The sequence below is a fragment of the Rhizobium sp. FKY42 genome (genome assembly GCF_005222835.1).
In the GTDB taxonomy this organism is placed as follows: Bacteria; Pseudomonadota; Alphaproteobacteria; order Rhizobiales; family Rhizobiaceae; genus Neorhizobium.
In genome coordinates this window covers 1-56592 of record NZ_STGA01000028.1, presented here as the reverse complement: position 1 = coordinate 56592, position 56592 = coordinate 1, and the positions used below count along the sequence as shown (strand labels likewise).

Here is a 56592-nt window from a genome sequence, read left to right as displayed (position 1 = left end):
CATGGAAGCCCAGAAGCCACCGATCCGCATCATCATTCCGGGTAAGACCTACCGTCAGGATAGCGACGCAACCCATTCGCCCATGTTCCACCAAGTGGAAGGCCTGGTTGTCGACAAGAAGAGCCATGTCGGAAACATGCGCTGGATTCTGGAAGAGTTCTGCAAGGCTTTCTTTGAGGTGGATAGCGTGACCATGCGCTTCCGCCCCTCTTTCTTCCCCTTCACGGAGCCAAGCTTCGAGGTGGATATCCAGTGTGACCGTTCTTCCGGCCCGATCGTTAAGTTCGGTGAAGGCACGGACTGGATGGAGATCCTTGGCTGCGGCATGGTGCATCCGAACGTTCTGCGCGCCGGGGGGCTCGATCCCGATGAATACCAGGGCTTTGCCTGGGGCATGGGTCTCGACCGTATCGCCATGCTGAAATACGGAATGCCGGACCTTCGCGACTTCTTCAACGCCGATGTGCGCTGGATGAGCCATTACGGTTTCCGTCCGCTCGACATGCCGACACTGTTCGGCGGTTTGAGCCAGTAATTCAGCACGGAGGATAAACTTATGAAATTCACGCTCTCCTGGCTGAAGGAACATCTGGAAACCGAGGCGACGCTGGAGCAGGTTTGCGAGCGGTTGACGGCGATCGGCCTCGAAGTCGAGGATGTTGATGATCGCGCAGCCTACAAGCCGTTTGTCATTGCCAAGGTCGTGTCCGCCGAAAAGCACCCGTCTGCCGACCGGCTGAAGGTGCTGATGGTCGATACGGGAGATGGAAAGCCGGTGCAGGTGGTTTGCGGTGCGCCGAATGCCCGCGCTGGCCTCGTCGGCGCCCTGGCGCGTCCGGGAACCTATGTTCCGGGCATTGATGTGACGCTTGCAGTCGGCAATATCCGCGGCGTCGAAAGCCACGGCATGATGTGCTCCGAGAAGGAGCTCAACATCTCCGATAATCACGACGGCATCATTGACTTGCCAGAGGATGCGCCGGTCGGCCAGACCTTTGCATCCTTCGCAGGACTTGATGATCCGGTCATCGAGATCAACCTCACGCCAAACCGCCCCGATTGCACAAGCATCTTCGGTATTGCGCGCGATCTGGCGGCTTCCGGTCTCGGTACGCTGAAGCAGCCGAAGACGCCGTCCTTCAAGGTGGATGGTGAAACTCCGGTCGAAGTCTCCATCGATCTCGATGACGAGAGCCTTTGCCCCGGTTTTGCGCTGCGCCTTGTTCGCGGCGTGAAGAATGGCCCGAGCCCTGCCTGGATGCAGCAGCGTTTGAAGGCCATCGGCCTTCGCCCGATCAACGCGCTGGTGGACATCACCAACTACATGACCTTCGATCAGGGTCGCCCCATGCACGTGTTTGATGCGGCAAAGGTGAAGGGAAATCTCACTGTTCGCCGTGCGACAGAGGGCGAAGAAATCCTCGCTCTCGACACCCGCACCTACAAGCTGTCGCCGAACAATGTCATCATTTCCGATGATAATGGCGTCGAATCCATCGGCGGCATCATGGGTGGCGAGCATTCCGGCTGTGACGAGAACACGGTGGACGTGCTGATTGAATCCGCGCTCTGGGATCCCATCAACATTGCCAAGTCTGGCCGCTCGCTCGGCATCATTACCGATGCGCGCTACCGCTTCGAGCGCGGCGTCGACCCGGAATACATGATGCCGGGTCTTGAGCGTACGACGGAACTGGTGTTGGAACTGTGCGGTGGCACGGCAGCCAAGGCCCGTGTTGCCGGTTACAAGGGCCATGACCGCAGAATCGTCGATTTCCCCTTCTCGGAGGTCAAGCGTCTGACGGGCCTGACCGTTTCGATTGAGGAAAGCCGCCAGATCCTGACAGGTCTCGGCTTCGAGATCCTTTCCGGTGACGATCAGCAGGTGCAGGTCGCTGTTCCCTCCTGGCGTCCCGATGTCGAGGGCAAGGCGGATCTTGTCGAAGAAATCATGCGTGTTCACGGCGTCGATAACATCAAGCCGGAACCGCTTGCTGCCAAGGATACGGTCAATGGCCGTATCCTGACCACGCTGCAAATCCGTACGCGCGTTGCCAAGCGGGCGCTTGCCTCGCGCGGCATGCTGGAAGCCGTCACCTGGTCCTTTATCCCGGAAGATCATGCCAAGCTGTTCGGCGGCGGAAGCCCGGCATTGAAGCTGGTCAACCCGATTGCTGCCGACATGTCCGACATGCGGCCTTCGCTTCTGCCCGGTTTGCTGACTGCCGTCCAGCGCAATGCCGACAAGGGCTATGGTGACGTGGCGATCTTCGAAGTCTCCGGAACTTATGAAGGTGATACGCCCGAAAAGCAGCGTCGCGTAGCCGGTGGCATTCGACGCGGCACGGCCTCGCTTTCCGGTTCAGGCCGTTTGTGGTCCAACGCTGCCAAGGGTGGCGGAAAGCCCGTCGATGTGTTCGATGCCAAGGCAGATGCCCTGGCTGTTCTCGAAGCTTGCGGCATGCCCATGGCCAATGTGCAGGTGGAGCAGGGCGGCCCTTCCTGGTACCATCCGGGCCGTTCCGGCACGATCAAGATGGGCCCCAAGGTGGTGCTCGGCCATTTCGGTGAGTTCCATCCGAACACGCTGTCGGCGCTGGACGTGTCCGGCGCACTGGCAGGCTTCGAGGTTTATCTCGATGCCATGCCGGAGCCTAAGAAGAAGGCCACGCGCACCAAGCCGGCGTTGGAGCTTTCTCCGTTCCAAATGGTGAAGCGAGACTTCGCCTTCGTGGTGGAAAAGGCTGTCGATGCCGGCTCCATCATCAAGGCGGCCACGAGTGCTGACCGCAAGCTGATCACGGGCGTCAACGTATTCGATGTCTTCGAGGGCGCATCCCTAGGCGAAGGTAAGAAGTCGATCGCCATCGAAGTGCTGATCCAGCCGACCGACAAGACGCTGACGGACGAGGATTTCGACGCGCTGACGAAGAAGATTGTCGGCAATGTCGAGAAGACGACCGGCGGCGTGCTTCGCGCCTGATCACGGATCAATCCGGCTGGCAGTCCATGAGCTGCCAGTCGGAGACGGCACGTATCAGTTCCCGATCCAGGGTGTATTTGCCGAATTGCCGTTGCTCAACAGGCGATAGGCAAAGGGCGTAATGCCTGTCATGGTCTTGAAGGCGCGCGTCAGATGGCTCTGATGGCTGAAACCACAGGCGGCGGCAATCTCCGCAATCGGTTCCGCACTGGCCAACATCCGACGGGCCTTTTCAATCCTGCGATTGAGAATGAAGCTATGCGGGCTCACCCCACAGCTTTGCTTGAACATGCGCTGAAGATGGAATTCACTGAGATTGGCAGTACATGCTAATTCCCGCAGTGATATCTGTCGGTGGAGTTCTGCTTCGATATAGTCGAACAGACGTCGGCGAACCTGCGGTGCGAGCCCACCTCGGAGCGTAAACTGTTTCTGGCCGCCATAGCGGGGGTCGGCGAAGATTTGATAGGCCATAGAGACGGAAGCCTCCTCGGCCATTACATGGTGATTGGATTGAAGAGCCGTTGCGAGCTTGCTGAGGGCGAAGGCGACCGCAGGGGCCTCGTCGAAGGTTGCTTCTGGCAGGATCATAAGACGTGCATCGCGATCGAAGGTTTCCGAGAACAGGCGGCACAATTCATCATCGGCGATATACAGATGGACGAACTCGAAGCGTTCGGTGATCTCCCACTCCGATGAAGCGCCCTGCGGCATGATACATAGTGCGCCGGGCCTTCCGCACAGCGGCGCGCCATCGACGCGTCGTGTTCCATCACCACCATGCAGATAAAAGCTGAACGTATGGCCGTCTGGGCGCTCATAGTGCATGCGGTCATGGCTGTTCTGCCAAAGAGCGGCCGCCCTGTTCGCGCCCATATCAAGCGCACCCAGCCTTCTGGCGCGGGAGGACGCGGATAAGGAGCCAAAGATGGATGCGGTGTGCAGCATGATGAAACTCGGGGATAGCCGGAGCGTATCCTACAGCTGCCACAGTCATCATGACCACTGCAAATATATCGCAACAGCGCGTCGAAGACAGGATTGCCGCAAGATCGTGCAAGCGCTTGGCCGTTCTGTCGGGATAGAGCCTGTGTTCGAAATGACATTCAGGTGCCATCATGACCAATCTGCTGCTTTTCTCCTCCACCGTGCTCATCTGGGGAACGACATGGATAGCCATTGCGCTGCAGATCGGGCCTGTGCCGGTGCTGGTTTCCGTCTTCTATCGCTTTGGCCTTGCTGCCCTCATTCTTGTTGGGGCACTCTTGATATCTGGCCGCCTGAAGGTGCCGACGCTTAAGCAGCAGCCCTTTGTCGTCGTTCAGGCGCTATCACTCTTCTGCTGCAACTTTCTCTGCTTCTATCATGCGGCGGCCTATGTGCCTTCAGGGCTTATCTCCGTCGTCTTCTCTCTGGCGACCGTCTACAATGCCGTGAATGCCAGGATCTTTTTTGGCGATCCCATCAAATCACGTACGCTTCTTGCCGCGGCCCTTGGTGTGGCAGGTCTTTGCCTGCTTTTTGGACCGGATGTGTTTCTGGCGGTCAAGCCCGACAGCTGGAAGGGCATAGCGCTCTCGGCGCTCGGAACGCTCTTCTTTTCCTTCGGCAACATGGCCTCCCGCCGCAATAGTGCCGCCGGTCTCTCGCCCGTAACCGCCAATGCCTGGGGGATGACCTACGGCTCTCTGGCCTTGCTATTCCTGATTGCAGTGACGCAAACACCTGTCGTTGCGCCGCCGGATAGAACCTACATCGCTGCACTGATCTATCTCTCGGCGATTGGCTCCGTCGTAGGTTTCACGACCTATCTCATGCTGGTTTCGCGGATCGGCTCACAGAAAGCTGCCTATGCAACGGTTCTCTTTCCGGTCGTCGCGCTCACTTTGTCGAGCTTTTATGAGGATTATCACTGGACTCCGGCTGGTATTCTGGGGCTTACGCTGACGCTTGCTGGCAACGCCGTGATGTTTGCACGGTTTCCGCTTACCCTTCGCACGCGGGAGAAGGAAAGAATAGCGTAGAATATTTCGCCTTATGTAGCGGGAACCAATAGTCTAATTCGCCGTTCCTGAGCGCCGTGACAGTCACGGTCAGAAGTTGGTCCTGGGTGCCTATGTTGCCGGTCGGCTGTCACATCGAATTCCCCGTAGCGGTGGGTTGTACGGTCTGACGGTTTGGGCTGCAACGACGATCCTGTTGCTTTATCTCGTTTCTGGTGCCCTTGCAGGTTTCCTCGGCGGTCGCGTGCGCGCCTGATCAACCTCATTTCCTCCCAAGGGAAGGGGCTGGGCGATACTGGTCGCCTGGCCTTTCTGTCAGGAGGCCTGGCGCAGGTGACCAATCCGGTGGGCGCGTTCTTCCGGCGTCCATATCTCGCGCTTGTTTTCGCGTTGAGTGCCGCGCCTGTTCATCTTGAACCGCGAAACCAGTTCGGTCAGGACGGCAGTGCCGTCCGACAGCGATTGGCTGATCTGCGTGGAATGCGCCACCATCTCGGCATTCGCCTGCGCCATTCGCCTTCGCCATGCGATCGACATCCATGACCGAGTGGTTGATTTCATCCAGCGCAAGCGCTTCCTCGGCAGAGGAGGTGGCAACGCCATCGACATTGCGATCGATTGCTTCCACGAAGCTTTCGATCTCCTGCAGAGCCTTGCCTGTCTCGCCAACCAGCCGGACGCCATCTTTCACTTCATCCGCTGACGTGTTGACCAGCGTTTTGATTTCCTTTGCAGCGCTTGCGGAACGTTGTGCAAGCTCCCGCACTTCTTGCGCCACGACGGCAAGTCCCTTGCCGGCATCACCGGCGCGTGCAGCCTCTACCCCGGCGTTGAGAGCGAGCAGGTTTGTCTGGAAGGCGATCTCGTCAATGACCCCGATGATCTTGCCGATCTCGTTCGAAGCTGCTTCGATCCGCTCCATGGCGCTCACCGTGTTGCGAACGACCTCGACGGATGACGCTGCAGCCAAGCGGGCATCGCTTGCAAGCTTTCGCGTCTCGCGCGTGCGCTCGGTGGCGGAGCGAACATTCGACGTGGCCTGGGCAAGTGCGGTGGCCGTGGTTTCCAGAGCCGCAACCTGCTGCCGCGTGCGGGCAGACAGTTCGTCGGCTGACTTGCTCATAGCCTCGCCATTCTCCATCAGGAATTCGGTCTGATTGAGCACGCCGGAAAGGGTCTGCTGATGTGCCGTGATATCCGTCGCGAACTTCACGACCTTGAACGGCTTCCCGCCACGATAGGCCGGGTTATAGGAGGCTTCAATCCAGATCTCCCGGCCACCTTTCGCAACGCGCTTGTATTGACGCTGGTCGAAACGACCCTCTGCGAGGCCGGACCAGAACTGTTTGTATTCGCGGGATCCAGTCTCGGCGGGCAGCACGAACATTCGATGATGCTGCCCAACGATGTCCGACAGCTGATATCCCATGGCTTTGAGGAAGTTCTCGTTTGCGTGCAGGATCCAACCGCTAAGGTCGAACTCAATGATCGCCTGCGAGCGGTTGAGCGCTGCGAGGATGGACCGCGCATCGCCGCCAAGATCGAAAATGGACATAAAAGCCTCATAGGCTGAAAGGAAACTAACTATCAGAAAATAAAGAGAAAGATATCACTAATATAATAAAGTCGAGACGCGACTGTCAGAAATCATCGATGAATTTCAACATTTTGGTGTCTCGCCCATCGCCTGAACGAAGGTGAGTACTCCAGAGGATTTATACCCTTCCGGAGTACGATCCAGCGGTTGTGTTACTTGTTGGCCATCTTGGCCATGCTTTCCGGATAGCGCTCGCCCTTGACCTTGGAGGGGGAGAGCAGGTCACCCAACTCCTTCAGTTCTGAAGCAGACAGCTGGATATCTGCTGCGGCGACATTCTTCTCCAGATTTGCAATCTTCGTCGTGCCGGGAATCGGGACGATGAAATCGCCCTGCGCCAGCACCCATGCCAAAGCCAGTTGACCTGCGGAGACACCTTTCTTCGCCGCCATCTCTTCAAGCAGGTGAACCAGCGCAAGATTGGCATCGAAATTCTCGCCTTGGAAACGGGGAAGGCCGCGACGGAAATCGTTTTCAGCCAAGCCATCTAGGTTCTTGAGCGCGCCGGTCAACGCCCCTCGACCAAGTGGCGAGAACGGAACGAAGCCGATACCGAGCTCCCGGCAGGTATCCAGAACACCGTTTTCCTCCGGGTCACGGGTCCACAGTGAATACTCGCTCTGGATGGCGGCGATGGGATGAACAGCGTGTGCACGCTTGAGCGTTGCGGCGCTTGCCTCGGAAAGTCCGAGTGCCCGCACCTTGCCTTCCTTCACGAGTTCCGCCATGGCGCCTACCGTTTCCTCGATCGGGACATCCGGATCGACGCGGTGCTGATAAAGCAGGTCGATCACCTCGACACCGAGCCGCTTGAGGGAAGCTTCCGCCACAGCCCGTACATGGTCCGGACGGCTGTCAACGCCCGAGGGACGCGCGGCCTTTGCCTGATCGCCGATGGTAAAGCCGAATTTGGTCGCGATCAGTACCTTGCCCCGGTAAGGCTTGATGCCCTTGCCCACCAGTTCCTCATTGGTAAACGGTCCGTAGACTTCCGCCGTGTCGAATAGCGTCACGCCGAGTTCCACGGCGCGTGCCAGCGTGTTCAGGGAAGCCTGCTCGTCGATGACGGGTGTGTAGGCATGGGTCATGCCCATGCAGCCCAGCCCGAGAGCGGAGGTTTCCAGGAAACCAAGTTTTCTCTTCTGCATGGTCTAACCCTTCCGGTTTAAAACAAACCGATCTAGCCGATCGCGATGCGATATCTGAGATGCCCGTCTGACTGGACGAAGCTGTCATAAAGTTTCCGTGCCGTGGCGTTCGTCTCGGCTGTGTGCCAGTAAAGCCGAGACCAGCCATTGACCTTCGATAGATCGACAAGATCCTGCAACAAGGCGCGGCCCACGCCCTTGCCGCGCTGGCTGGCATCGACGAACAAATCTTCGAGATAGAGATCCTTGCCGAGAATCCATGTGCCTTCATGCGTTAGGCAGAGCGCGAAGCCCTCGACGCGCCCATTAACCTCTGCAACGCGCATGAAGATGCTGCTATCGGGGCTTAGTGCCTTTGAAAAGGTCGAAGCCGTAATCTCGTCCGACACAGTGACCTGATAAAAATCCAGATAGCTGGCCCAGAGTTCGCGAAAGCGCGTCTCATCGCCAGCAGTTGCATTGCGGATAGCGATGCCCATCACAGACCTGCCTCGTTCAAGCGTGTCATCTGGTCGGCAGACAATTGAAGCGCGCCCGCGGCCACAATCGATTCCAGCTGACGCAAGGATGTTGCGGAGGCAATCGGTGCGGTGATTCCGGGCCGCGCAGCCACCCAGGCGATTGCGACGCTGGCCGGAGACGCATTGGTTTCGACCGAGATCTCGTCCAGCGCCGCAAGGATGCGCATCCCCTTGTCGTTGAGGTAATCGGCGACGCGATAGGAGCGCGCGACACCCTCGGTGTCTTTCATTTCGCGATATTTGCCGGTCAGAAATCCTGCAGCCAGCGCATAGTAGCTGATGACGCCGATCTCCTCACGCTGGCAGAGGCCCGCAAGCTCTCCCTCGAATTTCTCGCGGGTGTAGAGATTGTATTCCGGCTGAAGCACGTCGTAGCGCGGCAGGCCCTGGCTGGCAGCAGCGTCGAGCGAGGCCTGCAATTGCGTCGCATCATAGTTCGAGCACCCGATGGCGCGCACCTTCCCGGCCTGCTTCAACTTTGCGAATGCCTCCAGGCTCTCTTCGACGGGAACTTCGGAATCCGGCTTGTGGGCGAGATAGAGATCGACATAGTCGGTTCCTAGCCGCTTCAAGGAGGCATCGATCGCCTGTTCGATCCAACCCTTGGAAAGACCTGTCTTCTGGCCGCGATTGTCGAAGCCGACCTTGGTGACGATGATGGCCTTGTCACGGCTTACACTTCCGCGCTTCAGCCATCTGCCAATCACCTCTTCGCTCTCGCCGCCCTTGTGACCGTCGACCCAGGCCGAATAGACATCGGCGGTATCGATGGTGTTGAAGCCTGCGTCGAAGAAGCGATCAAGCAGCTCGAAGGATGTCTTTTCGTCGGCGGTCCAGCCAAAGACATTGCCGCCGAAAACGACAGGGGCGATCGAAAAGCCTGTGCGGCCAAGGGCGCGGTGTTGCATGGAAACTGCTCCTGGAATCTCAACGGATAGGTGCGGGATATGGAGCAACGCTATCCTTATGGAAGGTCATGTACCAATCAAAACGCGTTATGGAACATCACGGAAATAAATCGATTGGATTGACGTCCGAACACCAATTGCATCCGCCTCATCCCGTTCGTAAGGTAGACCGAAAATAGTGAGGAGATCCCCATGTTCCGTTTCGGAATCCTTTCCACCGCGCGTATCGGTCAGAACGCTGTCATTCCCTCCATCCAAGATGCGGAGAATGCCGTCGTCAGCGCGATTGCCAGCCGGGATGTAACCCGCGCCCGTGCCATGGCGGACCGGTTTTCCGTGCCGCATGCGTTCGGTTCCTATGAAGAGATGCTGGCATCCGATGCGATTGATGCCGTCTATATTCCTTTGCCCACAAGTCAGCATGTGGAATGGACGATCAAGGCGGCAGAGGCAGGCAAGCATGTGCTGTGCGAAAAACCGATTTCCTTGAAGGCCAATGAAATCGACAGGCTTATCGAGGCACGGGATCGCAACAAGGTGCTGATCTCGGAAGCCTTCATGATTACCTATGCCCCCGTGTGGCACAAGGTGCGGGAACTTCTGCGCAATGAGGCCATCGGGCGTCTGCGTCACGTGCAAGGTGCGTTCAGCTATTTCAACCGCGATCCCTCCAACATGCGAAACATTCCGGAGTTGGGCGGCGGTGGCTTGCCGGACATCGGCGTCTATCCGACCATGGCCACCCGTTTCGCCACCGGCAAGGAGCCATTGCGGGTTCAGGCCACGACGGAGCGTGATCCGGAGTTCGGAACCGATATCTATTCCAGCGTGAAAGCCGACTTCGGGGATTTCGATCTGACATTCTATATCGCCACCCAGATGGCCGCCCGGCAGATCATGGTGTTCCACGGCACCAAGGGCTTCATCGAGGTCAAATCGCCGTTCAATGCCGATCGCTACGGGGCCGAAGAGGTCGAACTGACCGATCAGGGTCACGGACGCTCCGAAGTGTTTCGCTTCCAGGACAGCAGGCAGTACAAGCGTCAGGCAGAGGCCTTCGCGCGCGCCGCAACCGGCAGTCAGGCCGCGGTCGTTACGCTGGAAAGTTCGCGTGCCAACCAGCGGTTCATCGATGCCATTTACCGCGCAAGCGAACACGACGGCTGGGAAAAGGTCTAATCCTGCTCGTCTGGTCGCTGGAAACGGCGGATCCGTTTCAGCCCAAAGGCAAGAAACGCAAGAGAGCCGAGCCAAGACAAGGCGAGATGGACGACCGGCTGAACAATCGGCGCTCTTTCGCTCAAGACAACGAATAGCCCCGTATTGACGATGACGGTGATCACAACGAGCGGCCAGAGACCGGGCCGTTCGACGAAGGCTCGCGGTGGCTTGCCGAAACCGGTGAGCAGGCGAATGGCCTGTGCAATCCCGTAAGCAAGGATCAGCGACATGAGTCGCGAGACGACCAGTCCTTGCATCCTTGTATCGAGGACCATGAAGAGCAACAGGTCGGCAAGCACCGTAATACCGGCCATGACCAGCCAGTCTGTTCTCTCGCGCCTTTCAGACATTGATGGTCAGCAATCCCGCAATAATCAGGAAAGCTCCAACAGCGTAGCGCAGGCTCAATGGTTCGCCAAAGAAGATTTGCGCCAGCACCGGCACAAAGCAGAAGGTAAGGCCCATGAACGAATAGGCGATCGTCAGCGGCACGAACTTCAACACATAGATCCAGATGACTGTACCGAGCCCGTAGAGAATAAGGGCTGCAATAAGGATCGGGTTCAGCGCCAGTGATAACAGGCCGCTGAAGGAAAACGAACCCGCCGTCTGGCTCGTCATCTTGAAGAGCACCTGTCCCATGGCGATCATCAGCGGGGTGCCGATAAGCCCGAGCCAGAGTGCCGGTGTAAGACTGGAAAAATCCATCGTGCTCAACCTTCTCGATCTTCCCTGTAGAAGATGTCGCGCCCGATATCTTCGCATACATGGCGTAACGGAACCGGGTGAACGGCGCGCAGGAAGGAGTGCGTATAGGGGAAGAAATTGAAGTGCGGATTGAACGTGTAGCGATATTCTCGTTCGCGCGGCACGACGATGATTAGTCGTTTGCGTGCAATTCGGCGAAGCTCTGCAATGGCTTGCCGATACTCCAGCACGTGTTCGATGACATGCGTGCACACCACCGTATCGAATTCGCCGTCAGCGAAGGGCAGGGATTCGATCTTGGCGGCCACATACTCGACGCCCGGCAAGGCCGCCGCATCATCAATGACGAAGTCGACACCCGTCACGCGGGTAAGGTTTGGATTGCCGGCTTTGATATGCGTCAACAGCGCACCTGTTCCGCAGCCGACATCGCAGACGCTTGATCCGGCAATCTCGCTTACGATACGTCGGATGCAGGCGTCGGAATTATCCGTGCCAGCGTGCACGCGCGGATGATTGCGATAAAGCTCGGCATATTCATCCGCTGTCAGGAAAGGCGCGCGTTCGCGAAATCTGGCAAGATGGGAGATGTGCGAGCCCCAGGCGCTCTGCGCGATCCAGAGAAACAGCTTCGAATCGCGCAGGATCGGCGGGAGGATGTCTTCGATGACGAAGCGGATCTTGTTGGTTGTCTCGCGTTTCATGCTGCGTCCCGCTTCCCTTCGGTGGTGGCAACCGGGGAGCGCTGCTGTTCGGAAAACAAGGAGGGCAGGTTGATGTAGTTCAGCCGAAGCACTTCGTTTCGGCCCCGCGCAACGGAATCCAGGATAACGCCCGCTGCGAAGGAGACGAAGCCAAGACCGTAGAGGCTGAGCGAGAAAACCCAGGTCGGCATTCGCGGGACGAGACCTGTGTTGAAATACTCAATGATAACGGGTGCCGAGAACAGCAGGCCCGCACTGCAGAAGAGGCCCGCAATCACGGCGAAGAAGGCAAACGGGCGAGTTTCCTTCATCAGCATGGCGAACATTCGAAGAATGCGAAAGCCATCCCGGAACGTGGAGAGTTTCGAGAATGACCCCTCCGGCCTCCGCCCGTAGTCCAACTCTAGCTCCGTCACCGGCAGCTTGAGCCGGGAGGCGTGAACAGACATTTCCGTTTCGATCTCGAAACCGCCCGACACAGCCGGGAAGCTTTTAACGAAGCGCCGCGTGAAGATTCTGTAACCCGAAAAGATATCAGTGAAATCTGAGCCGAACATCTGCCGATAGAGAAGATTGAACAATCGGTTGCCCGCCGCATGGCCTTGGCGGCCTGCGTCGGCATGCACCCCGCGTCGTGTTCCGACAACCATATCGACACGCTCGGTCAACAGCGTTCGTACAAGCTCGTCGGCATCTTCCGGCGCATATGTGCCGTCGCCATCGGCCATGATGTAGAGATCGGCCTCGATATCGGCAAACATTCGACGCACCACATGCCCTTTGCCCTGACGCCGCTCACGGCGTACCTCGGCACCCGCCAGCATGGCCGCGAGCGCCGTACCATCAGTGGAATTGTTGTCGTAGACGTAGATTCGGGCGGAGGGGAGAGCGGATCTGAAACCCTGGACGACGGATGCGATGGTGGAAGCCTCGTTGAAGCAAGGCAGAAGGATGGCGATCTTCAGTTCGCCCGATGCGGCATCAACCATGATTTGATCTACTCGGTACACTGCAAATGGAGGCGATGCCGGAAAGAGAACCGGGCACTCGCGCTTTACTATTTCTTGAGAAGGTTAAGGCTAGGTTTCGACCGCGCAGCACTTCGCATGCCGTTGCCGGAGATTGACCGATTATGACCATCTGGACAAGCGAAAGCGGCCTTCATGGCGATGAACGTCAAAAACCGAGAGGCACTTTCACCCGGCTTCTGCCAAGCGTTCTTGTCTACGCGGTCGTTCTGATCGGCCTGATCCTGGTCTTTCATCTGCCAACAGCCAGTGATTATGTCGGCGGGGACAACGACGATGTGGTGCGGCTCGTTCAGGTCCGTGATCTGCTGAATGGTCAGGGTTGGTTCGACCTGCATCAGTACCGTCTCGGCCTGGAGGGCGGCACGTTGATGCATTGGTCGCGCTTTGTCGATCTGCCGATAGCAGCCCTGATCCGGTTTTTTTCCCTCTTCACCGGATCATCCATCGAAGCAGAGACGCTTGCCCTCATCGTCTGGCCACTGTGCACCGCTGTGGTTCTCTTGGCGGCTGCCGGTCTGGCCGGCCGGCGCCTCGGCGGCATTCCCACCATGCACATTTCGCTGGGTCTGGCCTGCCTCTACATTTTCACGATGAAGCGCTTCTATCCCGGCAACATCGATCATCATAATGTGCAACTGGCAACGCTCATGGTGATGACGGCGATGTTGCTGGACAGGCGATGGAGTGGTTCGAGCCATCTGTTTGCGGGCATTGCGGCAGGCTTTGCGATCGCAATCGGGGCGGAAACCGTACCGGTTGTCGCTGTGGGCTGCATGGTCGTTACCTTGCAATGGTGCTGGCATGGAAGGGAATTCGCTCCGGCGGCGCAGAGCTTCGGTCTTGCCTTTGCTCTTTCCATTTCGGCATTCTTCTTCACGACTGTGCCGCCCAGCGCCTACGGTGCGGTGACCTGCGATAACCTTTCGCTGGGCTTCTATTCGCTTTCGGCCGTCGGTGGCGCCGGGCTCTTTCTTGCCAGTCGCATGACGGGTCTGGTGACATTCAAACAGCGTGTCGTTGCCGTGGTGCTCATAGGGGTCGCCGTTCTTTCAACGGGGTTATTGATCGCGCCGCAATGCCTCGGAAATCCTCTTGCCAATCTCGACCCGATGCTGGTGGAACTCTGGCTCGACAATACGACGGAAGCACAGTCGGCTCGTACGCTGCTGGCGACCTCGCCCGATACTTTTGGAGCCTTCTATCTTGTCGGCCTGTTTGCGGTCGCCGTTTGTGTGTTCAGGATCGTTCAGAAAGACAGAGCCGAAGCGCATCTGTTGCTTCTGGCGCTAGTTGGAACCGCATGGCTGATCTCCCTCGTCCAAGTCCGTGGCGCCGCCATCACCAATGCGTTGACCATCCTTCCGCTTTCGTTGCTGATCAGTGATCTGAAGCGCCATTCGAATGCCGAACCGGAAAACATGAATGCAGGCCTGGCTTACATTCTCGCCGCTCTGTTTTCCGTTCCGGTTGTCTGGGCCTTGTTTGGCGCGGTTACGACGAACGGAGTGAGGGATGCCCTCAGTTTCAAGACGCTGCTTGGACAGGAGAAGACTGTTGCAGAGGAGGAAGCCAACTGCCGATCCAGCGCCGATGGCCTGGCGCTTGCGGGTTATCCCACGGGCGTCGTTGCGGCCCCCTCCGATAGTGGCGCTACCATCCTTCGCTACACGCCGCACCGGGTTTTGAGTGCGCCATACCACCGCAACCAGGCTGGAATGCTGACCGAGCTTCATATCGGGCTTGCGAAGCCCAGCGAGGCTGAGGCCTTCCTGAAGGGTGCGAAGGTAACGATCCTCGCTTTCTGTGCGGGTGATCCACAGACTCGAAACCTGATACGGGTAAACCCACAAGGCCTCTATGCGCAGCTTGCCAAAGGCAATGTTCCCGATTTCCTTCAGCCTCAGCCCGTGAAGGAAGGGTCACATTTCCGCATCTATACCGTCGGTCCTTAAGAAAAGTGCAGGACAATCCATCGCGGTCGGATGAAAATCGCATCCGGATACGATAGACAGGACCTATGAGCAGATCCCTTTTCTCTGATCAGCCGACGAACCTGGCCGAAATTTCGGTGTCGGAACTCTCCGGCTCAATTAAGCGTACCGTCGAAACCGCGTTCGATCATGTCCGCGTGCGCGGCGAGATATCCGGCTATCGTGGTCCCCATTCGTCCGGTCATGCCTATTTCGCCTTAAAGGACGACAAGGCGCGCATTGATGCGGTGATCTGGAAGGGATCCTTCTCCAAGTTGAAGTTTCGTCCGGAAGAGGGTATGGAAGTGGTTGCGACCGGCAAGGTCACGACTTTCCCCGGCTCATCGAAATATCAGATCGTCATCGAAACACTGGAGCCCGCAGGCGCCGGGGCGCTGATGGCGCTGCTGGAAGAGCGCAAGCGCAAACTCGGGGCTGAAGGACTTTTCGATCCGGCTCGCAAAAAACGTCTCCCCTTCATGCCGAAGGTGATCGGCGTCGTCACGTCACCGACTGGCGCCGTCATTCGTGATATTCTTCACCGTATCACGGACCGTTTTCCGGTGCATGTCGTGGTCTGGCCCGTCAAGGTGCAAGGGGAGGGATCGGGCGACGAGGTGGCAAATGCGATCCGCGGCTTCAATGCCCTTGATCCCTTGGGCACGGTTCGTAAGCCCGATGTCCTGATCGTTGCCCGCGGTGGCGGCAGCCTTGAGGATCTCTGGAGCTTCAACGACGAGGCCGTCGTGCGCGCCGCGGCGGAGAGCGAGATTCCGCTCATTTCTGCTGTGGGTCACGAAACCGACTGGACGTTGATCGATTACGCCGCCGATGTGAGAGCGCCAACGCCGACCGGGGCTGCCGAAATGGCGGTTCCGGTAAAGGCCGATCTCGACGCGCAGATTACCAATTTTGCAGCGCGGCTTCGAGGCAGTTCTTCGCGCCAGATGGACAGCCGTCGGCAGAACCTGCGGGCGCTGGTGCGGGCGCTTCCCTCTCTTGATCAACTGCTGGCCTTGCCGCGCCGACGTTTCGATGAGGCGTCTGCAGGACTGGGTCGAGGTTTGGAGAGAACCACGCTTGCCAAGCGCCGGATAATGGAGCGCGCGACGGCGGGGTTGCGGCTGGAACTTCTTTCTGGTCGCATTGCGGATGGTCGCCGGCGTATTGCAGAGCAGGTCTTGCGCAAGGATCGCTGCCTGGAGCGGCATCTGCTACGCGAACGCAGCCGTCTGGCCAAGGCGGAGGTCAGTCTTCTGTCTCTACCGCAGAGGCTGGGCGGGCAGATCGAGCGTGATCGGTTGAAGCTTCAATCCCTGATCCGGCATGCCGATACGGCCTTGGTTCATGCGCTGTCCAGGCGAACTGCTGCTGTGCAGGCCCATGACCGTATGCTGCAATCTCTGTCCTACAAGAATGTTCTCAAACGCGGTTATGCGGTCATTCGCGGCGAGGATGATCGACCGTTGACGCGGGCCGCCAATATCGCTGCCGGACAAATGCTGTCCATCGAGTTCGCCGATGGACACGTGCAGGCAACGGCTGGCGATACAGATGCGCCGCCTCCGGCTCCGTCAGGTGTTGTTCTCGGACCCGCATCTGCTCCGCGCAAGAAACCGACAAAGCAGGCAACCGAAAAGCCGGAACAGGGCTCTCTGTTCTAAACTTTTGCTTAGTTTTCAATCTGGTTTTCAAACGCTGCAAGATATCTGGCCAGCAGCGCATCAAGCATCTTGAAATCCTCTTCGCTGAGCATTGATGTCAGCCGATGCTGGTTTGCTACATGATCCGTTACGGCACGATCGACAATCGCTAAACCTTGAGCAGTCAGGCCGATCAGGACACTACGGCCATCGTGGGGGTTCGAAATCCGCTCCACGAGACCCTGTTTCTGCAACTGGTCTATGCGGTTGGTCATGGTTCCGGAGGTAACCATGGTTGCCGCCAGAAGATCTCCCGGAGAAAGCCGGTGGGGTTTTCCCGCACGGCGAAGGGTCGCCAGCACATCGAAGTTTGCGCGGTTTAGACCATGGGTAACGAGAACGCCATCGATCTCCCGCATCAGGTAGCTTTGAAGTCGTCCGAGGCGACCGAGAAGCCCCATCGGTTTAACATCCAGATCCGGGCGTTCAGCATTCCATTGGGCAAGTATGCGCGCGACGTGATCCATAACTGAACTGTGGCCGATCATTATCTTGACGTCAAGATGTAACAAGTTATCTTGATGTCAAGATAAAGGGAGCTGTCTATGAGCAGAACAACAGATACGGCCTTGACGGCAATCGCCCCGGCGGTATGGGGATCCACCTACATCGTGACGACGCAACTTTTGCCGCCCGATCTGCCCCTGACGGTCGCTGCTCTTAGGGCTTTGCCCGCAGGCATCCTGCTTCTCCTCGTCGTTCGAAGACTGCCTCATGGTAGCTGGTGGTGGAAAAGCCTGATCCTGGGGGCGTTGAACTTCTCCCTGTTCTGGGCCTGCCTGTTTGTATCAGCCTATCGCCTGCCGGGGGGTGTCGCCGCAACAGTGGGAGCCGTGCAGCCATTAATCGTCATCGCGCTGGCGCGCTTCCTTCTTGATTCATTGATACGTCCTCTGGCGGTTGTTGGTGGGGTGGCGGGCATGGCAGGCGTGGCGCTTCTCGTGCTGACGCCGAAGGCTGGCGTGGATACCCTGGGTGTCGCGGCCGGGCTGGGTGGTGCCGTTTCCATGGCTTTTGGAACGGTCATGAGCCGAAAGTGGAAGCCGCCGGTTTCTCCATTAACCTTTACCGCTTGGCAACTGACGGCTGGGGGCTTGCTGCTTGCACCGTTCGCGCTGCTGCTGGAGCCTGCGATGCCGATCCCCACAGTCCGGAACGTGATTGGTTTTGCTTATCTCGGACTGGTCGGTGCCGCACTAACTTACATTCTCTGGTTTCGCGGCTTGTCGCGCCTTGAGCCGGCGGCCGTCTCAGCCCTCGGCTTTCTTAGTCCGTTGGTCGCTGTTCTACTCGGATGGCTCCTGCTCGGGCAGGCCCTGACACTGTTGCAGGTTTTGGGCGTAGGTGTCGTTTTACTCGGCGTTTGGATCAGCCAGCGAGCGCAGGCGGTTGGCAGATAGACATACCCTCGTGCGCCCCTTGGCATGACGCACGAGGAAAATCTGCTTTACGCCCATTCACCCTTGCGCATGACCGGAACGCGGCTGCCGTCTTCTCGCAGGCCGTCGATATCAACCTGATCGGAACCGATCATCCAGTCGATATGGATGAGTGAGGAATTGCCACCCTGAGCCTTGATCTGCTCCGGGCTCAGAGATGCGCCGTCGAGGAAGCATTTCGAGTAGCATTGGCCAAGTGCGATATGGCAGGAGGCGTTTTCGTCGAACAGCGTGTTGTAGAACAGCACACCCGATGCCGAAATCGGCGATGAATGCGGCACCAGCGCCACTTCACCCAGACGACGGGCACCCTCATCCGTATCGAGCACCTTGTTCAGGACACTTTCGCCCTTGGACGCCTTGGCTTCGACAATACGGCCGGCCTCGAAACGAACCTGGATATTGTCGATCAGCGTACCCTGATGCGAGAGCGGCTTCGTTGACGAAACGGTCCCTTCAACCTTCAGGGCATGCGGCGTCGTGAATACTTCTTCGGTCGGTATGTTCGGGTTGCAGATGACCCCGTTCTTGGCCTTCGAAGCGCCTCCATGCCACTCGTGACCATCTGCGAGACCTACGGTCAGGTCAGTGCCCGGCCCGGAGAAGTGCAGCGCCGAGAATCGCTCTGTGTTCAGCCAGCTGGAGCGCTTTTTCAGATTGGCGTTGTGCTCTGCCCAGGCAGCGATCGGATCAGGCGTGTTGATGCGCGAGGCCGCGAAAATCGCTTCAGCCAGTTTGTGGACGGCTTCTTCTTCAGGAAGGTCCGGGAAGACCTGTCGTGCCCAGGCCGGGTTCGGATAGGAGCAGATGTGCCAGTTGATGTCGAAGTTGGAAATCTTCTCTAAGGCTGGCTTGTAGGCAATGGATGTCGCCTTGTTGGCGCGGGCAACCTTCTCCGGATCCTCGTTGGTCAGCATCATGGGGTTGTCGCCGGAAATAGCGAGACGCGCAGCGCCTCCGGCGTAGGCTTTGGCCATACCTTCGTAGAGCCAGTCGGCGGCCTTGTCGAAGCTCGCATCCTGCCCGTAGCGGAAGCGTGCGAGCGTGGTTTCCTCATCCGAATAGAAGGTGGAAACAATGCCAGCACCTGCGCTATAGGCATGCTTGGTGATCAGACGCACAAGGGTAAGTGCCGCCAGCGGCGCCGTGATAACCAGATCCTGCCCCTGCTGTAATTGAAGGCCCACCTTGACGGCGACCTCCGCCAGCTTTTCCAGTTTTATCGGGTCGACGGGGATCTTGATCTCGGTGTGAAGGGTCATGTGCTGCCTGCTTTCAAGAAGATATGGCTAGAAGATAGGCCGGGCGTCAACGCTCTGCAATGACGGAGGCGATGATCGCCTTGAGTACGCGCTGTGCATCGGTTGGCGCAAGGCGTACCTGGAGCCCGCGCTGGCCGCCATTCATATAAACCAGCGGTTCGTTCATCGCGGCCTCCTCGATTGCGGTCGGAACCTGCTTCTTTTGACCGAAAGGGCTGATCCCGCCGACGACGTAGCCGGTTGCCTTTTCGGCAATCGCGGGTTTCATCATGGCTGCGGATTTGCCACCAAACGCAGCCGCCAATTTTTTCATCGATACCTCGCGGTCCGACGGCACGACCACGCAGACCGGCTTCCCATCCACCTCTGCCATCAGCGTCTTGAGCACGCGATGTGGCTCTTCTCCGATGGCTTCCGCCGCCTGGAGGCCGATCCGTTCCGCATTGGGGTCGTAATCATAGGAGTGGACGGTGAAGGAGACGCCAGCCTTTTCAAGCGCTTGCGTCGCGCGCGTAATCTTGGACATCGCAACCTCGGGATCAACGAGAGGACGAGAAAAGAGCCTCGTAGAGCTCTGGCTTGAAGCCTATGGTGATGGCGCCGTTGGCCTCCAGGACAGGACGCTTGATAAGGGAGGGCTGTGCAATCATCAGTGCGATTGCCTTGTCTTTGCTTAAGTTGGCTTTGTCTTCGTCGGTCAACTTCCGAAAAGTTGTGCCCGCGCGGTTCAAAACAACGTCAAGACCTTCGGATGCAATCCATTTGGCAAGATGTGCTTGATCGATTCCTTCCGACTTGTAGTCGTGGAAGCGATAGCCGACGCCGTGATTGTCCAGCCAGCTGCGCGCCTTCTTCATGGTGTCGCAGTTCCTGATGCCAAAGATGGTGATCATGGCTGCTCTTCTCCTGTGCGATTCTGGTGCGCAGAATGCCGCAGGAATGATCAGATCGTAAAGCTTATTTGCCGGTCATGCGACATTCGCATGGCTCCTATCTTCTCTTGTGCATTGCAAAAAGAGCCGCGGTTACCGATATTCTCCTCAGACAAAAGGAGAGAAAAATGTCTACGAACACAAACAGAATGCGCGGTGGTTTCATTGGTCGTGCGATTGCTGTTTTTGGCGCCGCCGCTTCCGCTTCCGCCGCCGTAGAGGCTGGCCGCAAGCCCCTGAAGCGCGATCTGGTAACGCTGGGTATCGACCCGAAGGCTTTCGATCGCGGCTGATATCTGGCCGTTTCAGTGTTGCGCACGAATGCAAGCCGCGCCCGTCGCGGCTTTTCTGTTTCTTGAGATATCTGCATATTTATGGTGTTTTGATCATCGGTATACCGAGTCTTAACCAGCGCAACTGATACTCCCGATAGCTTTGGGAGAATCGCGTGGTCGCATCTGCACAGCATGCTTCGAACTCTGAAGATAATGTCGCGGTGGACAATCCGCTCCGCCATGCTGTGTCACGGCTCGCCGCCGAAGCCTCGGATCTCGGCGTTCACCTTGTCGACATTGCAGGCGCGATACAGGATACCGCTACCCAATCCGGCGAGCATGCGGCCCTACTCAGGCGTATGACGGATGCGGCTCAAGCCATGGCGCAGACCAATAGCCAGATCGCCTCTTCCCTGAATGAAACCGACAGTCTTGCGACGAGTGCCCGACAAGTGCTGGGCGTGCAGGCGAGGCAGTTGGACGGCTCCATTCACGCCATTGATGACATGGTCACAGCCTCGCAGGAAATCGGGACCGAAATCCGGTCCTTTTCGTCAGCTCTCAGCGAGGTTGGACGATTGGCCGAAGACATTGGGACAATCGCCCGCCAGACCAATCTTCTCGCGCTGAATGCAGCCATTGAGGCGGCCCGCGCGGGCGACGCTGGCAAGGGTTTCGCGGTTGTCGCGGCGGAAGTCCGTGCGCTCTCATTGCAGACCTCCCAAACGACGTCTTCGATCCAGCAGACCCTGCAGAAGCTCGGCGAGCGAATCGAGATGCTCATAAAGGCCGGCGAAGGTGCGCGCACCTCTGCCGAAGGTGTACGATCCACTTCGAAGGAGGTGCAGGGTTCGTTCCATGAGGTTGAAACTGTCATGGCACGCATTCTGGATAGCGCGTCCTCTCTTGCTCACACCACAGAAACCGTCGACCGTCAGTGCAGCGAATTCGCGACGACGATTGCCGTGGCTGCAAATGCGATCCTGAAATCCAACGATCAGCTCCAGACCACGTCGGCCAGGGTTAATGACGTGGTAAACATATCGGAGCGAATGATCCAGGCTGTTGCCAGCACCGGCATCGAGACGCCCGACATGCCCTACATCCGCACCGTCATGGCCGTGGCGCAGCAGGTGAGCCACGCTTTCGAGGATGCGGTGCGTTCTGGCCGTATCGACATGGGAGCGCTGTTTGACCGCAACTATCAGCCGATCCGTGGCACCGATCCGGTCCAGTACATGACGCGGTTTACTGAATTCACCGACGCTGTCCTTCCGAACATACAGGAGCGCGTAGCTTCCAGCGATGAGCGCATCGCTTTTTGCGCAGCTGTCGATGAGAATGGATATCTGCCGACCCATAATCGAAAGTTTGCCCAGCCTCAGAGGCCGGGAGATGTGACGTGGAACACGGCGAACTGCCGCAATCGCCGTATCTTCAATGATCGCGTCGGTCTGGCTGCCGGACGAGGCAAGGAACCCTTCCTGATGCAGACCTATCGTCGTGACATGGGTGGTGGTGTCTTCGTCCTGATGAAGGACATATCTGCACCGATCACCGTCAATGGCAGGCATTGGGGTGGCATTCGCCTAGCAATCAAGGCTTGAATCCGGTTTTAGTCTCTCGGCGCCATAGAGGACCACACGGGACTGCTGATGCTTTGAAGTAATTCTGGCGCTACGCCATCGATACGGGCAATTACGGCCTTTGCCAATTCGCGCCCAGCCAGGCGCACGCTCTCGTTCACCGTATGAATTTCGGGCCGGATCCAGTTCAGGAACTCCGCCGATTGTTTCGAGACCATGTCGACATCATGGCCGAGACGCTTTCCGGCTGACTCGATCCCCGCAATCAGCGCGATGCTTGAACTGCCGCTGATGGAAATAATGCCATCGGGTGGATCGGCAGACCGCATGAGATCGGCACAATAGCTGCGCAGGTCTGACAATGGTGCTTCGCTCGTAATCCGCCCCATGGATACTTCCGTCGCTCCGAAGGCGGCAAGGCCGCGCTCGAACCCGATGCGCGTGTGAATGTAATAGGACAGCTTTGCCGGTGGCGCGAGCAGTGCGATACGCCGCCTGCCACTCGCAACAAGCCTCTTCACCGCCTCGTAAGCATAGGCTTCGTTGTCGAAGTCGTGGAACGGGTGGCAGATGCCCATATCCGTCCGCCCATGCGTGGCGAACGGGAAATTCCTTTCCGTCATCAGTGCCACGCGCGGATCGTCTGGCAGGGTGCGCGAGATGATCATGCCGTCGGCGGACGCTGTGTCGAGAATGTAGCGCACCGGCACCATAGGGTCTTTCTGGTGCACATGCGGGGTCAGGACGAGATGATACTGGGTTCCGGCCAGCACTTCCGAGATGCCGAACATCATCTGGCTTGTGAAGCCCATCAGTTCCTCGTCGATACTGAGAACAAGCGCTATGACATTGGTTTTACCGGTTCTGAGGCGAACCCCGGCGCGGTTTGGCTGATAGCCGAGTTGCGCTGCGACCAGTCGCACCCTTTCCTTCGTCTCCATGCCGATGTCCGGCGCATCTTTGAGCGCGCGAGATACAGTGGTGATGCCGAGACCGGTCATAAAGGCGATCGTTTTCAAGGTAGGACGCGCACCAGGCTCCAGAGCCTTCCCGGAAGATTTGAGCTGATGATTGTCGTCCATGTGTTCCTACCATTTCGAGGGGGCTGATTATAGACATCTGTCGGATGCCTGAAAACGGCAGCGGCCCTTTCCCTGAAAAGAATTTCAAGTCATTAAACTGAAACGTTACAGTCAATTTGTCGAGCGCCATTTTCGGTGATCAAGCCTCGCTTTCCGCTCTCAGTTGTACAACGCAAACGCACAAATTTTCTGTGCGTTTGCGAATGCAAAGATGTAGAAAGCCCACATATACCGGCATTTAATAGGGTTTTTATGATCAAAAGGATCGATGTGAATTCTCTTTAAACAATCAAAAATTGAAATTGAGAATTTGATAATTTTTTGCTGGCTGGGCCGTTGCGCTCGTATCGAAACTCGCATAGCTTTTTTTACGGCAACGTTTCAGTGAGGGAGGAGACTCATGAATTTGCGTGCATTGAAAGCTATTCTCGTGGCGGGTGTCATGCTGCCGGCAGCTCAGGCTGCTGCAACGGACCTTGAAGTCACACATTGGTGGACGTCCGGCGGCGAAGCAGCCGCGGTCAAGGAGCTCGCGAAAGGGTTCGACGCAACTGGCAACAAATGGGTGGATGGTGCCATCGCCGGCTCTGGTGGTACCGCGCGTCCGATCATGATCAGCCGCATCACCGGCGGCGACCCCATGGGCGCGACTCAATTCAACCACGGTCGTCAAGCGCAGGAACTGGTGGAGGCCGGTTTGATGCGCGATCTCACGGCGGTCGCGGAAAAGGGTAAATGGAAGGATATCATCAAGCCCGCCAGCCTGCTGGAAAGCTGCACGATCAAGGGCAAGATCTATTGCGCCCCGGTCAATATTCATTCGTGGCAGTGGCTCTGGCTTTCCAATGAGGCCTTCAAGAAGGCTGGCGTCGAAGTTCCAAAGAACTGGAACGAGTTTGTGGCGGCAGGTCCGGCGCTTCAGAAGGCCGGGATTCAGCCGCTCGCTCTTGGCGGTCAGCCCTGGCAGGCAACCGGCGCCTTCGATACGCTCATCATCTCGCTGGGCGGCAAGGACCTTTACATGAAGGTCTTCAAGGACAAGGACGCCAAGGCTGCCGCAGGCCCGGAAATGGCGGCCATCTTCAAGGCGGCCAATGAAGCCCGCAAGCTCGCCAAGGGAACCAATGTGCAGGACTGGAACCAGGCGACAAACATGGTCGTCACCGGCAAGGCGGGTGGCCAGATCATGGGTGACTGGGCGCAGGGAGAGTTCCAGCTGGCGGGAAAGAAGGCCGGTACGGATTATACCTGCTTGCCCGGCTTGGGTCTGAACCAGTACCTGACAGCAGGTGGCGATGCCTTCTATTTCCCTGTCCTGAAGGACAAGTCGAAATCTGAAGCACAGGACAAACTGGCGGAAACGATCGTTGATCCCAAGGTTCAGGTCGCCTTCAACCTCAAGAAAGGTTCGCTGCCGGTTCGTGGCGATGTGGATCTTTCGGCGGCCAACGACTGCATGAAGAAGGGCCTCGAGGTTCTGGCAAAGGGCAACATTCTCTCCAGCACCGACCAGCTTCTCTCTCCTGACACGCAGAAGCAGAAGGAAGACCTGTTCTCGCAGTTCTTCGCCAATGAGTCGATTACGCCGGAAGCGGCGCAGAAGCGTTTCGCCGACATTATCGCATCGGCGAACTGATCACCCCAGGGAGGGCCGGTCGTTTCTTTCCATCGGAAGCGGTCGGCTCTCCGCCCCATGCAGGACGAAGATGAAGAGCCGGCGGGTCTTGCCCCGATCTGCCGTCACTTGCCGTTTTCGATGAGGAGGTCTTGCTTCCATGACGTTACGCTCTTCGGCTGGTCGCCCCAGCCAGCTATTTCGAAATCTAAATTCCAAGGTCGCCCTGATCCCGATGATGCTTGTGGCACTCGTCGTGTTCCTCGGCGGGACGATCTGGACAGTCGTCTATTCTTTCACGCGCTCGGGCCTTTTGCCGCGCCTCAGCTTCGTCGGACTTGATCAGTACGAGCGCCTGTGGGCCGCTCCACGCTGGATCATCTCGATCCAGAATCTGGCCATCTATGGCATTCTTTCGCTGATCTTCAGCCTTGTGATCGGCTTCGTTTTGGCCGCGCTGATGGACCAGAAGATCCGTTTCGAAAATACCTTTCGAACCATTTTTCTCTACCCCTTCGCGCTGTCCTTCATCGTCACGGGGCTGGTCTGGCAGTGGATCCTCAATCCCGAATTCGGTGTCCAGTCCATCGTCCGCAGTCTGGGCTGGTCCACCTTCGAATTCGATCCGCTCTATAATTCCGATATTGTCATCTATGGCATCCTGATCGCCGGTCTCTGGCAGGGAACCGGACTGGTCATGTGCCTGATGCTGGCCGGTCTCCGCGGCATAGACGAGGACATCTGGAAGGCGTCCCGCGTCGATGGCATTCCGATGTGGAAGACTTACGTTCTGATCATCATTCCGATGATGCGACCCGTCTTTATCACCACACTGGTGCTGATCGCGTCCGGCATCGTCAAGGTCTACGATCTTGTGGTGGCGCAGACCAGCGGCGGCCCCGGTATCGCTTCGGAAGTTCCTGCGAAGTACGTCTACGACTACATGTTTCAGGCGCAGAACCTCGGTCAGGGTTTTGCAGCGTCTACTATGATGCTGCTCACAGTCGCCATCATCATCATCCCTTGGGCCTATCTCGAATTTGGAGGGAAGAAGCGTGGCTAACATTTCCACCCTCAACAGCACGGCGGCCGGTTTCGATGCAGTCTCGCCGCAGGTGGCTGGCCCCAGCGGACGCAAGCCCCGCAAAGTGCTCTCACGGCGCAACATCATCCTCTACGGCCTGCTGATTGTGGCGGCCCTCTATTACCTGCTGCCGCTCTATGTGATGATCGTCACCTCCATGAAAGGCATGCCCGAAATCCGCATGGGCAATATCTTCTCGCCACCTTTGGAGATCACCTTCGAGCCCTGGGCAAAGGCCTGGGCCAGCGCTTGCACGGGTTTGAACTGCGATGGACTTTCGCGCGGCTTCTGGAACTCGGTGCGTATTCTCGTACCTTCGGTGCTGGTGTCCATCGCTGTCGCCTCCGTCAGCGGCTACGCTTTGGCAAACTGGCGCTTCAAGGGTTCGGAACTGTTCTTTTCGATCCTGATCGTCGGTGCCTTCATTCCCTATCAGGTGATGATCTATCCCATCGTCATCATTCTGCGCGAACTGGGTATCTACGGTACGCTGACGGGCCTCGTGATCGTTCACACCATTTTCGGCATGCCGATCCTGACACTGCTTTTCCGCAACTATTTCACTTCGCTGCCGGAAGAGCTGTTCAAGGCGGCGCGTATCGATGGCGCGGGCTTCTGGCAGATCTACTTCCGCATCATGCTGCCCATGGCGCTGCCGATCTTTGTCGTAGCCATGATCTTGCAGGTTACCGGTATCTGGAATGACTTTCTGTTCGGCGTCGTCTTCACCCGTCCGGACAGCTATCCGATGACTGTGCAGCTCAACAATATCGTCAATTCCGTCCAGGGCGTGAAGGAATACAACGTCAACATGGCCGCCACCCTGCTGACCGGTGCCGTGCCGTTGATCGTCTACTTCGTCTCGGGGCGCTTGTTTGTCCGCGGCATTGCCGCCGGCGCAGTAAAGGGCTGATTTCCATGGCCAACAGTGTTTCCATTCGTAACCTTTCACTTTCCTTTGGGGCCGTCACCGTTCTCAAGGACCTCAACCTCGATATTCGCGATGGCGAGTTCATCGTTCTTCTGGGATCGTCGGGCTGCGGCAAATCCACTCTTCTGAACTGCATTGCCGGACTTCTGGAGCCAACCGAAGGCCAGATCTTCATCAAGGACCGCAACGTTACCTGGGAAGAACCGAAGGATCGCGGCATCGGCATGGTATTTCAGTCCTATGCGCTCTATCCGCAGATGACGGTCGAGAAAAACCTGTCTTTCGGGCTTCAGGTTGCGAAAGTACCAAAGCCTGAGATCGACAAACGTGTCGCCCGCGCTGCGGAGATCCTGCAGATCGGCCCACTTCTGAAGCGTCGACCTGCGGCTCTCTCTGGCGGTCAGCGTCAGCGCGTCGCCATCGGCCGTGCACTGGTGCGTGATGTGGATGTCTTCCTCTTCGATGAGCCGCTCTCGAACCTTGACGCCAAGCTCCGCTCCGAACTGCGTGTCGAAATCAAACGTCTGCACCAGAGCCTGAAGAACACGATGATCTACGTGACACACGACCAGATCGAGGCACTGACACTGGCAGACCGCATCGCCATCATGAAAAACGGTGTCATCCAGCAGCTCGATGATCCGATCGCCATCTACAACAAGCCTAAGAACCTGTTCGTGGCAGGTTTCATCGGTTCCCCTTCGATGAATTTCCTGCACGGCGAATTGGTTGAGTTCAGTGGCAAGCCGGTTTTCCGCACGAATGGTGTCGACTTCTCGCTGGATGGCTACGAGGCCAACGGCCCACTAACACCCGGCCGCGAGGTGGTGCTGGGTGTTCGTCCCGAACATATTGGTATCGATCAGCCGGAAGCCGATCGCGAGATCCATCAGGCCATTGTCGATATCGAAGAGCCGATGGGTGCGGATAACCTTCTGTGGCTCAAGCATGCGGGCCACACCATGTCGGTTCGTATCGCCGGGGCGCGACGATACGCGCCCGGTTCGCAGGTGCGCATGAGCTTCGATATGCGGCTTGCATCGCTGTTCGACGCGGAAACCGAAGACCGCATCTGAGGATACCCATGTCGCAGTCCATGATCGATTTATCCGGCAACTGGCGGCTATCTTCGCTGGATGAGGAAGCTCAGGCCCTGATGCCTGTTCCCGGCGACGTTCACACGGCACTGAAAAATGCCGGTCTCATCCCCGATCCCTATTTCGGCCGCAACGAGCTTTACCTTTGCTGGGTGGCGGAAAGGGACTGGCAGATCGAGCAGGACTTCGTTCTCGATGATGCCGCAGGCGACTGGTATCTGGACATCACCGATCTCGATACGGTTGCGACCGTTGAGATCAATGGCGAAGTGGTGCTGAAGGCTGACAATTGCTTCCGTCGCTGGCGCCCTGATGTGTCGCAGGCCCTGCGCAGTGGTGAAAACCGCATCCGGATCCTCTTCCATTCCAGTATCCGGGAAGGCGAGGAACGGCAGGCGAAGCAGCCATTTTTCGTGCCCTATCATGAAGGCAATTCCCCCATTCCCAACGGCAATATGCTGCGCAAGCCGCAATGCCATTTCGGCTGGGACTGGAATCTCGCGATTGCCCCGCTGGGCCTCTATGGCACCATTGCGCTGAAGAAGCTGGAAGAATCCCGCATTGAAAGCGTGGTGGCTCGTCAAGTCCATGGTCAGGACGGAGTTGATATCACCGTCACCGTTACGCTGTTTGCGAATTTTCCCGGCACGACTCCCATCTTCTTCTCGCTGGGCGAGGAGCGTGTACGCCTCGACATGGGGCTTCGACCCGGTGAAAATACCGTAAGCCATGTCTTTCATATCGATGCGCCAAAACTCTGGTGGCCGTCAGGCAGCGGTGAACAGGCGCTTTACGAACTCGCAGTCGAAATTCCATCCGAAACCGTGATCCGCCAGATCGGTCTTCGCCATGTTGAACTGTTGACTGATGAGGATGAGGCGGGCAGCCGCTTCGCCTTTCGCGTCAACGGGCTTGAGATCTTTTGCCGCGGTGCGAACTGGATACCCGCTGATGCCCTGTTCTCGCTGACCAGCAAAGAGAAGACGCGCGATCTGCTGCAGTCTGCTGTCGATGCCAATATGAACATGATCCGCGTCTGGGGCGGGGGCTTTTACGAGGCGGACTGGTTCTACGACCTCTGCGATCAAATGGGGCTGATGGTTTGGCAGGATTTTCAGTTCTCCTGCAATCTCTACCCCTCGACACCTGATTTTCTGGAGAATGTCGCGACGGAAGTCGATTATCAGGTGCGCCGCCTCATCACCCACCCTTCAATCGTCCTGTGGTGTGGCGATAACGAACTCGTCGGGGCGCTCACCTGGTTCAAGCAATCCATCGAGAACCGCGATCGCTATCTGGTCTCCTATGATCGGCTCAACCGAACCATTGAGCAAACGCTTCTGAAAGCGGCCCCAGATGTCCTCTGGTGGCCGTCCAGTCCAGCCTCCGGCTACATGGATTACGGCGATGCCTGGCACGCCGATGGTTCCGGCGACATGCATTATTGGTCCGTCTGGCATGAGAACAAGCCGTTCGAGGATTACCGCAAGGTCAGGCCACGCTTCTGCTCCGAATTCGGTTTCCAGTCCTATACCTCGCTGCCGGTCATTCGAACCTATGCGGAAGAGAAGGACTTCAACATTGCCTCGCCTGTCATTGAGTTGCACCAGAAGAATGTTGGTGGAAACGAACGGATTGCGGCGACCATGTTCCGCTATTTCCGTTTTCCGCAGGGCTTCGCCAATTTCGTCTATCTCAGCCAGATCCAGCAGGCGCTCGCCATCAGGACGGCAGTCGATTACTGGCGCTCGCTGAAACCCCATTGCATGGGTACGCTCTATTGGCAGCTGAACGATACATGGCCTGTCGCCTCCTGGTCGAGTCTCGACTATGGCGGCGGCTGGAAAGCCCTGCATTATGCCGCGCGCCGCTTTTTCCAACCTGTTAACGTTGCCGCCATTCCCCCGGAGGATGGCTCCGAGATCCGGTTCTCGCTGGTCAACGATACGATAGAGAATGTGACGGTGTCGCTCAGTCTATCGCTGCTTTCGCTGAATGGGGAGCGGCGGGAGTTGAAGCGTCTCGATGCCGTCTGCACACCGGATGCGGCGGTCATTGCGACAACTGTTGCCGTTTCTGAAATTCCTGCTGGCAGTCTTCTGGGTTGGAGCTTCACCGCAAGCAATGGCATGGGCGGTGAGGGGCACTATGTTCACGGCACCTACAAGGCGCTGGAGCTTCAACCGGCGGGCCTTGCCGTTGATGTTCAGCCTGCGCCGGCAGGCGGTTATGATCTTGTCGTCCGGTCGGCAGGCCTTGCGCTTTACGTGATGGTCGAGAGTGCAACGCCCGGCCGTTTTTCCGACAACGCCTTTGACCTTGCCGCGGGTGAAACCCGCCGCATCACCTTTATCCCATCCGATCCCGCAGCGGCGGAACCGAGTTTCCGCCTCTACGACCTGCAATCCTGCTCCTGAGCGAGCGGGCCAACCTTTGATGAACATGGGCTGCCCTCAGCCCGGAAGGATGACATGACTGAACTTGGCTTCCAGCTCTACAGCGCCCGCAACTTTCCGCCTCTGTCCGAAACCCTGAAGAAGCTCGCAGCAGCCGGTTACAAGACGGTCGAAGGCTATGGCGGCATCTATGCCACCATGGATGATGCAGCACTTGAGGGGCTCCGTGCAGACCTGGACGCCAACGGCCTGAAGATGCCAACAGGCCATTTCGGTCTTGATCTTCTGGAGAAACAACCGGAACAGGCGTTCAAGATTGCCAAGGTGCTGGGCATCGAAGCGATCTATTGCCCCTATCTGATGCCGGACCAGCGTCCGACGGATGCCAAAGGCTGGTATGCCTTCGGACAACGTCTGGCAGAAGCGGGCAAGCGCTATCAGGACGCCGGTTATGTCTTCGGCTGGCATAACCACGACTTTGAATTCCAGGCGCTGGAAGACGGCTCCACACCGCAGGAGCAGATCTTTGCAGGCGGACCGGATCTTGCCTGGGAGGCTGATATCGCCTGGGTCATTCGCGGCAAGGCGGACCCGTTCAGCTGGATCGAGAAGGAAGTCAAGCGCATCCAGGCGGTTCACGTGAAGGACATCGCGCCGAATGGCGAAAATACCGATGAGGATGGCTGGGCGGATGTGGGTCACGGCATTGTTCCCTGGCGCGACCTGATGGCAAAGCTGCGGCATACCTCGGCAAAGCACTTTGTGCTGGAGCACGACAATCCGAAGGACGTCGATCGGCTGATTTCCCGCTCGATCGCATCCTTCCAGACTTATTGACACCTGAACGGAGTTTCGGAGTTTCCCATGACCAAGGAATTGGGCGTCGGCATCATTGGATGCGGCAATATCTCAACCACCTATCTGTCGCTCGCCCCGCTCTTCAAGGGATTGAAGATGCTGGCTTGTGCAGACATCAACCCGAACGCTGCGCAACTTCGCGCCGAAGAATATGGTGTGAAAGCACAGACCGTTGAGGAACTGCTGGCGAATGACGAACTCGACGTCATCGTCAACTTGACCATTCCTGCCACGCATTTCTCGGTGTCGAAGGCCATCTTGGAGGCGGGCAAGCACGTCTATTCGGAAAAACCGCTGGTGCTTTCTCTAGGGGAGGGCGAGGAGTTGCGGGCTCTGGCCAAGGCGAAGAACCTCGCAATCGGCTGCGCACCGGACACCTTCCTCGGCGGTTCGCATCAGCTTGCGCGCAAGACGATTGATGAAGGCACAGTCGGGCGCATCACTTCGGGCACATGCCATGTCATGAGCCCCGGCATGGAAATGTGGCACCCAAACCCCGGCTTCTTCTTTCTGGCAGGCGGTGGCCCCATCCTCGATCTCGGTCCCTATTATATTGCCAACCTCATCAACCTGATCGGGCCGGTCAAACGCGTCGGAGCACTCACCTCCATGGCGAACCCGACCCGTACCATTACCAGTCAGCCACTGGCGGGAACGGAAATCCCGGTCGAGACGCCGACCAACATCCATGCTCTGCTGGAATTCGTCAGCGGTGCGACGATCACGCTTTCCGCAAGCTGGGATGTCTGGTCTCACCGCCATGCCAATATGGAGCTCTATGGCACCGAGGGCTCGATCTACGTGCCGGACCCGAACTTCTTCGGCGGCAAGGTTGAGACATCCGGTCGCAGCATGGATATCCAGCCGCTCGAGATGTGGGATCACCCCTTCGCCAAGGACAATCAGGAAAGCCCGCGCGGCCCGCGCGCCAACTACCGCACGGCAGGTCTTGCCGACATGGCCATGGCGCTGATCGAGGGCCGCGATGCCCGCTGCTCTCTAGACCGCGCCCTGCACGGGATTGATGTCATGACATCCATTCTGAAGTCGGGCGAAGAGGGCCGCTTTATCGACATGACCACAACCTGCACCCAGCCCGCAGCGCTTGGCATCGACGAGGCGCTGGCGCTGTTGCGGTAGGGTGCAGGGTCAAGCCGGTCTCGCTTGAGGAGGTGAGACCGGCTTGCACGAACATTGAGGAGGAATGACCATGATCCGCAATCCAATTCTGCCCGGATTCAATCCCGACCCTTCCATCTGCCGGGTGGGCGAGGATTACTATATCGCGACCTCGACATTCGAATGGTATCCGGGCGTACAGATCCACCATTCACGCGATCTGGTGAATTGGACGCTGGTGCGCCGTCCGCTGGATCGCAAAAGCCAGCTGGATATGCGGGGCAACCCGGATAGCTGCGGCATCTGGGCGCCGTGCCTTTCCTATGCCGACGGGCTGTTCTGGCTGGTCTACACTGATGTGAAGCGCCTCGACGGCAACTTCAAGGATGCCCACAACTACATCGTGACCTCGCCGACGATCGAAGGCGAATGGTCAGATCCGGTCTATGTAAACTCCTCCGGCTTCGATCCGTCGCTCTTCCACGATGATGACGGGCGCAAATGGTTTCTGAACATGCAATGGAACCACCGTACTGAAAGCTATGGCGGCGCGCCGAAGCATCCGGCCTTTGACGGTATTCTGTTGCAGGAATGGGATGCGAAGACACAGAGCCTGAAGGGACCGATCAGGAACATTTTTGCCGGTAGCCCGCATGGGCTGGTGGAGGGCGCGCACCTCTTCAAGCGCAATGGCTGGTACTACCTCACCACCGCTGAAGGTGGCACCGGCTACGACCATGCAGTGACCATGGCGCGGTCCCGCAATATTGATGGCCCTTATGAAATGCATCCGGAAACGCATCTCATCACCTCCAAGGATGCGCCGGATGCCGTTCTGCAACGAGCAGGCCACGGGCAATATGTCGAGACGCCGGAGGGTGAGGCCTATCACACCCACCTGTGCGGACGACCTATGGCACCCAAACGCCGCTGTACACTGGGTCGCGAAACTGCCTTGCAGAAATGCGTCTGGAAAGACGACTGGCTTTATCTCGCCCATGGGGGCATGGTGCCAGCCGTCCATGTGCCAGCACCTGCCGATGTGGAGCCCGAAAAGCAACCGGACCGGATTGATTATTTCTTCGACGGGCCCGAACTTCAGAAGGATTTTCAATGGCTGCGAACGCCGGAGCCCGCGCGTATTTTCTCTCTGTCGGCAAGGTCGGGAGCCTTGCGGCTTTATGGGCGTGAAAGCATCGGATCCTGGTTCGAGCAGGCGCTCGTCGCACGCAGGCAGGAGCATCACATTTTCCGTGCAGAGACGGTCCTGGAGTTTCAGCCGGAAACCTACCAGCAGGCGGCGGGTCTCACCCATTACTACAATCGCCACAAATTCCATGCGCTTGTCGTAACCCTGCATGAGAAGCTTGGTCGGGTCGTCACCATTTTCTCATGCCCCGGCGACTTTCCACATGCGCGCATGCAGTTTCCCATCGGAAGCGGGGTCGCTGTGCCCGATGGGCCGGTGCATCTGGCGATGGATATCCACGAAAACGATCTGCAATTCTTCTACCGAACTGCTGAGGAGACGAGCTGGCAGTCCATCGGCCCGCTGCTGGATGCGGGGGTGGTCTCCGATGAAGGCGGGCGAGGCGAGCATGGATCCTTCACGGGTGCCTTCGCCGGTATGATCGCCTTCGACATTACCGGACGCGCAAAACCGGCAGACTTCCTCAGCTTCGCATACCAAAGCATCTAACCTTTCCTGCAACCTTGACCTGAGGCGGAGAAAAACTCTGCCTCTTTTTTTGTTTCGAAATATTTTATCTATAATTTTGCGGAAAGATTGGCTAATTCACGCTGAGTGAAATCGTGCGCGAGTGAATTATCTACAAAATGATAAAGCTTTCCCATCCTCACGGTGATAAACTGGATGTTCTGGCATCGCGTGGTCGGCTGCGCCGATTGTCACTTCCAAATGGTGTGGATCTCAGCTCGAACGATTACCTTGGATTGGCTCGCTCGCCCGAACTTGCTGCCCGGTTGATTGAAGCCCTGCAAAGGGGTGTGGCTACGGGGTCCGGCGGTTCACGGCTTTTGCGCGGCCATCATGAAGAACACGAGGAACTGGAGGCAGAGGCAGCCCGCTTTTTTGGTGCTCAGCGCATGCTCTATTTCGGCGGCGGCTACAGCGCCAATCTCGCTATTCTCTCCACACTGCCGCAAGCTGGCGATCTGATTCTCTACGATGCTTTGGTTCATGCCAGTGCCTATGATGGTATCCGCGCCAGTCGCGCCGACGCATTGAGCATACCCCACAACGACGCGCATGCCTTCGAGGCGACGCTGAAGTCCTGGCGGCAAGGAGGCGGCAAGGGCTGCCCGTGGATCGTCGTGGAAAGCCTCTATTCAATGGATGGCGATGTCGCACCCTTGGCAGATCTGGCCGAAATTGCCGAGCGTTACGGCGCCTTTCTGGTAATCGATGAAGCGCATGCGACCGGTGTCCACGGTCCGAATGGCCGCGGGCTGGCCGCTACGTTTGAAGGGCGGGAGGATGTCATCACGCTTCATACCTGCGGCAAGGCACTGGGTGCCTTTGGCGGTCTGGTCGGTGCCAGCCGTTTGATGTGCGACTTCCTCATCAATCGCGCCCGTCCATTCATCTATGCCACGGCACCCCCGCCGCTGCAGGCACTTGCCGTGCGGGAGGCATTGGCGCTGATACAGGCGGAACCACAAAGACGAAAGGCACTGCAGGATCTGGCGGCCTTCGCCAACAACAAGATTGGCGAGAGGCTGGGCCTTCCCACGAGCGGAACACAGATCATTCCCGTTCTCCTTGGGGAGGATGGCAAGGCTGTTCGGGTCGCTGAAAAACTGCAGGCGGCGGGCTTCGATATCCGTGCCATTCGCCCACCCACCGTTCCCGCCCGCACGGCGCGGCTGCGCATCACCATTACCCTCAACGTCGACCAAGAGATAATTGAACGAATGGTCGATCAACTGGCGCGCATTCTGGAAGACGAGAGATGAGCCGAACCTTCGTCGTGACCGGCACGGATACCGGCATCGGGAAAACCGTATTTTCCGCAGCGCTCGTTCAGGCACTGGAGGCCCATTACTGGAAGCCGGTGCAGAGCGGGCTGGAGGAGAAAACCGACAGCGAACTGGTAGCACGTCTTGCCGGGGCCGAGCCGGTTCGAATTCTGCCGGAAGCGTGGAAGCTGAGGACGCCTGCCTCTCCCCATTTGGCCGCGCAGATCGATGGTGTCGAGATCGACCCCCTTGCACTTGTTCCGCCGCAGGTGGAATGGCCCCTGGTGATCGAAGGGGCCGGTGGGCTTCTGGTGCCGCTGACCCGGAGCGTCACCTATGCGGATGTCTTCGCGCGCTGGCAGTTACCCACCATCCTCTGTGCCAGAACCGCGCTCGGCACCATCAACCACACCCTTCTGTCGCTGGAGGCCATGCGGGCGCGCCACATCCCGATCCTCGGCGTTGCCTTTGTCGGTGAGGAAGTTCGCGATAGTCAGGCAATCATTGCAGAACTGGGACAGGTCCGCATCCTTGGTCGACTTCCACAGCTGGAAAGACTGGACCCGCAAACATTGCGCTTGGCCTTTGCGGACCATTTCGATCCTGCCGAATTCAAGGGGCCTGCGGCATGACATCCCCGATCTGGCATCCCTTCACTCAACATGCGCTTGAACCGGCTTTTCAGAAGATAGCGGCAACCGATGGGGCCTATCTGATCGAGGAGAGCGGAAGGCGCGTACTCGATGCCATCTCATCCTGGTGGGTCATTACCCATGGTCATCGGCATCCGCTGATCATGCAGGCAATTCGCCACGCGGTGGATCGTTACGATCAGGTCATCTTCGCCGAATACAGCCACGAACCGGCGGAAGAATTGGCCAAGGGATTAGTGAAGCTCGCTCCGCAGGGCCTGAACCACGTTTTTTATTCCGATAGCGGATCGACCGCTGTTGAAGTGGCGCTCAAGATGGCACTCGGCACCTTTCACAATCGCGGCGAGAAGCGGTCTCGCATCATCGTCATGGAGCACAGTTACCATGGCGATACGATTGGTACCATGTCGATGGGCGAGCGGGGCGTATTCAACGCCGCCTACGAGCCGCTCCTGTTCGGCGTAGACGTGATTCCGTTTCCTGAGGCGGGCGGTGAGCAGGAGGTGCTGGATAGCCTGGAAGGCTTGTGCCGCTCGGGTCAGACTGCCGCTCTTCTGGTTGAGCCGCTGGTGCTGGGGGCAGGCGGCATGAGGATGTACCCGCCGCAGCTCCTCGCCCGCTTTCGGGAGATTACCCGACACTATGGGGTATTTCTGATTGCCGATGAGGTGATGACAGGCTGGGGTCGAACCGGCACGCTGCTGGCTTGCGAACAGGCGCAGATCACCCCGGATATCCTGTGCCTTTCCAAGGGCATCACCGGCGGGGCACTGCCACTCGCTGCCACACTGGCGACTTCGGAAATCTTCGAGGCGCATTACTCCACGGACCGGCGCAAGACCTTCTTCCACTCAAGCTCCTATACGGCCAATCCCATAGCCTGCGCCGCCGCCGTGGCCAACCTCGATATCTGGAAGAGCGAACCTGTTCTCGACCGGATCCGGACAGTCGAGGACTTGCACCGGCACAGGCTTTGGCAGCTTGAAGGCAACGCCCGTATAGCCGATCTGCGCCAGATGGGCACCATTGCTGTTGTAGAACTCGCTGTTCCGGCGGGCGGCTATCTGTCCAATGTCGGGCCAAAGCTGCGGCGGTTTTTCCGCGAGCGTGGCGTACTGATCCGTCCGTTGGGCAACGTCATCTACCTGATGCCGCCCTACTGTGTGACGCAAGCCGATCTGGATCTGGCCTATAACGTGATTTCGGAAGGCATCGAGCAACTGGCAAGAGGTGCCTTATGATCACCAGCAGCCATATGGCAGGCTTCGGCCACTACGTGCCCGAACGACGCGTGGAAAATGCGGAGCTGGAGGCTCATTTCGGCTTGGATACCGGCTGGATCGAGAACCGTACCGGTATTCGCGCGAGGCACTGGGCCATGCCGGATGAACGGTTGACGGACATGGCGGCGAAGGCCGGAGCCATGGCTCTCGATGAGGCTGGGCTTGCGCGGCATGAGATTGGATTGATCTTGCTCGCCACCTCTACGCCTGACCACCTCCTGCCGCCATCTGCCCCGCTTCTTGCGCATCGGCTGGGTCTTGAAAGGTCCGGTGCGATTGATCTTGCCGGGGCCTGCTGTGGTTTCGTTCAGGCGTTGGTACTTGCCGATGGCTTCGTCAGAACGCAGGGCAAGGCGGTGCTCGTTGTTGCTGCCAATATTCTCAGCCGCCGTATCAACTGGCAGGAGAGAGCCAGCGCCATTCTGTTTGCGGATGCAGCCGGTGCCGTGGTGCTAACCCCTTCGACACAGAGAAACGGCGGTCTTCTTGGCTCGGAGCTCATCTCCGATGGCTCCCACTACGACCTGATCGGCATTGCCGCAGGCGGCTCTGTCCGGCCATTCGAAATGACCATGGAGCTTGAGGAAACGAGAATGTCGATGCGCGATGGCCGGAAGGTCTTTTCGCTTGCCGTCAGCATGATGGGCGATTGCACCACCGTAGCACTGGAAAGGGCAGGATTGGCTGCGAGTGATATCGACCGGTTCATGCCGCATCAGGCAAACAGTCGTATTATCGATGCCTTGAGCGAGCGACTTGGCATCCATTTCAGCCGCTCGGTTCGGACGCTTGGCGACTATGGGAATTCGTCAGCGGCCACCATTCCGCTCTCGCTCTCGCTGACAAACGGGCAACAGGCATTTCGGCAGGGTGAGACGCTACTGATGACGGCTGCCGGCGCTGGCATGTCCGGCGGTGCGCTTGTCTGGCGGATGTGACAGAATAGGGATAAGCGGCAAACCCAGCCGATCATCGTCAATTCTTGCCGAACAACCCTTTGATGACGCCGCGCAACCATTGATGAGCATCGTCACGATCCAGCATGGCCGACCATACAAGACCAAAGGGCAGGATCATGGGCGGCTCCAGAGGTATCGATGTCAGATTGCGACCTGAGACCTCCCGTTTTGCCAGTTCGCGGGTAACAACGGCCAGAAGATCTGTTCCTTCCAGGAGAGCCGGGATAGTCAGATTCTTGGTGACATGGACTACGGAGGCCAGATGCATCATCGGGTGCGAGCGAGCCGACTTCGTGAAGGCATCAGTTGGCCGAAAGGCAATGGTGGGACGCCCGTAAATTTCCGGTAACGTAAGGCTCTCGCGATGCGACAAGGGGTTGTCTGCGCACATCAGGACGGAATCCAGCCGGATGGTTGATAGCGCCTCATAGGTCAAAGGTACGGGCGCCAGACTGTCCAGGGCGATCTCAGGCAGGAAGACAAAGTCTGTTTCCCGATTGGCCAGATCTTCCGGCAGGCCCGTTTCAAGCCCCTTGAACTGGATAGACATATTGGGCGCTTTTTGACGCAAGGCCCGGATGAGTGGTGCTCCGGCTTCCACCACCAGCGTATCTGTTGCCGCGATGACAAAAGCGCGGTCAGACTGGGCGGGATCGAATTCCGTCTTTTCGAAGATCGTGCCAATGGCATCCACAATATCGCGGACCGGCTGCGAAAGGGCTGCTGCCCGAACGGTTGGCTGCAATCGGCTGCCCGACCGGATGAAAAGAGGATCGTTCAGGATCTCGCGCAATTGCGCCAATGCTGTGCTGACTGCCGAAGGCGTTCTGCCAATCTGCTCTGCCGCCTGAGAGACAGATCCTGTCTCAAGCAAGGCGTGAAGGACCGTGAGCAAGTTCAGATTGATGTTCTTCAACCCATTTTTGGAAATGGTGGCCTCCCAATTTTACCCATCCGATTGAAACAGTTGGAAATTATTACGAAAATTTCCATTTCAACGGAGCTTAATGACTATGTCAGACTTTTGGAATTCCCACTCCCGCAAAAATGCGCACTCTGGGTCACGTGAGTGAGGCCGACGATTGAGGAGACCGGCCCACGGGAGGAGAGGAAATGGCATTCTTGATGAACGCGTGGTACTGCGCAGCCTGGACGGAAGAACTGGAAACAGAGGATCGGTTCGCACGCAAACTCCTGGGTAAATCAGTCCTGATTTTCAAAAAGCAGGATGGCACGTACGGCGCGATTGGCAATGCATGTCCCCATCGCTTTGCGCCCTTGAACAAGGGGCCGCGGGAAGGGGACACCTTCATCTGTCCCTATCATGGACTGGAATTTGACACCAATGGCCGTTGCACCCGCAATCCTAATGAGGGTGGTACAATTCCAAGGGCGGCGCGGGTGCCATCCTACCCGCTTGTTGAGCGGGATAGCGCGCTCTGGATCTGGATGGGCGATCCAAAGAAGGCAGACCTGGACCTGATCCCGGATTTTTCGATGATCCGCGCGCGTGAAGGTTGGAACGTTGTACGCGGCCACCATGTGACCAAGGCCAATTACGAACTGGTGATGGATAACCTGATGGACCGCACCCACGTGCAGTTTCTTCATCCCTTGTTGAAGCTCATGGGTGAGCAACCAGAGAATTTCCAGCGCATTCAGAGCGTTGAGCAGATCGGCAATATGATCTGGGATTACCATGGTGAGGTAAACTGTACAAAGTATCCGTTGCTGGATGCGCTCTGGCCGGAAGCGCCCGATATCGTCGAGAACTACTTCGATGTGCGATGGGAAGCACCCAGTAACATGCTGCTCAATGCCGGCACAGTGGAAGTGGGAACCAACCGGGAAGTGGGCGTCCATTTGCCCATGAGCAATCTTCTCACCCCCGCTGACGAGTTCAGCACACATTACTTCTGGAGCCAGGCCCGCGACAAGAACATCGGTCGCGAGGAGATGGATGAGATGATCAAGGCCGGTGTGGCCCATACTTTCCAGAATGAAGATGGCGAAATGGTCGCCGACTGCATGGAAATGATGGGGACCAACGATCTGATGCGTCTCAATCCGGTCATGCTACCCGGCGATGCCGCAGCCGTGCGCGCCCGACGTATCCTTTCCTCGATGATCGCCGCAGAACAGGCCGAGGCGGGACTGGTTTGATGGACGTTATCGTTTCCCGCAAGACGCCGGAGACGCCAGACATCGTGACGGTCGAACTGGTCTCCGCCCAAGGGTGTGCTTTGCCCCCCTTTACGGCGGGAGCCCATGTGGACGTCACGCTTCCCGGCGGAATGATCCGGCAGTACTCACTCTGCAATGCTTCGGATGAGACACACCGCTATGTCCTCGGCGTGCTGCGCGATCCCAAATCGCGCGGAGGCTCGAAAGCTCTACATGATACCGTGTCTGAAGGTGACCGGCTGACCATCAGCGCGCCGAAAAATCTGTTTCCTCTGATCGAGAATGGGAGACGAAGCGTGCTGCTGGCTGGCGGCATTGGAATAACCCCCCTCCTCAGCATGGCAGAAAGGCTGAGCGACCTGCGCTTGGACTTCGAGTTGCATTATTTCACCCGATCCGCCGAACGCACGGCGTTTCGTCAACGCCTCGGTGCAAGCGCATTCCGTGATCGTGTCCGGTATCATTTTGACGATGAGGGGCCGGCGCCGGATATGCCTGCCTTGATTGGTGCGGCTGAAGCCGGGCGGCATCTTTATGTCTGCGGGCCATCTGGCTTCATGACAGCGGTGCTCAGCGCCGCAAAAAGCCTTGGCTGGGCTGAGGAGCAGCTTCATTCCGAAGCCTTTTCCGCCGACCTATCACCGCGGGAAAGCGATGATGCGTTTGAAGTGGTTCTTGCCCGCCGTGGACGAACCCTAACGGTTGCAAAGGGAGAGACGGTTATCGCTGCCATGGAGGCAGCCGGGGTCGACCATCCGATCTCCTGCGAGCAGGGCGTTTGCGGAACCTGCATCGTTGGTTTGCTGGAGGGCATTCCCGATCATCGGGATATGTTCCTGACACCCACAGAACAGGCTGCAAACAAGCATTTCCTGCCTTGTTGTTCTCGCGCGAAGTCAGCGCGCATCGTGCTCGACATTTGAGGAGATTGGCCGATGCCAAAATACGAGAAGCAATATGACGTCCGAACCCATCTGTTCCGAGATGAGGTGGATGGGTTTCACATCTCCAATGGCGCCATCGTCCTGAACCGTCCAATAGAGTTCAGGTCTGAGACGGGCGATATCGAACTGGTGCTGAGGGACGTTGCCTTTGCCGTCAACGAGGATGATCTCGGCATACGCCGCCTGTCGTTCTCTGGTTCGGCCGATAAGCGGTTCAACGACCCGGGGCGAGTGATGTGCGGACTGCATATGTCGCAAAGCCGCGAAATGATTCCATTCCTCGATGCCGGCCATCACACATTGATAGACGTCGAAAGCGGCCCCTTTGCCGATGACGACAAGATCATGAAACTCATTGGCAACCCTGCGAAATATGCCCAGCGCGTTTTCCTGAACGCCAGGATGAACCGATAACCGCAATTAATCCAAAGGAGGAGTTGGAGATGGCAGCAAAAGTTAAAGTTGCAAATTTTGATGAGGCCGTACAGGAGATCCGCCGCCGGGTCACAGCGTCGAAAAACTTCGATGCCCGTGTGCGGTTCACCTTCGATGATGGCAAGACCTATCTTGTCGATGGACACACGACCCCGCCCAGTTTTGACGAAGGCGGTACGAACAACGAAGACGTCACTCTGACAATGGGATCAGACATCTTCATCAAGATTACCAATGGCGAATTGATTGCTCCAGTTGCCATGGCGACAGGCAAAGTGAAGGCCAAGGGTAACCTGATGAAGGCCATGTCGCTTTCCAAGGTTCTCGACTGAAACGCGCGGCAGAAATGCGCCGATCACAACAGCCGATCCATGCCCCAACGGGGTAATCGACTGTTCCCAGTCGGAACGCATACATTCCCGTGATAGGCGAGATTGCGTTCCGTTCTTGAAGACCCAAAGCATCGAACCGATCTGGTACCGGTTCGATGCCTCACTCTGATGTATCAGAGAATTATTCCCACTCGATCGTGCCGGGCGGCTTCGACGTGATGTCGTAGGTCACGCGGTTGATGCCCTCGACTTCGTTGATGATGCGGGTTGCGGTTTCGCCGAGGAACTCGTGGGTGAAGGGGTAGTAATCTGCCGTCATCCCATCGACCGAGGTCACAGCGCGCAGTGCGCAGGCATAGTCGTAGGTGCGGCCATCGCCCATCACGCCAACGGTGCGAACGGGAAGGATTGCCACGAAAGCCTGCCAGATCTCATCGTAGAGTCCGTGTTTACGGATTTGGTCGATGTAGACCGCATCGGCCTTGCGCAGGATTTCCAGCTTGTCGCGGGTAATCTCGCCGGGGCAGCGGATCGCAAGACCCGGACCGGGGAAGGGGTGGCGACCGATGAACTTGTCCGGCAGGCCAAGCTCGCGGCCCAGCGCGCGCACTTCGTCCTTGAAGAGTTCGCGAAGCGGCTCGACCAGCTTCAGGCCCATCTTTTCCGGCAGGCCGCCCACATTGTGGTGGCTCTTGATGGTGACGGAAGGGCCGCCCGAGAAGGAGACGCTTTCGATCACATCAGGATAAAGCGTGCCCTGCGCCAGGAATTCAGCGCCTTCGATTGTATTTGCATGCTTCTGGAACACATCGATGAAGAGACGACCAATAGTCTTCCGCTTGACTTCCGGATCGGTCACGCCTTCCAGTTCGCCCAGAAACAGGTCCTGTTCGTCCGCATGAATCAGCGGGATATTGTAGTTATCCCGGAACATGGTAACGACTTCCTGGGCCTCATCCTGCCGCAGCAGGCCATGGTCCACAAAAACGCAGGTGAGCTGTTCGCCGATGGCCTCATGGATGAGAACCGCAGCGACCGAGCTATCGACGCCACCGGAAAGACCGCAGATAACCTTTTTGTCACCCACCTGAGCCCGGATCTTGGCAATGGCCTCGGCGCGGTAAGCCCCCATGGTCCAGTCGCCCTTGAAGCCCGCGAGCTTGACGAAGTTTTCGTAAAGCGTCTTGCCGTTTGGTGTGTGGTGCACTTCCGGGTGAAACTGAACCGCATAGAAATGCCGCTTCGGATCGGCGGTGATCGCATAGGGTGCGTTGGGTGAAGTGCCATAGACCTCGAAACCCGGCGCGATGCGGCTCACATGATCGCCATGGCTCATCCACACCTGCTCGCGGCCTTCCGCAAACCAGCCATTGAGGAACGGATCGGTTTGATCGGCCGGCGTTACGTAGGCGCGACCGAATTCGGCTGTGCCGCCGCCGCCGGAAATCTTGCCGCCTTCGACCTGGCCGCCGAGATCCTGCATCATGACCTGCTGGCCGTAGCAGATGCCAAGGACGGGAACACCGAGCGAATAGACCGACTGCGGCGGGCGGGGCGAACCCTCGCGTGTTACCGAATCCGGTCCGCCGGAGAAGATCACGGCTCTCGGCTTGAATGCAGCCAGGAAAGCGTCCGTGACGTTCTGATAGGGATGGATTTCGCAATAGACGTTCAATTCGCGCAGACGCCGCGCAATAAGCTGCGTAACCTGCGAACCGAAATCGATGATGAGGAGGCGGTCGTGATGGGCTATCTGGGTCATGGCGAGCCTTTAATGAAGAACGGGCATTTTTGCAACTGACTCAGAGGCTCAAAGCGCCGGATTCTAGAGCCTGCGTCAAACGATCGACCGCATGGGCAAGCTTCTCGTCGATGACATGCAGATATTCGGTCCAGTCGCTCACGTGTTGCAGTTCCGCTTTCCCATCCGAAATACCGCGCAAGCCGATGAGTGGCACATCGAAGGCATGACAGGCGCGCAGGACTGCGAAGGTTTCCATTTCGACGAGATCTTCATCGATCAAGTTATAGGCGTCACCGGAAACGATGTTCGCACCGGTCGAAAGGCTGGCTACGGGAACGCCGGGAATGCGAAGCGGCAGGTCGATAACAACAGGCAAATCGAGTAAGGGTGTGCGACCCTTTTCAAAACCAAGCGGGGAGGCATCCATATCGCGGTAGGATACCGAGCTGATCTGATAAACTTCCGTCTGCTCCAGTGTCCGCGAACCGGCGGAGCCGAGGCAGACAACGAGATCCGGCAACTCCTGTCTGGCGCTGAGCGCGCTCAATGCCTTGGTCAGCGCCACGGCAGCTTCTACCGGCCCGACACCGGTGATCAGGGGGCTGAACCGTGCCTTCAGGTGCGGACCATATTCGGGCAATGCCGCCATGACAAAAAGCAGCCGTTTTCCGGCAATCGTCTTCAACTCGAACGTCATCCGGTCACATCCTCGCGCCCGCGGATCACCATCATGCTGCCGCTCATGGAAGCAATCAGTTTGGCAGGGCCGTTCGTCAGCGCATAGGCCCTGCCATCCGCGACGATGATGGTTGAACCCGGTTTGGTGATTTCGCCACGGAACAGAAAGCGTTCGCCACGTCCAGGAGACAAGAGGTTCACCTTGAACTCGATAGTCAATATGGAAGCATCCGGATCGATGACTGTATAGGCCGCATAGCCACAGGCCGCATCCAAAGCCGCGGAGATCACTCCAGCATGCAGAAAACCGTGCTGCTGCGTCAGTTTCGCATCGAAAGGCATTTCAATTTCGACCATGGCATGCTCAACGCGTGTCAGTTCTGCGCCAAGCGTTCCCATGAAGGCCTGTCGCCCGAAACTCTGCCTTACCCTTGTCCGGAAATCTCCGGGATCGACCTCATCCATCCTGTGCCCCTTTTGTCGGCGCGAAACTGGCACGGCATCGGCAGGGCTGCAAGAGACAGGATCAATTCAGTATGAACAGGGAAAGGTTCAGAAGCGTCGCGAAGCTTACCCATGCAACATAGGGAAGGAACAAAAGCGCGCTGATCCTGTCTCGTTTCCAGCTGCGCTGGGTGAAGAGTACGATGAGCACCAGCATCGGAATGATGACGATGAGCCCGAGCAAGGTGCTTTCCATGCCGAAGAAGGCCGGAGACCACAGAAAGTTGAGGGCCATCTGGCCAAACCAGATCTGCATGCGCGACGAAGATGGCGAGGAATGCCAAGTCCGGGCACCCGCAATGCCGATCAGCACATAGAGCGTGCTCCAGACTGGCCCGAAGATCCAGTTAGGCGGATTGAAGGGTGGCTTGTTCAGCGACTGGTACCATTCGCCCGGAACATTGGCGATACCGATCAAGGCGCCCAGAGCGACAACGACGGCGATGAAGAGGATATGAATGAGGATCTTTTTCATGAAGCCGGAACTAGGGTCTGTTGTGGCTCATTCCAGAGCCGTATGGTCGCCTTTGAAACTTATTTCTGATGTTTCAGGCAAGCCGAACAAGATGCTGGTCCCAGTTCACGTTCGAGCGGGTCCCTTCGAGATCGCCGCTATAGGTGGAGACTGCGATGCCGGTTGGCGCTCGGGCGACCCCTGCCGCATCAGGAACGGCATCCTCTCTCAGCACCTGCCCCGTCTGCGCATCGAGTATGACCGCATACCCACCCTTCGGAGAGGTCAGACCGACCAGCCTCTCACGCCGGTTAACGGCAATGGCACCGACATAGTTTGCCAGCCTTTCCGTCGTTTCCGGCGGAATGTCGATGAAGGTAATATCGTCGCCCAGAGCAAAATATCCGGTGAGAGGCGGATGATCACCTCGCGGACCTTCATACTGGCAGGCGAACCAGATCCGGCCACGCCGATCCACATCCAGATGCCGGGTGGAAAGTTGCCGGAGATGGTCGGGCATAGGGTGCCGCTCGATGATCTCGCCGCTCGCCGCATCGAGAATGGCAAGTGACGGCTGCATGCGGTCGAGATTGAGCTTGGTGCGGCCGAAATCCGGATGTGTCTCAATGCCGCCATTGGCAACGATCAGAAGCCGTCCGTCATCGGAGACTGTCATGTCATGGGTGCCGATGCCCCCTGCATCGAACTCAGCAATTCTGCGGAACTGGGACTTGGCATCGTATACGCCAATCACGCCCCGGTTCCCATCGAAATCGTTCTCGCTTGCATAGAGCAGTCGGCCGTCCGGGGAAAAGTGGCCGTGTCCGTAAAAATGACGTCCAGAGGGCGTGCTGATCAGCACCGGCTCATCCTGTCCTGAAGGATCGAAGATCATCGCAAATGTGCCGGGACGGCGAGCGAAGACGACGCACCGGCCTGTCAGCAGACAGTAGGAGAGGCCATGAGCCCGTGCGGGCAGGGCGATCCGTTCTATGATCTCGCCCCGCTCCGTTATCGTCGCGACACCGTAGCGTCCGTCTGCAGCCCGGAACGCGGACGCGAAAACTGCATCCGATCGATCAAGCGCCATCAGCTTTTCCGGGGCAAGAGCGGCAAGGAAACCTACTCCCGCAGCCTTGACGAAGCTGCGCCTGTCAATCTCGCCTGTTCTCACCTCGAAGGTCCGCATCCAATCAGTCTCCGTCGGAAAAGGAAAAGCCGGTGGTGAGGCCGAGCGCCTGCCCCAGATCATCGTTAAGCAGAGTAATCAGATCGCGGCTGTCGGAAAGAATGGCATCCAACTTTGCCTTCTGCTGCGGTGTGCTGACGGCCGCCTCCAGATCGGGATCAATATCCTGAGCGAGCGTGGTGAGCGATTTGAAATAGACATCAATGGAGTTCACGATCCAGATCTGGCTGGGCTTCAACAGCTCCTTGATGCCCGATCCATGGACGAGCTGCCGCAGCCCTTCCAGATTTTCGCGCAGCATCGGAAATGTCAGGCCGGAGCGCCAGAAAAGTGCTTGCCTTGGGAAGCTTTGAGCGGATCCGCTTTTATAGAAGCTCTCGATGCGCTGATCGCGTAGGGCTTCCGCCGCGTGAACCAGAATACCAAGCACCTCGGTGACGGCTTCCTGATCCTGCCGAAAGGCAGAGCTTTGCGGGCCGGGGCTCTTCCAGTCTTTAGCAATACCGTCCGGATCATCCCAGGCCTGAACCAGTTCCATCGCGATGTGCTGAATATTGCCGGCGATGGCGAGGCCGTAGCTGCATCGATAAGATTTTGTCTGCGCAGTCAGTTGATCCGAGCCGGTGCCATGCAGCAGAAATTCAAGCGCTCCCAGACCCTGTACGGCAACGCTCTTGGAAGAAAGGCTGTCCGGCGCAGTTGCCGTCTCGTCGGAGGATGACAGCAAAGCCTGAACCTGCCGAAGCCCGAGCCCCTTCTTGTCTGGATAGAAGAGTATTCTCTCGAAACGGTTCTTTTCGAGAACAGGTCCGACACGCACGATTTCAATCCGCGCCCAGCTTTTGGCAGCTTCGGAGAATGCAGCCTGTGCCTGAGCAAGATTGTTTGCCGACGGCGTGGTGCAGAGCTGCATCATCCGATCGCTCAGAAAGCCGGTTTTTTCTGAAAAGTCCCTGTAGCCCGGCTGTACGACGTTGGCGATCACCTGTTCCATCAGTGCCCTTGTCCGCTCATGCGTCAGCACCGGCGGTGGAGAAGGGTTCGCATCCTGCGCGCCCACCTCTGCCGCTGCAAACAGGGCAAGACCAAAGGCCAGACCGACAGACAGGACACTTATGCGCATCATAGGGACTCCAGAAACGTCAACAGGGCATTGCGCTCTCTGGCTTCAAGAGCCGCAAAACCGTTCCGGGATTTCTCCGCCTCGCCACCGTGCCAGAGAATGGCCTCAGTCAGGTTGCGGGCGCGCCCGTCATGCAGAAAAAAACTATGTTTACTGACAGTCTGCGTCAGGCCGACGCCCCACAGTGGCGCAGTACGCCATTCTCGGCCGGACGCGTCACCGACGGTTTGGCCGTCAGCAAGTCCTTCGCCCATATCATGGAGCAGGAAATCCGAATAGGGCCAGATCAGTTGAAAGGCCTGAGAAGGATCGGAAGCGGAGCGGCTCGTCACAAATTTCGGCACATGGCAGCTCGCGCATCCTAGGCGATAGAATGTCTGTTTTCCCTTGAGCACCTCGGGCGAATTGACATCGCGTCTTTCAGGAACGGCAAGATGGCCCGAGTAGAACGTCACGAGGTCCATGACAGGATCCGGCGCCTCGGTATCGCCAAGACGCGGCTGGACTCCGTTCGCACGGGCGCGGCAATCCGTTTGTTGCGCTGTGCAATCGCCGTAAGGATCGGGTCTATCGGGCGTGGATAGTCCAAGGTCGCCCGAGAAGGCCGCAGAGGTCTGGTCTCGGATAGTGGCGTTCTGTGCCTTCCAGCCAAAGCGCCCGAGCGCCAGTTTGCCTGTCACGTGGTCTCGAACGACAGCTGCTTTTCCTGAAATTCCGTCTCCATCCCTGTCATCCGGGTCTGAATGGGCGAGAATGTCCTGCGGGGGAATGGCTTCGATGAGACCAAGGCCGATCATGGCAGGGGCAATACGGGGTGAAAGGATTGTTCCGGCTGCAAGCGGGCCTTGAGCAAGTCCGTTGACCGAATAGGTGGGGCGTCGCAGCGAGACAGTGGTGCCATCCTTGAGGCGGACAGGCTCTTCCGTGTAGGAGATCTGCATGCTCCCTTCGGCAGCAAGTCCAGGTACAGCAAGATCTTGCAACTGCGCACCGTATATCGGATCAGGAAAATTGAGCACACGACGATCGGCAACGAGTGCTCTTTCTTCCTGTGTTTCAGGGGAGCGCGCCAGCCGCAGGAACATGGAGATCCGGTCATTGCTTCCCTCGGGCGGGTGGCCACGTCCATCCTTCACATGGCAGCTGATGCAGGAGCGTGCATTGTAGAGCGGCCCCAATCCATCGGAGGCTTGCGTCGAGGAAGGTGCGGCGACCCATAGCTTGGTGAAAAGCGCATTCCCAAGCTTGAACTCTTCCTGCTGGCTGAAGGTAATGCCGGGAGAGAACTGCGAGAAAGCATCAGCATCAATGGCGCGCGTCGAGGTTGCTGCACCTGCGGACATTGCTTCAAATGGTTCTGCTTTACCAAAATCACCAGCCGGTCGAGTGACTGCGGCGACACGCGCCTGATCCTTCGGCGTCAAGTCCTCCCGCAGATCCTGGTACGGCCATTTTTCCTGCCCTGTGCTGGAAGTCGACAGGAGACAGGTCAGGAGAATGGAGAGAACAAGGGCAAGTGCGCGTTGATCCATCAGTGAGTAACAGCCCGCCAATAATCTCGACGGGCCGTCCTATCTCATTTGAACACGGCGTTCGGATTGTCGAGGCTCGCCGAACCTTGGAGCTTCAACTGACCGAGATCGAGTGCCGCGATGACGCGCTCGATCGATTTTGTCTGGGCAATCAGGTCATCGATCGGGGCCTGAACAACCGCATTGCCCTCCTTGTTGCCCTCGGCGATCATCTGGTCATAGGCTTCGATCTTCTGGGCGCGCTCCGCCATGATCTGCATGTCGGCAAGCGTCTTGTCGAGCTTTGCGTTCAGTTCCGTGTCGAGAGCGGCGCCCCTGGCCTTGACGAGATCGGAGAGGGAAGGCCCGGCCAGTTTGGTTCCGTCAGTGCGTGTGTAGGTTCCGCGATAGGCGGACGCGATGCCAATGGCGTCGTTCAGGTGCGAATTGTGCGTGTTGTCGGAAAAGCAATCCTGCTCCTCTTCCGGATCATGCAGCAGAAGGCCAAGCTTCATGCGCTCCCCGGCCAGTTCGCCGTAGGAGAGGGAGCCCATACCTGTCAGGATTGCGGCAAGGCCCGCTTTCGGATCGGCCAGAACCGCTTTCGTGGCTTCGCCGGTCGGAGCCCAGGCCTCTACCATTTCCTGAAGATCCTGAACCAGCAACGTGGTCGCCGACTTCAGATAATCGCCGCGACGATCGCAATTGCCATGAGTGCAATTGGCCTTGTCGTAATCGCTAAACGGGCGATTGCCTGCTCCCGGTCCAGTGCCATTCAGGTCCTGTCCCCACAGCAGGAATTCGATGGCGTGGTAGCCGGTCGAAACATTGGCTTCCACTTCGCCAGCCGTATGCAGGCTGCGGATCAGCTCCGGCGTGATCTTCGAGGCGTTGATCTCCTCGCCGTTGACTGAGAGCTTCGGGTTTGCAATCACATTGGCTGTGTAGAAGGCGTTGGCATCGCTCTCGGTGCCATAGGAGGCATCGACATAATCGATCAAACCTTCGTCCAGCGGCCAGGCATTCACCTTGCCCTCCCAGTCGTCGACAATCGGATTGCCGAAGCGGTAGACTTCTGTTTGCAGATAGGGCGTGCGTGCGGCAAGCCATGCCTGACGCGCAGCCTTCAGCGTTTCATCTGATGGCTTCGCGATGAGGGCGTCCACGGCCTTGTCCAATGCCTTGGCTGTGTTCAAAGCGTCTTCGAATTTCGCATGTCCAACGGCCGCATAGTGTTTAAGAACCTCGGTGGGCTCGGCAGCCAGTGCAGGCAGCGCGACAAAAGTCACCGAAGCGGCCAGTGCAGAACTGATAGTCAAGAGTGTACGGCGGAGCATGGTCCCCTCCTGTCTGAAAATGACGATGCCGATGGCCGATCACGCCTTCCCGGCAAAACGTGACCTGAGTAAGGCATCTCTGCCCTTTCTCCGATCAATCGTTTCAATCCTCATTGCTCAAAAGGAAACTGGTGTCAAATTATCTAGATTAGAGGGTTTCCAGCCTCGAGAGCCAAATCAGTTATTCCGTCTGAGCTTGCAGAAGAAGAAGCCATCGGTCTGCGTCGAGGCCGGTGTCAGCGTCAGGCTGCGACCATCGGCGGAATGCGGCTTGGGCGCGTCCTTGCCAAACAATGTTTTCCAGTCGTCCAGAGCGGATTGCATCTCGTAAGCAGGATTGTTCGCCAGAAAGCGCTCGATCTGTCGGTCATTCTCTTCCGGCAGAACGGAGCACGTGACATAGACGAGTGTTCCGCCGCGTTTGACATAGGCCGCAGCCGATGACAGCGCATCCTGTTGCTGTCCAAGGCGCTCTTCAATGTTCTTCTGCGTCAGACGCCATTTCGTGTCGGGCCGCCTGCGCCATGTTCCGGTGCCCGTGCAGGGGGCATCGACAAGCACGACGTCCAGCTTCTCCCTCAGGGCCTCCATCTGTCGCACATCGTCGTGCACCTGAACATTGCGGGTGCCTGCGCGGCGCAGTCGCTCAATGATGGGCGCAAGACGTTTGCGGTCGGCGTCATAGGCGTGAACCTGACCCTTGTTGTTCAGGGTTGCCGAGAGCGCCAGCGTCTTGCCGCCGCCACCTGCGCAGTAATCCAGAACCTGCTGCCCTTCGGATGGCATTACGAGATCGGCAACAATTTGCGATCCCTCGTCCTGAACTTCGAACCAGCCTTTCTGGAAGGAAAGTTCAGCGGTCACATTCGGAAGGCGTGATGCACCATCACCGGCAGGAATACGGATACCCTGACGCGCAATCCGGGTTGGCTGTGCACCTGCCCGATCCAGCGCCTTGACGACCTTGTCCCTGTTTGCCTTCAGCGTGTTGGCCCGCAAATCCAGCGTTGGCCGTCCAACCATGGCCTGAGCTTCTGCAAGCCAGGCATCGCCGAAACAGGACTGGAAGCTCGCAACGACCCATTCCGGGATATCGCCTTGAACGTGAACTGGTGCGTCCGTCAGATTTCGCTCGGAGAGAGCTGCCAGATCTGGAGCGTGTGGCGCAAATTTGTCATCCGCGAGTTCCGCGGCGAGGCTTGTCCGCGTGAAGCCCCATTGGCGTAGAAGAACGGCGTAGACCAGTGCTGTTTCGCTCTCGTCGTCCATCAGCCACGCATGAGACAGACGCATGCGCAAGGCATCGTAGACGATGTTGCCGATGGCGGCGCGATCTCCGGAGCCAGCGAAGCGATGCGCCAGGCCCCAGTCCTTCAGTGCATCGGCAACGGGACGTTTGCGCGTCTCGATATCTGCCAACACTTCGATGGCTGCAGCCATCCGTCCGCCCAGTCGCATGTCCTGATCTCCTTGCTTTCCGGCGCGTTTAACCGTGAAAAGCCATCAGGGCAAGCTTGCGGAGCAATCCGCCACCCATACGGATCAGCCAATGACCTCGTAACAGACCTGCGCCGTGCCTGTCGAAACCATTCCGATGTCGGCTGCAGCAGCCTTCGAGAGATCGATGACACGGCCGCGAATGAAAGGACCTCGGTCGTTGATGCGAACCACGACGGTCTTGCCATTGCGCTTGTTGGTAACCTTGACCTTCGTTCCAAAGCTCAGCGAGCGATGCGCCGCGGTGAGTTTGGAGGCGTTCATACGTTCGCCGGAGGCTGTCTTGGAACCCAGTGCATACCAGGAAGCGTGACCACAACCTGGAGCGGCTTGCGCCGTTTGGGAGCCAATCATCGAGAACGATGCGAGAGCGACTGCTGCGAAAGCTGAGCGTTTTGGAAGTTTCAAATCCTGTTATCCCCGTTGATCCGAGTGGTGAGATGCGTGCGGGGTGGTCTAGGCATGGCCAAAAAAGGCGAAAACGTGGGCTTTATGATCACGCAATATTAAAATATGTAACAATCGTGATTGGAAGCCGGCTAATAAACTAACCGGCTTGAGCAGGAAAAATTAAGTGATTCCAGTAGGATTCTGGAAAATTGTTCTGCCTCGAATCCAACACCTGATTCGAGCAAAAACGTGAAGAGAAAATTTTATCAAAATGTAGAATCGGTCGCCACATTTGGACAAAAAATATGGCGCTTTGTCATGATAGTTAAATTTCTATAATCCGATGACCCAACTTGGATGGAATTTTCATCTTTTTCAGATTGCCCACGTGGATCGTCTGCGGGACTGGATTCATGAGTTCCAGCGACCGGACTGCCACAGTTGTTCCAGGGAGATCTTAAAGTTTGGAAACTGAAAACTAAATCCTAGGTTGCGCATCTTCGCATTCGAGACTCTTTTATTCTCGCCGTAGAAGGAGCGCGCCATCGGCGTCAGCTCAGCCGTTTCGAACGCCTGTTCCGGCGGAGGCAGAATGCCCATGAGGCGCGCCGCTTCGCTAACGACATCCTGCGGCGGCGCGGGAAGATCGTCTGTCACATTGAAGATACCGGAGGCTCGCCGCTCGCACAGGAACAGCGTCGCGCGACCGATATCTTCCACGCGGATCCGGTTGAACACCTGGCCCGGTTTGACCAGCCTGCGTGCCGTGCCCTGGGCCAGATTGATAAACCCGTTTCGCCCTGGTCCGTAGATTCCGGAAAGGCGGAGGATGACGAGAGGAGTTCCGGCGCTTTTGGCCGCATTCTGCCATGCGTTTTCCGCGGCCACGCGTTCCCGCGAACGTGCAGACACCGGCTTGCACGGTGTTTCCTCATCGACCCACTCGCCCTGATGGTCGCCATAGACGCCGACTGTCGAAAGATAGGCGACCCATTGAAGCTTCGGGAAAAATTCGCGCAGGTCGCCCTCTATGATGTTGAGCAGAGGGTCTCCGCCTTCTCCGGGTGCGATGGACTGGATGAGATGCGTTGTCTGGGCAATTTCCGTCCGCAGAGAGTCGTCCAATTCCGTTCCGCAGAAGAGAAACGGTCGGATCACCTGATCCTGCAAATTCCGACTCTTCTTCTCGGTACGCGTCGTTCCGGCCACGTCCGCGCCAGCCTTCAGGAATTCTGCAGCAATTGCCTGTCCCGAATAGCCTGCACCAAAAATCATGACCCGCATGCCTGAACTCCCATTACCCATTCATTCTCAACGTCGATATCCGCATCAGGCGCTCTATGCTGCGCCATGAGGAGAAAGGCATCAACCTGCATCAATCTTGACAAGGCCCAGACAGCCATACCCCGCACATCGGGTGATGCATCATTCAACAGCACTTTACACGGTTCGATGAGGGACGGATCACCGGAATTGCCGGCTGCAATCAGCACATTGCGGATAAAGCGGTCGCGTCCGATACGTTTGACTGGCGACCCGCTGAACAGGGAGCGGAACCGACCGTCGTCCAGAGACAGCAGACTGGCAATGGTTGGCGCTTTTAAATCTGCCCGCGCTCTCAGCTTCATTTCGGATGCTTCGGAGGCAAACTTGTTCCACGGACAGACCGCCAGGCAGTCGTCACAGCCGTAGATGCGGTTGCCGAACATTGGCCGTAGGGCAGGCTCGATAATGCCTTTGTGCTCAATGGTGAGATAGGAAATGCACCGTCTGGCATCGATCTGGTAGGGGGCCGGGAAGGCATTCGTGGGACAGGCATCGAGACAGGACCGGCAAGAGCCGCAATGATCGCGTTCCGGTGCATCGATCTCCAGTTCCGCGGTCGTAAACATGCTGCCGAGAAACAGCCAGGAGCCGAATTCGCGGCTGACCAGGTTGGTATGTTTCCCCTGCCAGCCCAGACCTGCAGCAGCGGCGAGCGGCTTTTCCATGACGGGGGCCGTATCCACGAACACTTTCACATCCTCGCCAGCGCGGGCAGCAAAGCGCGTTGCCAGTTCCTTCAGCTTGCCCTTGATGACATCGTGATAATCGCGGTGCCTCGCATAGACCGAGATCGCTGCTCTGTCTGTCTTGGCGAGAAGTTCGCGTGGATCCTCATCGGGACCATAGTTGACGCCGAAGAGAACAATGGAGCGAACCTCGCTCCAGAGGACACGGGGGTTAGCACGACGCTCTCGGGTTTCCTCCATCCAGGCCATCGTACCATGGCGTCCGGCCTGTAGGAACGTGCCAAGGCGTTCAGGCGCCTGAGGTATCGAATCAGGCAAAGTGATGCGGCAACTGTCGAAGCCAAGCGCCTTGGCTTCGACCAGCAAGAACGTCTTCAGCTTGCGCTGCCGATCCAGAGCCTTCACAGCCTGTCGATCGGCGTCAGCGTTTTCAGTTTCAGAAATCGAGGTCCGCATAATGAGACACCGGCGTAATGCCGCGAATGCGTTCTGCCAGGAGCGGCCGGAACGAGGGGCGCGACTTCAGCCTCTGATACCATTCCTTGGCGATGGGTGTCTCTTGCCAATCGATCTCGCCCAGATAGTCGAGAACGGAAACCGATGACGCTGCTGCGAGATCCGCATAGGAAAGACGGTCGCCCGCCAGCCAGGTGCGAGAGCCGGCAAGCCAGGAGAGGTACTTCATATGTTGGCGGATATTGCCCCGTGCCGTCCTCAAAACCTTGGAGTCGGGTGCGCCGCCGCCTTGGGCTGCCGTCATCTGGAGCTTGTAGACACGCTCCTTGGTGAGTGGGCGCGTGACATCCTGTTCCATCTTGAGAAGGAACCATTCCGTCAACCGCCGGATCTCTGCCCTTTGGAACGGATCTTCCGCGAACAGGCGCTTGTCCCGCTTCAGGACGCCGTGCGTTTCGTCGAGGAATTCCAGCAACACATTGGGTCCGCACAAAGCCCGCATATTGTCATCCACATAGACAGGCAGCGTGGCGGCCGGATTGATCGTCAGGAATTCGCGGCGCTTCTCCCAAGGTTGCTCCTCGACGAGATCCGTCTGGAAACCGTATTCCGCCAGGATCAATCTGACAAAGCGCGAGGCCGAGGACATGGGATGATGATACAGAGTGGGCATCGATACTCGAAATTGAAGTTTGCTGTTATAAGCGTTGAGTCGGTCGCGATCACCAAAGCCGGAATGTGGCTGACATAAGGCGGCCAAGCCCGATTGTTAGGGTGAGGTTGCAGATTCCGTTCCCACTATAGGTCCCATCACCGTTAATAAAGGATCAAGAATGGCCGACCAATCTATCGTTGGCGCCCTCGTTCTCGGCTTGATCGAAGGTCTGACTGAATTTATCCCCGTTTCATCCACAGCCCACGTGCTCCTCGCAGGACACTTCATGGGGTTTCGTTCGCCCGGCAACACCTTCGCGGTTCTGATCCAGCTGGGTGCTATCCTCGCCATCCTTATGGTCTATTTCCAGAAGCTGCTTCAGATTGCTCTGGCCCTTCCTCACAGCACCCAGGCACGAAGATTCGTACTGACAGTGCTGCTTGCGTTTCTGCCAGCCGCAATTATCGGCGCTCTGGCGCACGACTTCATCAAGAGCGTCCTGTTCGAAACGCCGATGCTGATCTGCGTGATGCTGATTGTCGGAGGTTTTATCCTTCTGGCAGTCGACAAGATGAGCCTAAGGCCGCGCTACACAGACATCACGCAATATCCGGCGGGCCTTGCGTTCAAGATTGGCCTCTTCCAGTGCCTTGCGATGATACCGGGCACCTCACGCTCCGGAGCAACGATCGTGGGCGCGCTCCTGATGGGGACAGACAAGCGTTCCGCAGCGGAGTTTTCGTTCTTTCTCGCCATGCCGACCATGCTGGGTGCGTTTGTTCTTGATCTCTACAAGAACAGGAATGCTCTCAGCTTCGATGATGCGGGAATTATCGCGATCGGCTTTGTGGCCGCCTTCGTGACGGCGCTTCTGGTGGTACGATCCCTGCTCGATTTCGTATCCAGTCGAGGCTTCGCACCATTTGCCTACTGGCGCATTCTGGTGGGCACCGCGGGCCTTATCGGCCTACTCGTGTTTGGCTGATGCTCGCAAAGGCATAAATCCTGCCTTTGCATCCTCAAATCGACCAAAAGTCATGACCTCCACCAGAGGTGGAGGTTTGAAACGCTGCGCTTGAACCGCTAGAAGCGGTTTTGCT

53 protein-coding genes and 1 pseudogene (1 of these 54 only partly in view) are annotated in these 56592 nt (G+C 57.7%); 26 read left to right on the top strand and 28 right to left on the bottom strand.

Features of this window, described 5'->3' with window-relative positions; all coding sequences use genetic code 11:
• Positions 1–535, top strand: partial view of a phenylalanine--tRNA ligase subunit alpha gene (pheS, locus tag E8M78_RS09695; protein ID WP_137134866.1) — the 3' end only. 551 nt of this gene lie to the left of the window's left edge; only the last 535 of its 1086 coding nucleotides appear in the window; the start codon falls outside the window, past its left edge; its stop codon occupies positions 533–535.
• A gap of 21 nt (positions 536–556) precedes the next feature.
• Positions 557–2983 carry a phenylalanine--tRNA ligase subunit beta gene (pheT, locus tag E8M78_RS09690; RefSeq protein ID WP_137134865.1) on the top strand — a complete coding sequence of 809 codons (2427 nt, stop codon included), beginning with the start codon at positions 557–559 and terminating at the stop codon, positions 2981–2983.
• A 54-nt stretch (positions 2984–3037) separates the two neighbouring features.
• Here the strand turns inward: pheT and E8M78_RS09685 are convergent, their stop codons facing one another.
• Complete coding sequence (locus tag E8M78_RS09685) at positions 3038–3811, bottom strand: AraC family transcriptional regulator (RefSeq protein WP_137135058.1); 774 nt, start codon at positions 3809–3811, stop codon at positions 3038–3040.
• Between the two features lie 290 nt (positions 3812–4101).
• Here E8M78_RS09685 and E8M78_RS09680 point away from each other — a divergent pair, with 290 nt between their 5' ends.
• Positions 4102–5007 carry a DMT family transporter gene (locus E8M78_RS09680; protein WP_137134864.1) on the top strand — a complete coding sequence of 302 codons (906 nt, stop codon included), beginning with the start codon at positions 4102–4104 and terminating at the stop codon, positions 5005–5007.
• A gap of 294 nt (positions 5008–5301) precedes the next feature.
• Here E8M78_RS09680 and E8M78_RS09675 read toward each other — a convergent pair.
• The 4 genes and pseudogenes from E8M78_RS09675 to E8M78_RS09660 all read right to left on the bottom strand — a co-directional run bounded on the left by E8M78_RS09675 (position 5302) and on the right by E8M78_RS09660 (position 9160).
• A pseudogene (locus E8M78_RS09675) lies at positions 5302–6541 on the bottom strand (PAS domain-containing methyl-accepting chemotaxis protein).
• 194 nt (positions 6542–6735) lie between these two features.
• Positions 6736–7731 carry an aldo/keto reductase gene (locus tag E8M78_RS09670; RefSeq protein WP_137134863.1) on the bottom strand — a complete coding sequence of 332 codons (996 nt, stop codon included), beginning with the start codon at positions 7729–7731 and terminating at the stop codon, positions 6736–6738.
• Positions 7732–7763: 32 nt separating this feature from the next.
• Positions 7764–8210 (bottom strand): GNAT family N-acetyltransferase, encoded by a 447-nt coding sequence (locus E8M78_RS09665; RefSeq protein WP_137134862.1) that lies wholly within the window; start codon positions 8208–8210, stop codon positions 7764–7766.
• On the bottom strand, positions 8210–9160 hold the full coding sequence (locus E8M78_RS09660) for an aldo/keto reductase (RefSeq protein ID WP_137134861.1): 951 nt from the start codon (positions 9158–9160) through the stop codon (positions 8210–8212). The genes E8M78_RS09665 and E8M78_RS09660 overlap by 1 nt, the downstream gene beginning before the upstream one ends.
• A 192-nt stretch (positions 9161–9352) precedes the next feature.
• Here E8M78_RS09660 and E8M78_RS09655 point away from each other — a divergent pair, with 192 nt between their 5' ends.
• Positions 9353–10339 (top strand): Gfo/Idh/MocA family oxidoreductase, encoded by a 987-nt coding sequence (locus E8M78_RS09655; RefSeq protein ID WP_137134860.1) that lies wholly within the window; start codon positions 9353–9355, stop codon positions 10337–10339.
• Here the strand turns inward: E8M78_RS09655 and E8M78_RS09650 are convergent.
• Genes E8M78_RS09650 through E8M78_RS09635 form a run of 4 tightly spaced genes read right to left on the bottom strand, consistent with a single transcriptional unit; the run spans position 10336 to position 12782 of the window.
• Entirely contained in the window at positions 10336–10731 is a 396-nt protein-coding gene (locus tag E8M78_RS09650; protein WP_137134859.1) for a DUF4175 domain-containing protein, read from the bottom strand. The two genes, E8M78_RS09655 and E8M78_RS09650, sit on opposite strands and share 4 nt — an antisense overlap.
• Positions 10724–11089, bottom strand: a complete 366-nt coding sequence (locus E8M78_RS09645; protein WP_137134858.1) for a transporter — start codon at positions 11087–11089, stop codon at positions 10724–10726. The genes E8M78_RS09650 and E8M78_RS09645 overlap by 8 nt, the downstream gene beginning before the upstream one ends.
• A gap of 5 nt (positions 11090–11094) precedes the next feature.
• Complete coding sequence (locus E8M78_RS09640; protein ID WP_137134857.1) at positions 11095–11793, bottom strand: class I SAM-dependent methyltransferase; 699 nt, start codon at positions 11791–11793, stop codon at positions 11095–11097.
• Complete coding sequence (locus tag E8M78_RS09635; RefSeq protein WP_137134856.1) at positions 11790–12782, bottom strand: glycosyltransferase; 993 nt, start codon at positions 12780–12782, stop codon at positions 11790–11792. Before E8M78_RS09635 ends, E8M78_RS09640 begins: the two co-directional genes overlap by 4 nt.
• Positions 12783–12925: 143 nt before the next feature.
• Here E8M78_RS09635 and E8M78_RS09630 point away from each other — a divergent pair, with 143 nt between their 5' ends.
• Both E8M78_RS09630 and xseA read left to right on the top strand, forming a co-directional pair.
• Entirely contained in the window at positions 12926–14776 is a 1851-nt protein-coding gene (locus E8M78_RS09630; RefSeq protein ID WP_137134855.1) for a hypothetical protein, read from the top strand.
• 65 nt (positions 14777–14841) lie between these two features.
• Positions 14842–16458, top strand: coding sequence for an exodeoxyribonuclease VII large subunit (xseA, locus tag E8M78_RS09625; RefSeq protein ID WP_137134854.1), 1617 nt, complete (start codon positions 14842–14844; stop codon positions 16456–16458).
• Between the two features lie 8 nt (positions 16459–16466).
• On the opposite strand, the gene E8M78_RS09620 is transcribed toward xseA, so the two are convergent.
• Positions 16467–16964 carry a MarR family transcriptional regulator gene (locus tag E8M78_RS09620; RefSeq protein ID WP_137134853.1) on the bottom strand — a complete coding sequence of 166 codons (498 nt, stop codon included), beginning with the start codon at positions 16962–16964 and terminating at the stop codon, positions 16467–16469.
• A gap of 78 nt (positions 16965–17042) precedes the next feature.
• Here E8M78_RS09620 and E8M78_RS09615 point away from each other — a divergent pair, with 78 nt between their 5' ends.
• Positions 17043–17897 (top strand): EamA family transporter, encoded by an 855-nt coding sequence (locus E8M78_RS09615; protein ID WP_137134852.1) that lies wholly within the window; start codon positions 17043–17045, stop codon positions 17895–17897.
• Positions 17898–17944: 47 nt separating this feature from the next.
• Here E8M78_RS09615 and E8M78_RS09610 read toward each other — a convergent pair whose 3' ends face one another.
• From E8M78_RS09610 to E8M78_RS09600, 3 genes are read right to left on the bottom strand one after another with little or no spacing between them, the layout of a single operon-like run.
• The gene (locus tag E8M78_RS09610) at positions 17945–19198 is read right to left on the bottom strand and encodes an aminopeptidase (RefSeq protein WP_137134851.1); all 1254 of its coding nucleotides are present in this window, start codon (positions 19196–19198) and stop codon (positions 17945–17947) included.
• A 46-nt stretch (positions 19199–19244) separates the two neighbouring features.
• Positions 19245–19724: a Cys-tRNA(Pro) deacylase gene (ybaK, locus tag E8M78_RS09605; RefSeq protein WP_137134850.1), complete on the bottom strand. Its 480-nt coding sequence runs from the start codon at positions 19722–19724 to the stop codon at positions 19245–19247.
• 13 nt (positions 19725–19737) lie between these two features.
• Complete coding sequence (locus tag E8M78_RS09600; RefSeq protein ID WP_137134849.1) at positions 19738–20091, bottom strand: ArsC family reductase; 354 nt, start codon at positions 20089–20091, stop codon at positions 19738–19740.
• Positions 20092–20258: 167 nt separating this feature from the next.
• On the opposite strand from E8M78_RS09600, the gene E8M78_RS23265 reads away from it, so the two are divergent.
• Both E8M78_RS23265 and E8M78_RS09595 read left to right on the top strand, forming a co-directional pair.
• Positions 20259–20423: a hypothetical protein gene (locus E8M78_RS23265; protein WP_165133345.1), complete on the top strand. Its 165-nt coding sequence runs from the start codon at positions 20259–20261 to the stop codon at positions 20421–20423.
• Positions 20424–20578: 155 nt separating this feature from the next.
• The gene (locus tag E8M78_RS09595) at positions 20579–22012 is read left to right on the top strand and encodes a methyl-accepting chemotaxis protein (RefSeq protein WP_170973381.1); all 1434 of its coding nucleotides are present in this window, start codon (positions 20579–20581) and stop codon (positions 22010–22012) included.
• Between the two features lie 8 nt (positions 22013–22020).
• Here the strand turns inward: E8M78_RS09595 and E8M78_RS09590 are convergent, their stop codons facing one another.
• A complete protein-coding gene (locus E8M78_RS09590) occupies positions 22021–23073 on the bottom strand; it encodes a LacI family transcriptional regulator (RefSeq protein ID WP_137134848.1) in 1053 nt (350 codons plus the stop codon).
• 400 nt (positions 23074–23473) lie between these two features.
• Here E8M78_RS09590 and E8M78_RS09585 point away from each other — a divergent pair, with 400 nt between their 5' ends.
• The 12 genes from E8M78_RS09585 to E8M78_RS09530 all read left to right on the top strand — a co-directional run bounded on the left by E8M78_RS09585 (position 23474) and on the right by E8M78_RS09530 (position 38026).
• A complete protein-coding gene (locus E8M78_RS09585; RefSeq protein ID WP_137134847.1) occupies positions 23474–24709 on the top strand; it encodes an ABC transporter substrate-binding protein in 1236 nt (411 codons plus the stop codon).
• Positions 24710–24848: 139 nt separating this feature from the next.
• Positions 24849–25751, top strand: a complete 903-nt coding sequence (locus E8M78_RS09580) for a sugar ABC transporter permease (RefSeq protein ID WP_137134846.1) — start codon at positions 24849–24851, stop codon at positions 25749–25751.
• The gene (locus E8M78_RS09575) at positions 25744–26685 is read left to right on the top strand and encodes a carbohydrate ABC transporter permease (protein ID WP_137134845.1); all 942 of its coding nucleotides are present in this window, start codon (positions 25744–25746) and stop codon (positions 26683–26685) included. The genes E8M78_RS09580 and E8M78_RS09575 overlap by 8 nt, the downstream gene beginning before the upstream one ends.
• Before the next feature lie 5 nt (positions 26686–26690).
• Positions 26691–27779 carry an ABC transporter ATP-binding protein gene (locus E8M78_RS09570; protein ID WP_137134844.1) on the top strand — a complete coding sequence of 363 codons (1089 nt, stop codon included), beginning with the start codon at positions 26691–26693 and terminating at the stop codon, positions 27777–27779.
• Positions 27780–27787: 8 nt separating this feature from the next.
• On the top strand, positions 27788–30217 hold the full coding sequence (locus E8M78_RS09565) for a glycoside hydrolase family 2 protein (RefSeq protein ID WP_137134843.1): 2430 nt from the start codon (positions 27788–27790) through the stop codon (positions 30215–30217).
• Between the two features lie 54 nt (positions 30218–30271).
• Positions 30272–31033 carry a sugar phosphate isomerase/epimerase gene (locus E8M78_RS09560; RefSeq protein ID WP_137134842.1) on the top strand — a complete coding sequence of 254 codons (762 nt, stop codon included), beginning with the start codon at positions 30272–30274 and terminating at the stop codon, positions 31031–31033.
• A gap of 27 nt (positions 31034–31060) precedes the next feature.
• Positions 31061–32194, top strand: coding sequence for a Gfo/Idh/MocA family oxidoreductase (locus E8M78_RS09555; RefSeq protein WP_137134841.1), 1134 nt, complete (start codon positions 31061–31063; stop codon positions 32192–32194).
• A gap of 70 nt (positions 32195–32264) precedes the next feature.
• Positions 32265–33872, top strand: coding sequence for a glycoside hydrolase family 43 protein (locus E8M78_RS09550; RefSeq protein WP_170973380.1), 1608 nt, complete (start codon positions 32265–32267; stop codon positions 33870–33872).
• A gap of 137 nt (positions 33873–34009) precedes the next feature.
• Positions 34010–35149 carry an 8-amino-7-oxononanoate synthase gene (locus tag E8M78_RS09545; protein WP_137134839.1) on the top strand — a complete coding sequence of 380 codons (1140 nt, stop codon included), beginning with the start codon at positions 34010–34012 and terminating at the stop codon, positions 35147–35149.
• Positions 35146–35784, top strand: coding sequence for a dethiobiotin synthase (bioD, locus tag E8M78_RS09540; protein WP_137134838.1), 639 nt, complete (start codon positions 35146–35148; stop codon positions 35782–35784). The genes E8M78_RS09545 and bioD overlap by 4 nt, the downstream gene beginning before the upstream one ends.
• A complete protein-coding gene (locus tag E8M78_RS09535; protein ID WP_137134837.1) occupies positions 35781–37046 on the top strand; it encodes an adenosylmethionine--8-amino-7-oxononanoate transaminase in 1266 nt (421 codons plus the stop codon). Before bioD ends, E8M78_RS09535 begins: the two co-directional genes overlap by 4 nt.
• Positions 37043–38026 carry a beta-ketoacyl-ACP synthase III gene (locus E8M78_RS09530; protein ID WP_137134836.1) on the top strand — a complete coding sequence of 328 codons (984 nt, stop codon included), beginning with the start codon at positions 37043–37045 and terminating at the stop codon, positions 38024–38026. The genes E8M78_RS09535 and E8M78_RS09530 overlap by 4 nt, the downstream gene beginning before the upstream one ends.
• A gap of 37 nt (positions 38027–38063) precedes the next feature.
• On the opposite strand, the gene E8M78_RS09525 is transcribed toward E8M78_RS09530, so the two are convergent.
• Positions 38064–38963: a LysR family transcriptional regulator gene (locus E8M78_RS09525; protein WP_137134835.1), complete on the bottom strand. Its 900-nt coding sequence runs from the start codon at positions 38961–38963 to the stop codon at positions 38064–38066.
• 197 nt (positions 38964–39160) lie between these two features.
• On the opposite strand from E8M78_RS09525, the gene E8M78_RS09520 reads away from it, so the two are divergent.
• The 4 genes from E8M78_RS09520 to E8M78_RS09505 are packed head-to-tail and all read left to right on the top strand — an operon-like array spanning position 39161 to position 41942.
• Entirely contained in the window at positions 39161–40210 is a 1050-nt protein-coding gene (locus E8M78_RS09520; protein ID WP_137134834.1) for an aromatic ring-hydroxylating dioxygenase subunit alpha, read from the top strand.
• Positions 40210–41154: a PDR/VanB family oxidoreductase gene (locus E8M78_RS09515; protein WP_137134833.1), complete on the top strand. Its 945-nt coding sequence runs from the start codon at positions 40210–40212 to the stop codon at positions 41152–41154. The genes E8M78_RS09520 and E8M78_RS09515 overlap by 1 nt, the downstream gene beginning before the upstream one ends.
• Before the next feature lie 12 nt (positions 41155–41166).
• On the top strand, positions 41167–41589 hold the full coding sequence (locus E8M78_RS09510; RefSeq protein WP_137134832.1) for a hypothetical protein: 423 nt from the start codon (positions 41167–41169) through the stop codon (positions 41587–41589).
• A gap of 29 nt (positions 41590–41618) precedes the next feature.
• A complete protein-coding gene (locus tag E8M78_RS09505) occupies positions 41619–41942 on the top strand; it encodes an SCP2 sterol-binding domain-containing protein (protein WP_137134831.1) in 324 nt (107 codons plus the stop codon).
• A 181-nt stretch (positions 41943–42123) separates the two neighbouring features.
• Here the strand turns inward: E8M78_RS09505 and guaA are convergent, their stop codons facing one another.
• From guaA to E8M78_RS09440, 13 genes are all read right to left on the bottom strand, one after another.
• The gene (gene guaA, locus E8M78_RS09500; RefSeq protein ID WP_137134830.1) at positions 42124–43704 is read right to left on the bottom strand and encodes a glutamine-hydrolyzing GMP synthase; all 1581 of its coding nucleotides are present in this window, start codon (positions 43702–43704) and stop codon (positions 42124–42126) included.
• Between the two features lie 40 nt (positions 43705–43744).
• Positions 43745–44383 (bottom strand): 5'-methylthioadenosine/S-adenosylhomocysteine nucleosidase, encoded by a 639-nt coding sequence (locus E8M78_RS09495; protein WP_137134829.1) that lies wholly within the window; start codon positions 44381–44383, stop codon positions 43745–43747.
• Complete coding sequence (locus tag E8M78_RS09490) at positions 44380–44829, bottom strand: PaaI family thioesterase (RefSeq protein WP_137134828.1); 450 nt, start codon at positions 44827–44829, stop codon at positions 44380–44382. Before E8M78_RS09490 ends, E8M78_RS09495 begins: the two co-directional genes overlap by 4 nt.
• A 61-nt stretch (positions 44830–44890) precedes the next feature.
• On the bottom strand, positions 44891–45343 hold the full coding sequence (locus E8M78_RS09485; protein WP_137134827.1) for a TspO/MBR family protein: 453 nt from the start codon (positions 45341–45343) through the stop codon (positions 44891–44893).
• A gap of 73 nt (positions 45344–45416) precedes the next feature.
• Complete coding sequence (locus tag E8M78_RS09480) at positions 45417–46511, bottom strand: DUF1513 domain-containing protein (protein WP_137134826.1); 1095 nt, start codon at positions 46509–46511, stop codon at positions 45417–45419.
• A gap of 4 nt (positions 46512–46515) precedes the next feature.
• Complete coding sequence (locus tag E8M78_RS09475) at positions 46516–47637, bottom strand: imelysin family protein (protein ID WP_137134825.1); 1122 nt, start codon at positions 47635–47637, stop codon at positions 46516–46518.
• Positions 47634–49166: a di-heme oxidoredictase family protein gene (locus E8M78_RS09470; RefSeq protein ID WP_137134824.1), complete on the bottom strand. Its 1533-nt coding sequence runs from the start codon at positions 49164–49166 to the stop codon at positions 47634–47636. Before E8M78_RS09470 ends, E8M78_RS09475 begins: the two co-directional genes overlap by 4 nt.
• A 44-nt stretch (positions 49167–49210) precedes the next feature.
• Complete coding sequence (locus tag E8M78_RS09465; RefSeq protein ID WP_137134823.1) at positions 49211–50482, bottom strand: imelysin family protein; 1272 nt, start codon at positions 50480–50482, stop codon at positions 49211–49213.
• 177 nt (positions 50483–50659) lie between these two features.
• Complete coding sequence (locus tag E8M78_RS09460) at positions 50660–51940, bottom strand: RsmB/NOP family class I SAM-dependent RNA methyltransferase (RefSeq protein ID WP_137134822.1); 1281 nt, start codon at positions 51938–51940, stop codon at positions 50660–50662.
• 84 nt (positions 51941–52024) lie between these two features.
• Positions 52025–52333 carry a septal ring lytic transglycosylase RlpA family protein gene (locus E8M78_RS09455; RefSeq protein ID WP_137135056.1) on the bottom strand — a complete coding sequence of 103 codons (309 nt, stop codon included), beginning with the start codon at positions 52331–52333 and terminating at the stop codon, positions 52025–52027.
• A gap of 447 nt (positions 52334–52780) precedes the next feature.
• Positions 52781–53653, bottom strand: a complete 873-nt coding sequence (locus E8M78_RS09450; RefSeq protein ID WP_137134821.1) for an SDR family oxidoreductase — start codon at positions 53651–53653, stop codon at positions 52781–52783.
• Positions 53641–54837, bottom strand: a complete 1197-nt coding sequence (queG, locus tag E8M78_RS09445; protein ID WP_137134820.1) for a tRNA epoxyqueuosine(34) reductase QueG — start codon at positions 54835–54837, stop codon at positions 53641–53643. The genes E8M78_RS09450 and queG overlap by 13 nt, the downstream gene beginning before the upstream one ends.
• Positions 54818–55510: a glutathione S-transferase family protein gene (locus E8M78_RS09440; protein ID WP_062555138.1), complete on the bottom strand. Its 693-nt coding sequence runs from the start codon at positions 55508–55510 to the stop codon at positions 54818–54820. Before E8M78_RS09440 ends, queG begins: the two co-directional genes overlap by 20 nt.
• A 160-nt stretch (positions 55511–55670) precedes the next feature.
• Between E8M78_RS09440 and E8M78_RS09435 the strand changes: the two genes are divergently transcribed.
• On the top strand, positions 55671–56477 hold the full coding sequence (locus E8M78_RS09435) for an undecaprenyl-diphosphate phosphatase (protein WP_137134819.1): 807 nt from the start codon (positions 55671–55673) through the stop codon (positions 56475–56477).
• Positions 56478–56592 lie beyond the last annotated feature (115 nt).

Bases quoted from the DNA above. Each gene is read 5' to 3' on its own strand.
- E8M78_RS09510 (WP_137134832.1), top strand. From the start codon at position 41,167: ATGCCAAAATACGAGAAGCAATATGACGTCCGAACCCATCTGTTCCGA.
- E8M78_RS09660 (WP_137134861.1), bottom strand. From the start codon at position 9,160: ATGCAACACCGCGCCCTTGGCCGCACAGGCTTTTCGATCGCCCCTGTC.
- E8M78_RS09470 (WP_137134824.1), bottom strand. From the start codon at position 49,166: ATGGATCAACGCGCACTTGCCCTTGTTCTCTCCATTCTCCTGACCTGT.
- E8M78_RS09680 (WP_137134864.1), top strand. From the start codon at position 4,102: ATGACCAATCTGCTGCTTTTCTCCTCCACCGTGCTCATCTGGGGAACG.
- E8M78_RS09655 (WP_137134860.1), top strand. From the start codon at position 9,353: ATGTTCCGTTTCGGAATCCTTTCCACCGCGCGTATCGGTCAGAACGCT.
- E8M78_RS09485 (WP_137134827.1), bottom strand. From the start codon at position 45,343: ATGAAAAAGATCCTCATTCATATCCTCTTCATCGCCGTCGTTGTCGCT.
- E8M78_RS09495 (WP_137134829.1), bottom strand. From the start codon at position 44,383: ATGACGTTCGAGTTGAAGACGATTGCCGGAAAACGGCTGCTTTTTGTC.
- E8M78_RS09570 (WP_137134844.1), top strand. From the start codon at position 26,691: ATGGCCAACAGTGTTTCCATTCGTAACCTTTCACTTTCCTTTGGGGCC.
- E8M78_RS09490 (WP_137134828.1), bottom strand. From the start codon at position 44,829: ATGGATGAGGTCGATCCCGGAGATTTCCGGACAAGGGTAAGGCAGAGT.
- E8M78_RS09520 (WP_137134834.1), top strand. From the start codon at position 39,161: ATGGCATTCTTGATGAACGCGTGGTACTGCGCAGCCTGGACGGAAGAA.
- E8M78_RS23265 (WP_165133345.1), top strand. From the start codon at position 20,259: ATGTCTACGAACACAAACAGAATGCGCGGTGGTTTCATTGGTCGTGCG.
- E8M78_RS09600 (WP_137134849.1), bottom strand. From the start codon at position 20,091: ATGATCACCATCTTTGGCATCAGGAACTGCGACACCATGAAGAAGGCG.
- E8M78_RS09610 (WP_137134851.1), bottom strand. From the start codon at position 19,198: ATGACCCTTCACACCGAGATCAAGATCCCCGTCGACCCGATAAAACTG.
- E8M78_RS09585 (WP_137134847.1), top strand. From the start codon at position 23,474: ATGAATTTGCGTGCATTGAAAGCTATTCTCGTGGCGGGTGTCATGCTG.
- E8M78_RS09630 (WP_137134855.1), top strand. From the start codon at position 12,926: ATGACCATCTGGACAAGCGAAAGCGGCCTTCATGGCGATGAACGTCAA.
- E8M78_RS09580 (WP_137134846.1), top strand. From the start codon at position 24,849: ATGACGTTACGCTCTTCGGCTGGTCGCCCCAGCCAGCTATTTCGAAAT.
- E8M78_RS09670 (WP_137134863.1), bottom strand. From the start codon at position 7,731: ATGCAGAAGAGAAAACTTGGTTTCCTGGAAACCTCCGCTCTCGGGCTG.
- E8M78_RS09480 (WP_137134826.1), bottom strand. From the start codon at position 46,511: ATGCGGACCTTCGAGGTGAGAACAGGCGAGATTGACAGGCGCAGCTTC.
- guaA (WP_137134830.1), bottom strand. From the start codon at position 43,704: ATGACCCAGATAGCCCATCACGACCGCCTCCTCATCATCGATTTCGGT.
- E8M78_RS09505 (WP_137134831.1), top strand. From the start codon at position 41,619: ATGGCAGCAAAAGTTAAAGTTGCAAATTTTGATGAGGCCGTACAGGAG.
- E8M78_RS09475 (WP_137134825.1), bottom strand. From the start codon at position 47,637: ATGATGCGCATAAGTGTCCTGTCTGTCGGTCTGGCCTTTGGTCTTGCC.
- queG (WP_137134820.1), bottom strand. From the start codon at position 54,837: ATGCGGACCTCGATTTCTGAAACTGAAAACGCTGACGCCGATCGACAG.
- E8M78_RS09635 (WP_137134856.1), bottom strand. From the start codon at position 12,782: ATGGTTGATGCCGCATCGGGCGAACTGAAGATCGCCATCCTTCTGCCT.
- E8M78_RS09440 (WP_062555138.1), bottom strand. From the start codon at position 55,510: ATGCCCACTCTGTATCATCATCCCATGTCCTCGGCCTCGCGCTTTGTC.
- E8M78_RS09590 (WP_137134848.1), bottom strand. From the start codon at position 23,073: ATGGACGACAATCATCAGCTCAAATCTTCCGGGAAGGCTCTGGAGCCT.
- E8M78_RS09645 (WP_137134858.1), bottom strand. From the start codon at position 11,089: ATGGATTTTTCCAGTCTTACACCGGCACTCTGGCTCGGGCTTATCGGC.
- E8M78_RS09450 (WP_137134821.1), bottom strand. From the start codon at position 53,653: ATGCGGGTCATGATTTTTGGTGCAGGCTATTCGGGACAGGCAATTGCT.
- E8M78_RS09650 (WP_137134859.1), bottom strand. From the start codon at position 10,731: ATGTCTGAAAGGCGCGAGAGAACAGACTGGCTGGTCATGGCCGGTATT.
- E8M78_RS09515 (WP_137134833.1), top strand. From the start codon at position 40,210: ATGGACGTTATCGTTTCCCGCAAGACGCCGGAGACGCCAGACATCGTG.
- bioD (WP_137134838.1), top strand. From the start codon at position 35,146: ATGAGCCGAACCTTCGTCGTGACCGGCACGGATACCGGCATCGGGAAA.
- E8M78_RS09620 (WP_137134853.1), bottom strand. From the start codon at position 16,964: ATGGATCACGTCGCGCGCATACTTGCCCAATGGAATGCTGAACGCCCG.
- E8M78_RS09530 (WP_137134836.1), top strand. From the start codon at position 37,043: ATGATCACCAGCAGCCATATGGCAGGCTTCGGCCACTACGTGCCCGAA.
- ybaK (WP_137134850.1), bottom strand. From the start codon at position 19,724: ATGTCCAAGATTACGCGCGCGACGCAAGCGCTTGAAAAGGCTGGCGTC.
- E8M78_RS09550 (WP_170973380.1), top strand. From the start codon at position 32,265: ATGATCCGCAATCCAATTCTGCCCGGATTCAATCCCGACCCTTCCATC.
- E8M78_RS09435 (WP_137134819.1), top strand. From the start codon at position 55,671: ATGGCCGACCAATCTATCGTTGGCGCCCTCGTTCTCGGCTTGATCGAA.
- E8M78_RS09545 (WP_137134839.1), top strand. From the start codon at position 34,010: ATGATAAAGCTTTCCCATCCTCACGGTGATAAACTGGATGTTCTGGCA.
- E8M78_RS09685 (WP_137135058.1), bottom strand. From the start codon at position 3,811: ATGCACTATGAGCGCCCAGACGGCCATACGTTCAGCTTTTATCTGCAT.
- E8M78_RS09615 (WP_137134852.1), top strand. From the start codon at position 17,043: ATGAGCAGAACAACAGATACGGCCTTGACGGCAATCGCCCCGGCGGTA.
- E8M78_RS09455 (WP_137135056.1), bottom strand. From the start codon at position 52,333: ATGATTGGCTCCCAAACGGCGCAAGCCGCTCCAGGTTGTGGTCACGCT.
- E8M78_RS09665 (WP_137134862.1), bottom strand. From the start codon at position 8,210: ATGGGCATCGCTATCCGCAATGCAACTGCTGGCGATGAGACGCGCTTT.
- E8M78_RS09640 (WP_137134857.1), bottom strand. From the start codon at position 11,793: ATGAAACGCGAGACAACCAACAAGATCCGCTTCGTCATCGAAGACATC.
- E8M78_RS09460 (WP_137134822.1), bottom strand. From the start codon at position 51,940: ATGCGACTGGGCGGACGGATGGCTGCAGCCATCGAAGTGTTGGCAGAT.
- pheT (WP_137134865.1), top strand. From the start codon at position 557: ATGAAATTCACGCTCTCCTGGCTGAAGGAACATCTGGAAACCGAGGCG.
- E8M78_RS09560 (WP_137134842.1), top strand. From the start codon at position 30,272: ATGACTGAACTTGGCTTCCAGCTCTACAGCGCCCGCAACTTTCCGCCT.
- E8M78_RS09535 (WP_137134837.1), top strand. From the start codon at position 35,781: ATGACATCCCCGATCTGGCATCCCTTCACTCAACATGCGCTTGAACCG.
- E8M78_RS09465 (WP_137134823.1), bottom strand. From the start codon at position 50,482: ATGCTCCGCCGTACACTCTTGACTATCAGTTCTGCACTGGCCGCTTCG.
- xseA (WP_137134854.1), top strand. From the start codon at position 14,842: ATGAGCAGATCCCTTTTCTCTGATCAGCCGACGAACCTGGCCGAAATT.
- E8M78_RS09555 (WP_137134841.1), top strand. From the start codon at position 31,061: ATGACCAAGGAATTGGGCGTCGGCATCATTGGATGCGGCAATATCTCA.
- E8M78_RS09565 (WP_137134843.1), top strand. From the start codon at position 27,788: ATGTCGCAGTCCATGATCGATTTATCCGGCAACTGGCGGCTATCTTCG.